Origin of the sequence: Cryobacterium sp. Sr8, assembly GCF_004403225.1 — a bacterium.
In the GTDB taxonomy this organism is placed as follows: domain Bacteria; phylum Actinomycetota; class Actinomycetes; order Actinomycetales; family Microbacteriaceae; genus Cryobacterium; species Cryobacterium psychrotolerans.
The window spans coordinates 1-56,985 of record NZ_SOHO01000035.1; the positions used below are offsets into that span (position 1 = coordinate 1).

Here is a 56,985-nt window from a genome sequence, read left to right on the forward strand (position 1 = left end):
CTCATGAACGAACTCGCGGATCTCCGCCGTGGTGAATCCTGGGCTTATCGACATTCCCCTGCCTCCTTCTGATCGTGAACTGACTCACAATCAGCCTGACGCAGAGGGTTCGCGGGGAATGTAGGGCGGGGCAGGGCGGGGGTCAGAGGGCGGCGGCGACCGCGCGGCCGGCGGTGCGTGCGGAGAACAGGCAGCCGCCGAGGAACGTTCCCTCGAGCGACCGGTAACCGTGCATCCCGCCGCCGCCGAAGCCGCTGGCCTCGCCCGCGGCATAGAGGCCTGGAACCGGGCGCCCGTTCCAGCCGAGCGCGCGCGCGGACAGGTCGGTCTCAATACCGCCCAGGCTCTTGCGGGTGAGGATGTGCAGCTTGACCGCGATCAGCGGCCCGTTCTGCGGGTCGAGCAGCTTGTGCGGCGTCGCCACTCGGATGAGCTTGTCGCCGCGATAGTGGCGGGCCTGCCGGATCGCGTTGATCTGGGCATCCTTGGCGAAGTCGTTGTCGAGTTGTCGGTCCCGGGCGACGATCTCCTGTTCGATCCGGGCGAAGTCCAGCGGGATGTCGGGGGAGAGCTTCTGCATTCCGGCCATGAGCTCGAAGAGCGTGTCGGCGACGACGAAGTCGACGCCCTTCTGCTTGAACGCCTCGACCGGCCCGGGCGCACCCGGGCTCACCCTCTGCGCGAGCAGCCTGAGGTCTTTGCCGGTCAGGTCGGGATTCTGCTCGCTGCCCGAGAGGGCGAATTCCTTCTCGATGATCTTCTGGGTGAGCACGAACCAGCTGTGCTCGTAGCCGGTCTTCAGGATGTGCTCCAGGGTGCCCAGCGTGTCGAACCCGGGAAACAGCGGCGCCGGCAGCCGGGCGCCGGTCGCGTCGAGCCAGAGCGACGACGGCCCCGGCAGAATACGGATGCCGTGGGCGGCCCACACGGGATCCCAATTGGTGATCCCCTCCGGATAGTGCCACATCCGGTCGCCGTTGATCAGCCGGGCCCCGCCCTGTTCGGCGATGCCGAGCATCCGCCCGTCGACATGCGCAGGGACGCCGGACAACAGGTGCTCGGGTGGTTCGCCCAGGCGCTCCGGCCACTGCGCGCGCACGAGGTCGTGGTTGCCGCCGATGCCTCCGCTGGTGACGATCACGGCCGAGGCGCGCAGGTCGAAGTCGCCGACGGCATCCCGTGAGCTGGCCACCCCGCGTGCCGCGGAGCTGGCCGCCAGGCGGGTGCCCCGCACGCCGACCACCGAGCCGGCCAGGACGATCAGCGCGTCGACGCGGTGGCGGTGCAGGGCGCTCACGAGCCCGGCCTGGACCCCGGCGCGCACGGCCCGGATGAAGGGTTCGAGGATGCCGGGACCGGTACCCCAGACGATGTGGAACCGGGGCACCGAGTTGCCGTGTTCGAGCGCCGTGTAACCGCCCCGTTCGGCCCAGCCGACCACCGGAAAGAACCCGACGCCCTTCTCGCGGAGCCAGGCCCGCTTCTCGCCGGCGGCGAAGTTCAGATACGCCTCGCCCAACGCCTCGGCCAGTGGTCTTCCTCCCGGTCGAACCCGGCGCTGCCGAACCAGTCCTGCCGGGCGAGCTCGAGGGAGTCCTTCACGCCCATGCGGCGCTGTTCGGGCGTGTCGACCAGGAACAGCCCGCCGAATGACCACCAGGCCTGGCCGCCGAGGGAGGCGGCCGGTTCCTGCTCCACGAGGAGGACCTTCTTGCCGGCCTGGGCCAGTTCGGCCGTCGCGACGAGGCCGGCGATCCCGGCTCCCACGACGATGACATCGGCTTCGGTCGCGGGTGCGCTCATCGTGACTCCCCTGTCAGGGTGCGGCGGATCCGCGCGCCCGGGTTAGTCCTCGAAGGTGTTGACCATGGCGTGCGCCGCACGATCCAAATAGTCCCACAGTGTTTCGCGCTGCAGGGGCGGCAGGCCGACGGAGTCGACGGCTTCGCGCATGTGCAGCAGCCAGCGGTCGCGGGCATCCGGATTGACTTTGAACGGCTGGTGCCGCTGGCGAAGGCGCGGGTGCCCGCGCTGTTCGCTGTAGGTGCCGGGGCCGCCCCAGTACTGCTCGAGGAACATGGTGAGGCGTTCGATTGCGCCGCTGAGGTCTTCCTCGGGGTACATCGGCTTCAGCACGGGGTCACCGGCCACCCCTCGGTAGAACTCGGTGACGAGTTTTTCGAAGAACGGGCGTCCGCCGACCTGTTCGTAGAACGACGGGCCAATCGCGGCGCCGTTCTCACCGTCGCGAAGGTGGACTGCGGCCGGGGTTACCGGGGTGGGGTCAAGCGTCATCGCGAATCTCCGGATCTGGGGTTGTCTGCACCTGGGGCACGGCCTGGGGCACGGTCGGCGGCACGGGCTCTGACGCGGGCTGTGACCCGGCCTTGGGCTTGCGGGGGGCCCTGGGCGCCCGGGACTTCCTGGCCGGGGCGGGCGGCTCGCCGCCATCCGTGAGCACGTCGGGGACCTGAGCCGCGGCTTCTTCCGCGGCGTCGAGCGAGGGAGTGATGCCGGAGCCGTCGGCCGCGCCATCCGCCCCGGTCATCACGACGCTGTTCAGCGGGGTGAGCGAGACGCCCATCCCATCGAGCGCCTTCTTCATGTGCAGGCGGAGGTCGCGGGCGAAGTCCCACTTGGCGGATACGCGTGTCTTGACGGCCAGGCGGGTCACAAGGGCCTCCGCGGTGATCGACTCGAGGCCCCAGATTTCGGGCTTCTCCAGGATGATGCCGCGCCACTTGCGGCTGGAGGCGAGCGCGGTGGCGACGCGGAGCAGTTCGGCCTGCACGGCCTCGACGTTGGAGCTGTAGGGGATGGCGAGGTCGATGATGACCCGGGCCCAGCCCTGCGACATGTTGCCGACCCGCAGGATCTCGCCGTTGCGCACGAACCAGAGGGTGCCGTCGACGTCGCGCACCTGGGTGATGCGGATGCCGACGTTCTCGACGACGCCGGAGGCGAAGCCCACGTCGACGATGTCGCCGACGCCGATCTGGTCCTCCACAACCATGAACAGGCCGTTCAGGATGTCCTTGACGATGTTCTGCGCGCCGAAACCGAGGCCGGCGCCGAGGGCCGCCGTCAGCAGGGCGAATGAGCCGAGGATGTCCGTGTTGACGACGTTGACAATGAGCAGCACCGTCACGATCAGCAGGGTCACGTTGAGGATGTTCGTGAGCACCGAACCGAGGGTGCGGGTGCGTTGCACCACGCGCACGGCGGCCAGCGGCGACACGTTCAGGGCCTGCGTGTCGTCGACCTTCTGCGTCCTCTTCACGCCGGAGACGATCTGCTGGACGACGCGCTGGATGACGAAGTGAAGCACCCAGCGAAGGAGCAGCGCGATGATGATGATCGCGGTGATGTGGAAGATCTTCAGCCACAGGTAGACGGTGAAGAAGTCGGTCAATTCGGCCCAGATGGAGTCCCAGTTCATATTCGACCCAGTCTACCGAGCGCACGACTGAGCCCGGGCATGTCGCCCGGGCTCAGGGTGAAACGGTTACTCGGCGTCGCGGGCCTGAGCGGCGAGGGCGCGCTCCACGCCGGCCATGTTCTCGATGACGAGCCTGCGCAGTGCCACCGGCTCCGGGTTGGCGTCGAGCCAGGCGCGCGTCGCATCGACCAGCGCCTTGTTGGCCAGGAGCGCCGGGTACAGGCCGACGACGATCTTCTCGGCGATCGCGAAGCTGCGTGATGCCCAGACCGTCTGCAGCATGGAGAAGTACTTGTCGACGAACGGTTCGAGCAGGGTGGTGTCGTTCGCCCGGAGGAACCCGGCGCCCGTCACCCGCACGATGGTGTTCGGCGCGGTGTCGACGTCGATCAGAGACGACCAGGCGGCCTGCTTGCCTTCGAGAGTCGGAATGGCGGCCCGGGCCTGGGCGGCCGACTGGGCGCCCGTCGCGGTGTTGTCCCCGGCGAGGGCCGCGTCGATCTCCGCGGTGCCGGCCTGGCCGCCGGCGACCAGGGCGATGAGGAGCTCCCAGGCCAGGTCGGTGTCGATGACGAGACCGTCGAGCGGCGAGGTGCCGTCCAGCAGGGCGGAGATGGACTCGAGCTGGGCCTCGGTGGTCGCGATCGACGCGAAGAACTTCACGAACTGGAACTGCGCGTCGGTGCCGGCCTCGGCGTGGCGAGAGAGGGACCAGAGCGAGTCCCCGACCTCCTTGACCGTGCCCGCGCGGTGTTCCTCGGCAACGTAGAACGTTGCCGCGAGCACGACCTGGCCGAGGACCGTGCGGAGCGTGGTCGACTCGGTTTCGGTGGCGACGTTGCCGAGCACGAGGGTGATGAAGTCGCGCGGCGCGGTCTCGGCGTCGCGGGTCGAGTCCCAGACGGAACCCCAGACGATCGCCCGGGCCAGAGGGCTCTCGATCGCCGACAAGTACTCGAGGGCGACGTCCTGCGACGCGGCGTCGAGGCGGATCTTCGCGTAGGCAAGGTCGTCGTCGTTGAGCAGGACCAGGTCGGGGCGGGCGCGGCCGACGAGCTCGACGACATCCGTACGCTCGCCGTCGACGTCGAGTTCGACCCGGTGCGTGCGCACGAGCCGGCCGTCCTGCGGGGAATTCTCGGTGTCGAAGCTGTACAGCCCGATCGCGAGGCGGTGAGGGCGGATGGTGGGGTAGTCGGCGGTGGCGGACTGCAGCACGGCGAACCCGGTGATGTTTCCGGCGTCGTCGACCGTGATCTCGGGGCGGAGCGTGTTCACGCCGGCCGTCTCGAGCCAGAGCTTGGTCCACTCGGTGAGGTCGCGGCCGCTGGAGGCCTCGAGTTCGACCATCAGGTCGTTCAGCTCGGTGTTGCCCCACTCGTGCTTGGCGAAGTACGAGGCGACGCCGGCGAAGAACTCGTCGCGGCCCACCCAGGCCACGAGCTGCTTGAGCACCGATCCGCCCTTGGCGTAGGTGATGCCGTCGAAGTTCACCTGCACGTCTTCGAGGTCGTTGATCGTTGCGACCACCGGGTGGGTCGAGGGAAGCTGGTCCTGCTTGTACGCCCAGCTCTTCTCCATTACCGCGAAGGTGGTCCAGGCTTCGTGCCATTCGGTGGCCTCGGCCGTGGCGATCGTCGACGCCCACTCGGCGAACGACTCGTTCAACCACAGGTCGTTCCACCACTTCATGGTGACGAGGTCGCCGAACCACATGTGCGCGAGCTCGTGCAGCACGGTGACCACGCGACGCTCCTTGATGGCGTCGGTGACCTTGGAACGGAAGACGTAGGACTCGGTGAAGGTGACCGCGCCGGCATTCTCCATCGCGCCCGCGTTGAACTCCGGCACGAACATCTGGTCGTACTTGTCGAACGGGTACGGGTAGTTGAACTTCTCCTCGAAGTACGTGAAGCCCTGGCGGGTCTTCTCGAAGAGGTAGTCGGCGTCGAGGTACTGGAAGAGGCTCTTGCGGCTGAACAGGCCGAGGGGGATGACGCGTCCGTCGGTCGAGGTCAGCTCGCTGCGCACGACGGCGTACGGGCCGGCCACGAGGGCCGTGATGTAGCTGGACATGGTGTGGGTGGGCTCGAACGCCCAGGTCTTCGCTCCGCCCGCGGCATCCGTGGGTTCGGGCGTGATGGAATTGGAGATGACCTCCCAGGCGCCCGGCGCGGTCACCGTGAAGCGGAACGTAGCCTTGAGGTCGGGCTGCTCGAACACCGCGAAGACGCGGCGGGAGTCCGGAACCTCGAACTGGCTGTAGAGGTAGACCTCGTTGTCGACCGGGTCGACGAAGCGGTGCAGGCCCTCGCCGGTGTTCGTGTACATGCCGTCGGCGACAACGGTCAGCTCGTTCTCGGCGGCGAGATCGTCGAGCTGGATGCGCACGTTGTCGCTGACGGATGCCGGGTCGAGCGTCACGCCGTTGAGGGTGACGGAGTGCACCGTGCGGGTGATCGCGTCGATGAAGGTGGAGGCGCCGGGCGTTGCCGTGAACCTGACCGTTGTCGTGCTGCCGAATGTTTCGGGCCCGGTCGTCAGGTCGAGAGTGACGTCGTAGCTCTGCACGCTGAGGAGCGCTTTACGCTCCTGGGCTTCGATGCGGGTGAGGTTTACTCCAGGCAACGGTTTCTCCATCTGGGGTCGCGGTGTTCGAAAAATGCGCGCGACGCTCGTGGCGCCATCGCACGATCCTCAAGCCTAGCCATGATTAGAGTGTCTGCATGAGAGCCAGCACCGATCCTCACGCAGCAACCTCCGACCGCTATCGCCAGTTCGCCGAGGTCGAGGCGCGCGGCATGAGCGCCTGCTACGAAGAGTGGGCGCGCGGGGTGTCGGATGACCCGGCGACGGTGGCCCTGATCGACCGGCTGCCCGGGCCGAAACGCCAGCCCAACCTGGTCTTCAGCGCCTCCCGGTTCCACGGCGCTCCGGTCTCGGACTACGCCGCCTTCTCCGTCTGGCTGGCCGCGCACTGGGCCGACGTCGAAGACACCTGCCTCCCCCATGCCACGCAGACGAACGAACCCGGCCGGTGCGGCGTGCTGCTCCCGGCGCTCGCCGCGATTCCCGGTCCGCTGGCCCTGATCGAGGTGGGGGCATCCGCCGGGCTCTGCCTGCACCCCGACCGGTACACCGCCGCCGACGGCACGGTGCGGATGCTCCATCCCGCCGCTGGGCCGAGCCCCGTGGTGCTCGACTGCGCCGCGACCGGCCCGGTGCCGATCCCCGACCGGCTCCCGGATGTCGTTTGGCGGGCCGGGATCGACCTCAATCCGCTCGACGTGAACGACGAGGCCGACGTGGCCTGGCTGGACGCGCTGATCTGGCCGGAGCACGCCGACCGCCGGGAGAGGCTGCGGGCCGCCGTGGAGGTCGCCCGGGCGGAGCCGGTGGAGATCGTGAGTGGTGACCTCAACGAGCAGGTCGAGGCCCTGGTCGCGCGCGCGCCGGCGGGGGCGACCGTCGTCGTGTTCCACACGGCCGTGCTGGCCTATCTCGACGAGGAGGCCACGCGGCGGTTCGCCGCCACGATGGCCAGGCTCCCCGTGCGCTGGCTGTCGAACGAGGGCCAGAGTGTTGTGCCCGCGGTCGCGGAGAACCTGCGAGCGGTCCCCACGGCATCCACCGACTTCGTGCTGGCGCGGGGCACAGAACCGATCGCGTTCACCCAGCCCCACGGCCGCGCCCTGCACTGGCTCGCCTGAGTGACCCACTCTCCGCCGAACTGTGAGTTCGGACCCTTCCCGCGCCCCGCGAAGGGTCCGAACTCACAGTTCGGCGAGTGGTCGAGGGGAGGGTTGCGGGCCAGGTACTCGGGCGGACGGCGAGCTACAGGGTGAGCTTGAAGCCCACGTGCGAGGACTCGAAGCCCAGGCCTTCGTAGAAGCGATGTGCCGACTGCCTGGTCTGGTCCGACGTGAGCTGAACCAGCCGTGCTCCGCGTCGACGGCCCTCCGCGATCGCCCAGGCGATCATGGCGCCGCCCAGGCCGTTGCCGCGCAGGCTCGAGTGCACGCGCACCGCTTCAATCTGCATTCTCAGCGCACCCGCGCGGGCCAGACCGGGGATGGATGTCAGCTGCATCGTCGCGACGACTTCTCCCGCGGGCGAGACGGCAACGACCAGGAGCTGTGCCGGGTCTGCGTCGATTGCCTCGAAGGCCCGATCGTATGGAGCGCGCGCCTCTCGGACGGTCGATTCGACGGATGCCCGGAGCTCGTCGTCGGCGAGCAGCGAGACGATCGCGCCGACGTCGGCGGCCGTGGCTCTGCGCAGCGTGAAGGCGCCGGCTGGGAGGTCGAACTCGGCAAGGGTCATTCGTGTTCGAGCACCTTGACCATCTCCAGTTCGTTCCTGCCCGGGTCGAGGTTGTAGGGGACGGCCTCGCCCGTGGCGGTGAAGCCCCGGCGCTCGTAGGGTTCGGACACGAATCCGGCCATCGCGCCCACCAAGCGCCCCGCGCTGTCGATCGCGGCAACCGCGATGCCGTGGTCGGCCGTGCCGCGCTCGCCGCGCATCCGCCACTCGGCTTCATCGTTACCCAACGCGCCGTCCAGCGTCTCGTTGTACGCGGACGGGGAGTCGCGGATCATCTCGAGGCGCAGGTCACGGATTTCGCGCCAGTCGGCAGCGACCGTGCGTCGGATGGAAACTGCCAGGTTATTCACCGTCGTGAGCCTATCGGGCCGCCCAGGGGCGAAGCAGCCGGCGGAGGCGCAGGATCTCGGCTTCGGCACTGCGCGGCTGGTACTGCGACTACGACTCGGCGATCGCCTTGAGCCTGGCCAGGGCCAATGGCCACATTTCCCGGAACATCGCCGAGAAGTCCTCCTCGGAATCGAGGTCCACCCGCACGGTGGTGACGCCGCCGGACTCGCTGAAGGAGTAAGTCTCCCTCCCGCCGAAGAACTTCGACCGCTCATCCCGGTACTCGACGCCCCGGAGGATCTCGCCGAGGTATTCCAGGGTGACGCGTTCGTCCGGCTTGTTCTCGATGACCGTGGCGATCATCCCGCCGAGGGTACCGTCTTTGTCGGGCCCGACGAAGCGGATCTCGCTGCCGAGGACCCAGCTCCCTTCGTACCAGGAACCCGCTTCGTTGAACGGGCTCGTCCACTGTCGGTACGTGGCGTCGTCGAGCATCGTGGTCCAGACGGTGTGCACGGGAGCGTTCACCTCAACCGTGAAGTTCAGCTTTTCCATGCCGGGGAGTGTACCCCCGCAATCGTGGGTGCGGACCCGGGGTCGTGACTTCACGGACGCCGGCCCGCTTCGGTGTTAGCGTCGCGTGGTGACTGAACCCGGACCGCCCGTCGAACTGACCGACCGTGCGCGCGAATTCGTTGCGGACGTTGACGCGCTGATCCCGGGGCTGCTGGACGCCGTGCACCTCACCGGCTCCGGGGCATCCGGCGACTGGCAGCACGACAGCGACATCGACCTCGTGTTCGAAACGAGCCGCTTCGTCACAGTCGTCGACGCAAAGGTGCTGGTGGGACTGCACGCAGCGACGGCGGCTGCGGGCCATTGCGTCGACGGCATCTATCTCACCGCCGGGCAGATCGCCTCGGGCCCGGATGGCATCCGGTCGGCTCCGCAGGTTGTGTCGGGCGATTTTGGGATGGCCCGGCCTGACGGGCAACTGACCTGGGTGACCTGGCTGGAGATGCTGCACGGGTCCGCGGCGCGAGTGAACGCTGGTCGTCTGGGCTCGTGGTCGAAGGAGGAGCGGGACGTCGACACGGCTTCAGCCGTCTCTGAACGGGCCAGTGCGGCCAGCCGAGACAACCTGCGCTCGTACTGGATGCCGTATGCGTCCGACACGGCGGCGAGGCTGGCCGCCCGGTCGGATGACGACACTGTGCCCGCGGAGGCCATCGAATGGCTCGCGCTCGGCGCCCAACGGTTGGTCGTCACCATCGAAACCGGCCGGGTTGTCTCGAAATCGGCGGCAGCGGAGTTCGCGGCTCAGAGGTGGCCGGAGTACGCGGAGCTTCTGACACGGGTGCTGGCATCCCGTCGCGGAGAGGCGCAGCCATGTGCCGCGCAGCCCTTCACCGTCCGCGATGCGCGCCGTGCGGCAGCTCTCGTTCTCGACTGCGCGGCGCTAGCCGACTGCTGACCGGGTCCTGGCCGATCACGGCGCCGTCCGGGGTGGGCGGGGTGTCAGGCGCCGGTGCCGATGACGACGGTGCCATCGAGGCCGTCGGAATGCGCCACCCTCGGCGCCAGGCCGTTGTGGGCGAAGACGGCCATGGTGTGCCCTGCCTGCGCCCGGCTTGTCTCCACCAGCAGGTGCCCGCCCGGCGCCAGCCAGGCCGCCGCCGCCGCGGCCACACGCCGCTGCACGTCGAGGCCGTCGGCCCCGCCGTCGAGGGCCACCCGGGCCTCGTGCAGGCGGGCCTCCGGCGGCATCCGCTCGATGGCTCCGGTGGGGACGTAGGGGGCGTTGGCGACCAGCACGTCGATCCGGCCGCGCAGGGTCGCGGGAAGGGCGTCGAGGAGGTCGCCCTCGAACACTCGGCCGGGAGGAGCGGAGAGGTTGCGCCGGGCGCACGCCACCGCGGCGGGGTCGATGTCGGTGGCGTACAGCTCAACCTGGGGCGCCGCCGAGACGAGCGCCGCGCCCACGGCGCCGGAACCGCAGCACAGGTCGACGACGACGGCCCCGGGACGGAACACCGCGAGGGCCTGGCGCACGAGGAACTCGGTGCGCCGTCGCGGGACGAAGACGCCGGGATCGACCTGCACCCGCAGCCCGCAGAACTCCGCCCAGCCCAGGATGTGCTCCAGCGGCAGCCCCCGGACGCGTCGGTCCACCATCGCGGCGAGTTCGTCCGGTGTGTGGGCCGCGGAGCTGAGCAGGCGGGCCTCGTCTTCGGCGAAAACGCAGCCCGCCGCGCGGAGCCGGGCGGCGATGGCGGAGGGGGGTGTCATTGCAGGGGACTGTACTCCACAGGGGGTCGAGGTCCTTGCTCCTTGTCGCGCGGATGCCGCCGTCCCTAGACTGAACGCAAAATGGGGGGTCATTCATGTCGAACGGCGGCGAATACACGGGCTCCGCGACGCGGCTTCCGGCCGGGCAGACGCATCCCGGCGGGATTGTGCCCGACCATCGGGATGCCGCGGGTGTGCCGACCGTCGCGGCCAACACCCGGGTGGCGGCCATCACCGGGATCGTCCTGGGCGTGATCCCGGCGCTGTCGCTGATCGGGCTGATCGTGAGCATCGTGGCGCTCGCCGGGTACCGCAAGGCGGGCGCGAGGCCGACGCTCGCCGTGATCGGAGTCGTCGTCAGCGCGGTGGTGCTCATCGGATTCAGCCTGTATCTGCTCATGCCCGGTGGCCTGCTCGCCGCGAGCCAGGGCTCCTAGGCGCGCGCACGCTCGCTCCCCGGGGCGATCGAGAGTTGAGTTGCGGAGAAAGTACCTTTGCGCGCGAAATGAAGGTACTTTTTCCGCAACTGAGCGCGCGCGGGCGGGCGAAGTGCGCGGCAGGCGGGTGAGGGAGCCAGGGAGCCAAGGGGACGCGGGGCTACCAGGTGCCGGGCTTGTAGTCCTTAAGGAACACCCCGCAGAGGTCCTCGCCGGCCTCGCCGCGAACGATCGGGTCGTAGACCCGGGCCGCGCCGTCGACGAGGTCGAGGGGGGCGTGGAAGCCCTCCTCGGCGAGGCGGATCTTGGTCGGGTGCGGGCGCTCGTCGGTGATCCAGCCGGTGTCGACGCTGGTCATCAGGATGCCGTCGGAGAGCATCTCCTTGGCGCTCGTGCGGGTGAGCATGTTCAGCGCGGCCTTGGCCATGTTCGTGTGCGGGTGTCCCGGCCCCTTGTAGCCGCGGCCGAAGACGCCCTCCATCGCCGAGACGTTCACGATGTAGGTGCGCCGGGCGGGGGATGCCGCCATCGAGGCGCGCAGGCGGCTGACCAGCAGGAACGGCGCGGTGGTGTTGCACAGCTGCACCTCCAGCATCTCGAGCGGGTCGACATCCTCAATGTTGGCGGTCCAGCTGTTCACGTCGTGCAGGTCGGGCACCAGGCCGCCGGCGTCGATCGCCGTGCCGGCCGCGAGGCGCTCGAGAGACGAGGAGCCCGGGGCGAGGGCGAGGGCGGTGAGGTCATCCGCGGTGAGCGCGCCGGCCCCGGCGGCGGCCGCGGCGAGGATGGGGTGGCTGCTGACCGAGGCGGCCAGGGCAGACGGATGCGCGTCGTTGGTGTGCCCGAAGCTCACGATCTCGGGGATGGTCCCCTCCGGCAGCGGCGACGACTCAGCCTCGACCAGCGGCGAGTAGGACCCGGGGGAGCGGCGCACGGTCTGCGCCGCATTGTTGATCAGGATGTCGAGCGGCCCCTGTGCCGCGACGGAATCGGCCAGGCCGATCACCTGGGCCGGGTCGCGCAGGTCGATCCCGACGATGCGCAGGCGGTGCAGCCAGTCGGACGCGTCGGGCATGGCGCTGAAGCGGCGCACGGCGTCGCGCGGGAACCGCGTGGTGATCGTTGTGTGCGCGCCGTCCCGGAGCAGGCGCAGGGCGATGTACATGCCGATCTTCGCGCGGCCGCCGGTGAGCAGCGCGCGCTTGCCGGTGAGGTCGGTTCGGGCGTCGCGCTTGTCGTGGCTCATCGCCGCGCAGCTTGGGCAGAGCTGGTGATAGAAGGCATCGACGAGGGTGTACCGCTGCTTGCAGATGTAGCAGGGGCGGGCGACGAGCAGCTCGCCGGCCGACGGCTTGCTGGTGCCGAGGCGCAGCTGGGCGCCGACGGTCTCGTCGTCGATGCGGGTGGGGGCGCCGGTCGCCGTGGCCGCGATCACGTCACGGTCGGCATCCGCGATGGCCTGGCGTTTCTCGGAGCGGCGCGCGACCTTGACGGACTTGAACATCTTCGCGGTGGCCTGGCGCACGGTGACGAAGTCCGGGTCTTCCGGGTCGATCGTGGTGAGCTGCGCGAGCACCCGCAGGGCGACCTCGAGGTCGGCCGGGTCGATGCCGGGCGTAGTGCCGGGGGCGTCGGGAGTGCTGGGGGTGCCGGGGGTCGGCGCCGTCGACTGAACGGGCCCGGCCGAAGGCACGGTGTCGGTGGCAGGCACAGTGGTCATCCGTCAATTCTACGGCGGCAGCCTGTGAGGCCCCGCCGGGCTGTACCTCCGGCCGCGCACGGGCCCCGGCATGCCGAAACGGACATGTGTCGCCGGCGTACCGGCGACACATGTCCGTTCGAGCGCCACTCAGTGAGCAGACCCGGTCGTTAGACCTTCGCGGGCTCGGCATCCTGCACGTCGACCACGTCAACGGCGCTGGTGGCCGCTTCGTAGGTGTGGTCGAACGGCATGTCGTCCATGTCGAGCATCGGGTTCTCGTCCTGGCCTGCGACGAGTTCGCGGGCCTCGGCGTCAGACGTCACGCTGGGCATGGAGCCGAGCAGGGGGCGCTGGGCCGTTTCCTTCATGAAGTAGATGGTGATTGCTCCGATGACGGATGTCCCCATCAGGTAGTACGCCGGCGCCATGTCGTCGCCGGAGGCCGCAATGAGGGCCGCGATGATGAACGGGGTCGTTCCTCCGAAGATGGCGACGGAGAAGTTGTAGGCGATGCCCATTGCTCCGTAGCGGCTCTCGGTGGGGAACAGTGCCGGCAGCGCCGACGCCAGGTTGGCCACGTAGAACGTGACCGGGAAGGCGATCAGGGCGAGGCCGAGCAGCGTGGTCCAGATTCCGCCGATGTCAATCAGCAGGAACGCCGGGATGGAGAGGAAGACCGCGCTGATGGCGCCGATCCAGAGCACCGGGCGGCGTCCGATCTTGTCGGACAGGCGACCGGCCAGCGGGATGCAGAGCGACATGATGACCAGGATCGGGATCGTCAGAAGCGTTCCGTGGAACTCGTCGTATCCCTTGTTCGCCGTCAGGTAGGTCGGCATGTAGGAGGTGAGCGCGTAGCCGAGCGTGTTGGCGGAGGCCACGAGGACCATGGCCAGTACGATTCCGCGCCAGTAGGCCTTGAAGATCGCGAGCGGGCCCTTGGCGGCGGGGGCATCGTCGACCTGCGGGTCGTTCGCCGCGATCTCCTTGGCGTCCAGGGTCGCCTGGAAGGTCGGCGATTCCTCGATCTTCATCCGGAAGTAGATGGCGATGAGGCCGAGAGGTCCGGCGATCAGGAACGGGATGCGCCAGCCCCAGTCCTCCATGACGTCCTGTCCCAGGGTGACCTGCAACACGGAGACGAGGGCCGCACCGATAGCGAAGCCGAGGTAGCTGCCCATGTCGAGCAGGCTGGCGAAGAAGCCCCTGTGCTTGTCAGGAGCGTGCTCGCTGACGAAGGTGGTGGCACCGGCGTACTCTCCGCCGGTGGAGAATCCCTGGATGACCTTGGTGAACACCAGCAGGGCGGCGGCCAACATGCCGACCTGGGCGTACCCGGGCAGCAGGCCGACGGCGAAGGTGGAGACGGCCATGAGCATGAGCGTCATGGACAGCACCTTCTGGCGGCCGATTCTGTCGCCGAGCCAGCCGAAGAAGACGCCACCGAGGGGGCGGGCGATGAACGTGGCCGCGAAAGTTCCGAGCAGGAAGAGCGTCTGCACGGTCTTGTCGGCCTCGGGCAGGAAGACCGGGCCCATCGTGGTGATCAGGTAGCCGAAGACACCGACGTCGTACCACTCCATGGTGTTTCCGACGATCGTTCCGCCGAGGGCCTTCTTCAGCTTGGGGTGGTCAACGACGTTGACGTCGGACACCTTGAGCCGGCGCCGCAGGAGCGGCTTTCTGGTTTTTGCGGCGGCGCTTGTGGCACCGCTCAGAGACGTGTTTGTACTTCGGTCAATAGGCAATATGTTCTTCTCTCGTGGAGGCCATTTGCGTGAGACCTGTAGCGACCCGTGGTCGGGAATATTTCGACTCATTTTCGGGCAAGCTTTTAATTTTAGCCGATGATCGGCCAAAACGATATTCCGGATACGGATTTGACGGGGTTCGGGCACCCATAAGCGCCGCCTAGTCTGGACATATGGCTGATTCGATAGAGTTCTGGTTCGACCCTTCCTGCCCCTGGGCATGGGTGACTTCACGGTGGATGGACGAGGTTGCCGAGGCGCGACAACTCGACGTCACCTGGAGCGTCATGAGCCTCGCGGTGCTCAACGAAGACAAGGACGTCAGCGACGAATACCAGGCGTTCTTCCCGCGGGCGCTGAAATACACCCGGCTGGTCCAGGCCGCCCAGGAACTGCACGGACAGGAGAGCGTCAGGGCGCTCTACGCCGCCCTCGGTGCCCTGATTCATCCGGGTGGCCAGACCGACCCCGACGAGGTCATCCCGGCGGCGCTCGCCGAGGTGGGGCTGCCGGCCGCCTTCGCGGCCTACGCCGACAGCGACGAATTCGATGTGGCCATGCGCCTCAGCCACTTTGAGGGCATCAGGCGGGTGGGCCACGAGGTCGGGACGCCCATCATCGCCGTGGGTGACGTGGCCTTCTTCGGGCCCGTGATGTCGCCGGCGCCGACCGGCGCGCAGGCGCTCGCGCTCTGGGACGCGGTGGTGGTGGCCGCCGCCTTCGACGGGTTCTTCGAACTCAAACGGAGTCGGACCCATGAGCCGATCTTCGCCCCGCTGCCACCCCGCCCCGCCGTCCAGCCCGCTGCCTACCAACCCGCTGCCAACCAACCCGCTTCCAACTAAATAGAATTCCCCTATGCGCATCCACATCGCCACCGACCACGCGGGCCTGGACTTCAGCCGGCACCTCATGAAGCACCTCACCGCCGCCGGCCACGAGGTCATCGACCACGGGCCGCAGAGCTACAACGCACTCGACGACTACCCGGCGTTCTGCATCAATGCCGCGCAGGCCGTGGTGAACGACCGGGCCGCCGGGGTTGCCGCCCTGGGCGTCGTGTTCGGTGGATCGGGCAACGGCGAGCAGATGGCCGCCAACAAGGTCAGGGGCGCTCGCGCGGCCCTCGCCTGGAATCTCAGCACCGCCCGGCTCGCACGGGAGCACAACGACGCCAACGTCATCTCCATCGGGGCCAGGCAGCACACCGTCGAAGACGCAACGGATTTCATCGACGCGTTCATCGCCGAGCCGTTCTCCGGGGACGAGCGGCACGCGCGCCGGATCGCCCAGCTCGGGGAGTACGAAACGACCGGGCGGATCGCCGGCAAAGACATCGTGGCCTGACCATGCCCGAGGGTCATTCCGTCCACCGGATTACGCGCCAGTTCGCGCGTAACTTCGTCGGCAAGCCCGTGCGCCTGTCTTCACCGCAGGGCAGGTTCGTGGCGGGGGCGGAGCGGCTCGACGGGCATGTCATGACGGATGCCAAAGCCGTCGGCAAGCAGATGTTCCTCGAGTTCGACAACGGGCTCTGGCTGCGCATCCACCTGGGCATGTACGGCGCGTGGGACTTCGCCGGGGACATCCTGATGGATGCGACCATCGCGTCGGCCAACGGCCGGATGGGACAGACCAACCAGCGCGGCACCGAGCTGGATGCAGGCCACGGCGCCGTGCTCGATTCGGCCGGCGAGAACTCCATGCACAGCATCGGTGCTCCCCGCCGCACCCGGGTGCGGATGGCGGAACAGGAGAAGGAACTCGGCGCCGTCGACACCTTCCCGCCGGAGCCCGTCGGCCAGGTGCGCGTTCGCCTGCTCACCGACACCGTGTCGGCCGACCTCCGCGGGCCGACCGCGTGCGAGGTGCTCGACCCCGGCCAGGTGGACGCCGTGATCGCGAAGCTCGGGCCCGATCCGCAGCTCGACGACGGCCAGGCCGCGGAAGACCGGTTCACGAGCGCCGTTCGCCGCAAGCCCACCCCGATCGGCCAGCTCCTGATGGACCAGAGCGTCGTGGCCGGCATCGGCAACGTCTACCGGGCCGAGCTGTTGTTCCGCGCCCGGATCGACCCGCACGCGCCCGGGAAAACCCTCAGCGACGACACGGTCCGCGCCCTCTGGCGGGACTGGGCGCACCTGCTCGCCATCGGCGTGAAGACCGGCCAGATGATGACGATGGACGACCTCGGCGGCGGCGAGTACGTTCTGGCCATGAGGAACCGGGCGGACCGGCACTGGGTCTACAAGCGCGAAGGGCTGCCCTGCCGCGTGTGCGGCACGCACATCGCCCTCGAAGAGATGGGGGCCCGAAAACTGTACTGGTGCCCGTCCTGCCAGCGGCCCTCGGCCGCAGCGATCGACCTGGAAAGCGGAATGCGATGAGACAGAACCCCAGCTTCGTGCTCGGCGAAACCGCCGAGATCAAGCGATTGATCAGGGATAACCCGTGGGCCACGATCATTAGCCATACCTCGGCCGGCGAACTCGTGGCCTCGCACTACCCGGTCATCCTCGAGGAGTCGTCGGAGGACATCGTGTTGCTCGGGCATGTGGGCCGCCCGGACGAGCAGCTGCACGAGCTCGGTTCTCATGAGCTGCTCGTGGTCATCCAGGGCCCGCACGGTTACATCTCGCCCGGCTGGTACGACGCGTCCGGGGCCGTCCCCACCTGGAACTTCATCACGGCGCACCTGTACGGCACGCCTGAGCTGCTCGGCGCCGAGGAGAACCTGCGTGTGCTCGAGGACCTGGTCGACCACTTCGAGGAGCGGATGCCTGAGCCGCGCCGGATGAACGGCACGCCGGTCGACGCCGCGTATGCGGCGCGCATCTCGGCGGGAACGATGGGTTTCCGCCTGAGGGTCACCCGACTGGTGGCCAAGAACAAGATGAGCCAGAACAAACCGGCCGAGACCGTTGAACGCGTGATCGCGGAGCTCGAGGGTGATGGGCCGTACGCGAGCGCGGCCCTGGCCGCCGAAATGCGGCGCGTGCACGATCGGCTCGGCAGGTGACGGCGGCGACTCCGTCGGCGACCTCGGCCACGACTCCGGCCCCGGCCACGCTCCTGCTGAGGAACGGCCGACTCCCGGGCAGCGACGTCGTCGTCGACATCGAAATCGTCGACGGCGTGATCCGGCGGATCGGCTACACCGACCCGGGCCACGCGTCGACGCACACGGTCGACCTGGGCGAGCGGTGGGTCATCCCGGGCCTGTGGGACAACCACGTGCACTTCAGCCAGTGGGCGCAGACGGCGCGGCGCCTCGATGTCTCGGCCGCGGCATCCGCGGCCGAGGCGGCCGTCTCGGTCGCCGGGCGCATTCCCAGGGTGCCGGCCGGGGACACCCTCGTCGGGTTCGGATTCCGCGACGGGCTGTGGCCGGCCGCGCCCGGGCTCGCGGTGCTCGACGCCGTATCCGGGGCCGTCCCGGTCGTGCTGGTGAGCGGCGACCTGCACAGCTGCTGGCTGAACTCTGCGGCGCTCGCGCTGCACGGATTCGCCGGCCACCCCACGGGGCTGCTCCGGGAAGAGGACTGCTTCGCCGTCGTCAACGCGCTCGGCGCGGTCGCGGACGAGGTGATGGACGGCTGGGCCGATGAGGCGGCCCGGGTCGCGGCATCCCGCGGCGTCGTCGGCATCGTCGACCTCGAGATGACCTGGAACCTCGACACCTGGCGGCGCCGGATCGCCGCGGGCACGGATTCGCTTCGGGTCGAGTTCGGCATCTACAGCCAGGACCTGCCGCGGGCGGTGGAACTCGGCCTGCGTTCCGGCGCTCCGATCGACGGAACCGGGGGACTGCTCACCGTGGGCCCGTACAAGGTGATCACCGACGGGTCGCTCAACACCCGCACGGCGTACTGCCTCGACGAGTATCCCGGCCTCGAAGGCACCCCGGATGCGCACGGGCTGCTCACGGTGCCGCCCGAGGAGCTCGTCCGGTTCATGCGGACCGCGACGGAGGCAGGCATCCGCCCGGCCGTGCATGCCATCGGCGACCACGCCAACAGCATGGCCCTGGACGCGTTCGAGCAACTCGGCTGCGCGGGCAGCATCGAACACGCGCAGCTGCTGGCTACCGCCGACATCGAGCGCTTCGCCCGGTTGGGCGTGGTCGCCAGCGTGCAACCGGAGCATGCCCTGGACGACCGCGATGTTGCGGACCGCTACTGGGCCGGCCGCACCGGCCGGGCCTTCGTGCTGGCGAGCCTGCTGGAGGCCGGCGTCGAGCTGGCGCTCGGCTCCGACGCCCCGGTGGCGCCCCTCGACCCCTGGGTGAGCATGGCGGCCGCCGTTGGGCGCGCCACGGAGGGTCGCGAGCCGTGGCACCCCGAGCAGGCGATCTCCCGGCAGGCGGCGCTGGCAGCGTCCGCGCGCGGGCGGCACCAGGTCGCGGTGGGGGACGTCGCCGACCTGGCGGTCTGCGAGGTCGACCCGTTCACGGCATCCGTCGCCGATCTGCGGCGGATGCCCGTCGCCGCCACGCTGCTCGCCGGCCGCGTCACCCACACCACCCTCTAAATCCCCCCACACACACTCCCCGCGAAACCGCAGTTGTGCGCGTTACCCGGGTGTTTTAGCGCGCACAACTGCGGTTTCGCGGGGAGGTGGGTGGGTGAACGGAAGCGCCCCGACCTCGAAATCGAGGCCGGGGCGGGGCGGGGCGGGGCGGGAGTCAGGCGTGCAAGTGCCTAATGGCGATGCCCTGTGCCGGTCCGGGCGCCGAGATGGCGTCGGTGTGCCCAGACCTCACCCGGGGTCAGGCGCCGGTCCTCCGCGTGACGGTGTGACGGCCGAGTCGCGCTCATCGGGGCCGGTTTCGCCCCTCGCCTCCTGACCGCGACCAGGACGGCAGCGCCCGCGAGGAAGAGCAGCAGGGCGAAGAGTCCCATATTCTCTGCCTCGACACCCGCCGAGGCGAGCACGAGCGTTGGCGTGACGGCCGGTTTCGCTGCGGGCGCGGCCGGGGGAGCGAGCGCCGGGGGAGTGACCACGGGCGGCGTGGCTTCCGGCAGCACGCCCGTGGGTGGGTCGGTCACCGGGATGTCCACGACCGTCGGCGGGTCGGTGGCGGGATCAGGGTCGGTGACGGGATCCGGGTCGGTACCGGGACCAGGGTCGGTGACGGGATCTGGGTCGATCACCGGATCAGGGTCGGTGACGGGATCAGGGTCGATCACCGGATCCGGATCGGTGAGGGGGCAGGGCTCGTTGTTCACCGGGAAGTCCCAGTTCACCGTGGCCCATTCCTCGCCCTCGTAGCCCAGTGTGAAGCCGGGCAGGGCCGTTGCCGTGACGACGACCACTGTTGTGCCCGTACCGTCCCCGAAGCGCTCCTGGCTGTAGATGACGCCGTCCTGGGGCTCGGGAAGGTCCACGGTGTCGTTGTCGGGACCGCAGGCATCCGTTGCCGTCGGCGGAAGCGGCACAACCATGACCGGGTTCGGTTCTTCGCCGCCGCCTGGTCCGTCCCCGCCACAGTCGGCGGGCTCCACCGGGGTGAAGGACCAGGCCGAGGTGCGCGGGATGACCCATCCCTGATCTGCCACGGCAGTCACGGCGTAGGGAACGCCGAACTCCAGGCCCGCGGGCTCGCCGGAGAAGGACTCTCCGGATTGGTCTCCCCAGGCCCAGGAACCGAGGTCGAAGCCGGTCAGGGTCAGAACGGCCGGCGCATCGCACACCGCGTCGGTGAAGTGCGGCGGCGGCGGCGTGAGCACACCCGGGGAGACCACGCACGGAACGTCGGTGAGGCCGAAGTGCCACTCCGTTTCCGTGCCGGCCGGGAAGGCATAGTTCGCGGCCGCCGTCAGGTAGACATCCCCGCCGCTCCCGGAAAAGCTGTATCCGGTGCCGTCGGCGGGAATGACGATCAGGTCGTTCTCGGTTCCGCATTCGTCGACCATGGAGGCGCCGGGCGGCGTGACGACGATCGGGGCGGGCGGGGGTTGCACGGGGAGCACGCATCCGTTGGCCAGGACTTGGGCTCCGGTGGCTCCCCAGCCGAACAGTGCGGTGAGATTCTTGCCGGGGTAGGAGCCGAACGCCGGAATGATGTCGGCTTCGTGCAGATCGTGGCCCTGCGTGATGATCGCGTGCATGTCCAGCGGCGGCATTGCCTGCCAGCCGTTGGCGGCCGTGCTGGGAGGGGTGGCGTGGCACAGGACGGCCTGGAGGCCCACCGCGCTCGCCGGGGCCGCTGCCCCGGCTATTGCCAGGCCCACGGCCATCAGTGCGGCCGTACAGGCCGCGAATAGTCTCTTCATTGGATTCTGACCTCGCAAGGAACTCGGGTGTGGCGTGATGCAGCGGCAGAGCGAGCGACAGGGTGGGGTCAGGGCGCGACAAACCGGCCCGGCCACCGGATCGTGCTTCCGGCGGACTGGTCCGACCCGCGCCGAGATAACCCCGGCAGGCTCCCGATTGGGTGGGGACTGCGGAGCTGTCGATTGCGTGGATTACTGTCCGCGAAGGGCGGAGCGCTCTGGCTCGCGCCTGGCGGACCGCGCAGATCCCGCGCAACGGCGATCGTGTTCGTGGTGGGCACCACGAACGGAACTGTCTTACCGGGCGCCGCCGGTCAGGGCGCGGCCCTGTGGTCGCAGAGCGGAGTCCGCGTTTGGATGTGCCGGCGCAGGGGGCACGGGCCGATGCCGGCCGACCTTGGAGGATTGGATCATGGCGTGACTCTCCTTTCGGGTAAGAGTTAGGTCACGCGCATAGCAAAGCAGTCCGCGTCACCGGCCGACAAGGCATCAAGGCCCCCCAAAGTGAGGGACACTCACGTTCGGGAACGACCCGTGACCGGGCGCACGAGCGAGCGGGACGCGCTGACCCCTCGAACTGGGGGTGGGAATCACTCAGGTCACCCCTTGTTGGGGGGTGGTACGCCGTGCTGTGATGTGGCGCACAAGCACTCCTACCGAAGGGAGCAACACAGATGATCCTGTCCACAGAGGTTGGGCGAAAGCGCGCCCGCGTCGTCGCCGTATTCGCGGCCGTGCCGTTCGCGGCCCTGAGCGCACTCGGTGTCGCGACATCAGCCACGGCCTCGCAGCCGTCTGACGACCACAAGGTCACCTACTGTCACGCGACCCACAGCGCGACGAACCCGTTCGTGATCGTTACCTCCGACAAGGTCGGGGTCGTCAGGGCGCACCAGAACCACCAGGACCTCGAGGACGTCATCCCCGAGTTCGACTGGTGGCTCGCCGGGCAGTCCGGACACTTCGCCGGACAGGGCGACGACCCGGAGGCCTTCATCGCAAACGGCTGTGTGGCGGAGGAATACCCCAGCTAGGTCGGTCCGAGCGGATGCCGGGGACCCGACCCACGGCATCCGCTTGGCCCCTGAAGTGAAGATCAAACCTGCGCCGAGTTGCGGGGAAAGTACCTTCCCGCGGCCGATGAAGGCACTTTGTCCGCAAGCGAACGTCAGCGGCCAGCTGGGGCAGCGGCGTCAGCTGGCGTCTGGCGGGGACAAGTTCAGAGGCTCTCAGGTGCGCCAGAATCCGAAGTAGGATCGCGCTGCCCGCCACATCGACCCCGCCAGGTAGGCGACCCCGCACAGCGCCCCGGGACGGAGACTCGGAGGATCCAGCCATGCCCCCACATTGCGACTCACTGGACGGACCCGTCGTCACCGCAGCCAGGCAGGCGCTGGATGCCGTCGACGTCGCGCGCGTGCTGCCCTACGTGCCCGCGGCCGGGGAGGCCGAAGTCCGGGCACTCTTCGACCGGGTTGTGCCGGTACGGAATCTCGGGCGGGAAGCGGCGGATGTTGCGGACCGGCTTTTCTTCGAGACCGTGGTGCGCATTCACCGGGCCGGGGAAGGCGCGGCCTACACAGGGCTGAAGCCGGCAGGATTGGACGTGGGCCCCGCGATTCCGCTCGCCGAGCGTGTCTTGGCCGAGGGCTCTGCGGGACCGCTGGTCGACTTCCTGTCGGAGATGATCCGCACAGAAGCAGCACGACGGCTCGAGCGCCTGCGAAGTCTCGACCTCGCCAGGGACGGCGGGGTCGCCGGTGACCGGTCCTGGGTGGAGGCCATGCTGGGTTTCAAGGTCTACGCCCACCACGTGTACAAGGCCATCACGGCGGCCGGGGATGCGCACCACGGACGCGGCGGCGGATCGCATGCGGATCCTGAAGGCGAGTGACCGAAAGGGAGGGGATGACGGGAATCGAACCCGCGCCATCAGTTTGGAAAACTGAGGCTCTACCATTGAGCTACATCCCCAGGGCCCGTCGCCGGGCACTCAAATAGCGTAGTACACGTTGACGGGCGCTCGCTGCACGCCCCGCGCCGGGACGTGCGGAGCTGTGCACTAGACTTACCGAGGTCAATCGGCGTGCCGTGAGGATGTTCCTTGCGTCAAACCGGAGGGCCCCAACGGGTTGAGATGGCGATCCGGGGCGTAGCTCAGCTTGGTAGAGCGCTCGGTTTGGGACCGAGAGGTCGCAGGTTCGAATCCTGTCGCCCCGACCATCACCCCCCCACACACGCAATCGTTCAAAACACAGGAGAGTCCCCACGTGAAGTCAACGGTCGAAAAGCTGAGCCCCACGCGCGCCAAGCTCACCATCACGGTGACGCCGGAGGAGCTCAAGCCCAGCATCACCCACGCCTACGGTCACATTGCCGAGGGCATCAACATCCCCGGATTCCGCAAGGGCAAGGTTCCGCCGGCAATCATTGACCAGCGCGTCGGCAAGTCCGGCGTCCTGGAGCACGCGGTCAACGAAAGCCTCGACGGCTTCTACCGCAAGGTTGTCGAAGAGCACAAGCTGCGCCCCCTGGGCCGCCCGGAGGCCGACATCGTTGAATGGCCGAGCGACAAGGACTTCTCCGGAGACCTGCTGCTGGCCATCGAGGTTGACGTCCGCCCCGAGATCGAGCTTCCCGACTATAAGGGGCTCACGCTCACCGTCGACGCCGTCGAGGTGTCCGACGACGAGGTCACCGAGGAGCTCGACAAGCTGCGCAGCCGCTTCGGCACGCTCGTCACCGTCGAGCGTCCGGCCAAGACCGGCGACTTCGCCCAGATCGACCTGGTCGCAACCATCAACGGCGTCGAGGTCGACACCGCCAGCGGCATCTCCTATGAGGTCGGCTCCGGCGACCTGATCGAGGGCATCGACGAGGCGCTCGACTCGCTCAGCGCCGGTGAGACCACCACGTTCAACTCGAAGCTCATGGGCGGCGACCACGAGGGCGAAACCGCCGAGATCGTCGTCACCGTCTCGGCCGTCAAGGAGCGCGAGCTTCCGCCCGTCGACGACGACTTCGCTCAGATCTCCAGCGAGTTCGACACCGTGGCCGAGCTGACCGAGAGCCTCAAGGTGCAGGTCGAGCGCTCGAAGGCCTTCGGCCAGGGCAACCAGGCCCGGGAGCAGCTCATCGAGCAGCTCCTCGAATCCGTCGAGGTCCCGATCCCCGCCGCGATCATCGAAGACGAGGTGAACCGTCACCTCGAGGGCGAAAGCCGCCTCGAGGACGACGAGCACCGCGCCGAGGTCACCGCGTCGAGCGAGAAGACCTTCCGCCAGCAGATCCTGCTCGACACGATCGCCGAGGCCGAGAAGGTTCAGGTCAGCCAGGACGAGCTGACCCAGTACCTGATCCAGGGCGCGAGCCAGTACGGCATGGACCCGAGCGAGTTCGTGCAGGCCCTGAGCAGCAACGGCCAGATCCCGTCGATGGTGGCCGAAGTCGCCCGCAACAAGGCGCTGGCCATCGCGCTGGGCAAGGCGACGGTTGTCGACTCGAACGGAAAGGCCGTCGACCTGTCCGAATTCAGCGCGGTCGAAGACGACGACACGGCAGAGGATGCCGCGGCGGACGAGAACACCGAGGACGAGAACGCCGAGGACGAGAACACCGAGGAGCCGGTCGAAGCCAAGGCCAAGCCGAAGAAGAAGGCCGCTGCCAAGAAGTAGCACGCCACGCACGCACGCGCGCTAGCGAGCGAGCGCCTACGGGCCGGATGTCACACGACATCCGGCCCGTTCTGCGTCTGAAGCACCGTCGGAGTCGCATGGGCGGGCGGGTCGGTGGGCGCGCGTAATCTGCCGAGGGCGAACAGAGCCGTTCTTCGGGCCGGGCTCCTATAGATTCATTCTGAAGCGACAAGCGACAAGCGAAACGGAGCGCGACATGGCCGATATGACACCGACACCCGGCGTATTTGACCGACTGCTGAAAGATCGAATCATCTGGCTCGGCTCAGAGGTCCGTGACGACAGCGCCAACGAGATCTGTGCCAAGATCCTGCTGCTGGCCGCCGAGGACCCCAAGCTCGACATCTACCTGTACATCAACTCCCCGGGCGGATCGATCACCGCCGGCATGGCGATCTACGACACGATGCAGTTCGTGCCGAACGACATCGTCACGGTGGGCATCGGCATGGCCGCCTCGATGGGCCAGCTGCTCCTCACCTCGGGCACCAAGGGCAAGCGCTACATCACCCCGAACACCCGTGTGCTGCTGCACCAGCCGCACGGCGGCTTCGGCGGAACGGCCAGCGACATCCAGACCCAGGCCCAGCTCATCCTCGACATGAAGAAGCGCCTCGCCGAGATCACCGCGGCCCAGACCGGCAAGACGGTCGAGCAGATCAACGCCGACGGCGACCGCGACCGCTGGTTCAGCGCCCAGGAAGCCCTCGAATACGGTTTCGTCGACCACGTCCGCGAATCCGCCACCGACGTCGCCGGCGGCGGCGGCACCGTGGCCGCGGACACCACCAAGTAGCCCACCGAACCGAAGAGGAAGAAAACCATGACCATCCCCACATTCGGTGGAACCGCATCCAGCTCGCAGGGCGGCCCCGCCGCCTCGATGCCGGATTCCCGGTACATCCTGCCCACGTTCGAGGAGCGCACGGCCTACGGCTACAAGCGCCAGGACCCCTACGCCAAGCTCTTCGAGGACCGCATCATCTTCCTCGGTGTGCAGGTGGATGACGCTTCCGCCGACGACGTCATGGCCCAGCTTCTCGTGCTCGAGAGCCAGGACCCCGACCGCGACATCGTCATGTACATCAACTCGCCCGGTGGCTCGTTCACGGCCATGACGGCGATTTACGACACGATGCAGTACATCCGCCCGCACATCCAGACGGTCTGCCTCGGCCAGGCGGCGTCCGCGGCCGCGGTGCTGCTTGCCGGCGGAACGGCAGGCAAGCGCCTCGCCCTCCCGAACGCGCGGATCCTCATCCACCAGCCGTCGGTCGGCGGCTCCGGAAGCGGCCAGGCCTCGGACATCGAAATCCAGGCCGCCGAGATCATGCGCATGCGCGTGTGGCTCGAGGAGACCCTCTCGCACCACTCCAACAAGTCGGTGGAACAGGTCAACAAGGACATCGACCGCGACAAGATCTTGGGCGCGGCCGAGGCCCTCGAGTACGGCCTGATCGACCAGGTCCTGACCAGCCGCAAAAACCTGCCGACACTGGTCAAGTAGACGCGCCACGCTGTGCCGAAACGGCGCGCCCGCCTTCAGGGGGGCGCGCCGTTTCGCTTTGGGCACGGCGTGCACGCGGTGTCACAGGCACAGGCTAGGCTCATTGCTAGCGACACCGATGGAGGAGGCTACAGATGGCCCGAATAGGCGAAAGCGCCGACCTGCTGAAGTGCTCCTTCTGCGGAAAGAGCCAGAAGCAGGTCCAGCAGCTCATTGCGGGTCCGGGCGTCTACATCTGCGACGAGTGCGTCGAGTTGTGCAACGAAATCATCGAAGAACGACTGGCCGAGGCCGGCTCCGAAGAGGGCAGCGGCGACTTCGACCTCCCCAAGCCCAAGGAGATCTTCGGCTTCCTCGAGGAATACGTCATCGGCCAGGAGGCAGCCAAGCGCGCCCTCGCCGTTGCGGTCTACAACCACTACAAGCGGGTGCGCTCACGGGCGACGCTCACGGCGGCCGACGCCATCCGTGACGACGTCGAGATCGCCAAGTCCAACATTCTTCTCATCGGTCCCACGGGCTGCGGCAAGACGTACCTGGCCCAGACGCTCGCCAAACGCCTCAACGTGCCCTTCGCCGTGGCGGATGCGACGGCCCTGACCGAGGCCGGCTACGTCGGCGAAGACGTCGAGAACATCCTGCTCAAGCTGATCCAGGCGGCAGACTACGACGTCAAGCGCGCAGAGACCGGCATCATCTACATCGACGAGATCGACAAGATCGCCCGCAAGGCCGAGAACCCCTCGATCACCCGCGACGTGTCCGGCGAGGGCGTGCAGCAGGCCCTGCTGAAGATCCTCGAGGGCACCATCGCGTCGGTTCCGCCGCAGGGCGGCCGCAAGCATCCGCACCAGGAGTTCATCCAGATCGACACCACGAATGTGCTGTTCATCGTGGCCGGCGCGTTTGCCGGGCTCGAAGACATCATCTCCTCGCGGGCCGGCAAGAAGGGCATCGGCTTCGGCGCCCCGCTGCACAGCAAGGGTGACGACGTCAACCTCTTCGGCGAGGTGCTCCCGGAAGACCTGCACAAGTTCGGCCTGATCCCCGAGTTCATCGGGCGTCTTCCCGTCGTCGCCACGGTCACGCAGCTCGACCAGGTCGCTCTCATGCAGATCCTGACCGTGCCGAAGAACGCGCTCGTGCGCCAGTACCAGCGCATGTTCGAACTCGACGGCGTCGAGCTCGAATTCGAGCAGCCCGCCCTCGAAGCGATCGCCGACCTGGCCGTGCTCCGTAAAACGGGTGCCCGCGGCCTGCGCGCGATCATGGAAGAGGTCCTCGGGCCGATCATGTTCGAGGTGCCGTCCAGCACCGAGGTGGCCCGCGTCATCGTCACCCGCGAGGCGGTGCTCGACAATGCGGAGCCCACGATCATTCACCACAAGGCCCGGCGCGAAGAGAAGTCCGCCTAACCCGCGACCCGAGGGCTCAACCGCCCGCCCGGCCTGACGGCACCCCGTCCCGGGACCGCACGCCGTGGAACATCGCCGAGCGCAACGCGGATGACCGGGTGATCCCGGTGTTCAAGCGCCTGATCGAGGTGCGCGAGCGACTCGTGCCGTACCTCGCCGAGCAGGCTCGCCGCACGATCGCGACCAGCGCGCCGCTGATGCGGGCCCTCTACTTCGACCACCCGCACGACGAGAACGTGTGGGCGCATCCGCTGCAGTGGATGCTCGGCGACGACCTGCTCGTCGCGCCCGTGCTCGAGGCCGGCGCCACCGACTGGCTGGTGTACCTGCCGGCCGGCGACTGGGTGGATGCCTGGACCGGGGAGACCCTGGCCGGCGGGCGCACGGTCAGTCGGCCGGTGCCGCTGGACGAGATCCCGGTGTACTGCCGCGCCGCGTCGTGGGCGTCGCTGCGCGCCGTCTTCACCTCCCGCGAAACCGCAGTTGTGCGCGCTAAAACGCCCGAATAAGGCGCACAACTGCGGTTTCGCGGTTAGTTGAGGCCGCGGCGGTCGAGCAGGGGCTGGATGATCGCGTCGCGGCCGCGGAAGTCGCGGTAGGCCTCCAGGGGGTCCATCCGGCCGCCCACGCCGAGCAGGCGGTCGCGGAAGCGGTCGCCGTTCTCCCGGGTGAGGCCGCCGTTCTCGGTGAACCAGTCGACCGTGTCCGCGTCGAGCACCTCGCTCCAGATGTACGAGTAGTAGCCGGCGTCGTAGCCGCCGGAGAAGGTGTGCGCGAAGTACGTGCTGGCGTACCGGGTGGGCACGAGCGGGTTGTCGAGGCCGACGGCGGCGAGGGCGGATGCCTCGAACTCGGCAACATCCGTCACCACCGCGTCCGCGTCGATCCGGTGCCACGCCTGGTCGAGCAGGGCCGCGGCGAGGTACTCGCTGGTGGAGAAACCCTCGTTGAACGTGGACGAGGCGTGGATCCGGTCGACCAGGTCCTGCGGCATCGGCTCACCGGTTTCGTGGTGGCGGGCGTAGTTCGCCAGCACCTCCGGCTGGAGCATCCACATCTCGTTGACCTGGCTCGGGAACTCGACGAAGTCGCGGTACACATTCGTGCCGGAGAATTTCGGGTAGGTCACCTGGGCGAACAACCCGTGCAGCGCGTGCCCGAATTCGTGGAAGAGGGTGTTCACCTCGTCGAAGCTGAGCAGCGTGGGCTCGCCGGCGGCGGGCTTGGAGATGTTCATGTTGTTGCAGACGACGGTGGGCGTTTCGAGCAGCGCCGACTGGGAGATGAGCGGGTTCATCCAGGCCCCGCCGCGCTTCGAATCGCGGGTGTAGAAGTCGCCGATGTACAGGCCGACGGGGGAGCCGTCCTCGTCGGAGACCTCGAAGACCCGGGCGTCCGGGTGCCAGACGACGAGGTCGGGGCGCGGAGTGAAGGTCACGCCGTAGAGCCGGGTGGCCGCGTGGAAGACGCCGTCCTGCAGCACCCGCTCGAGCTCGAAGTAGGGGCGCATGGCGGCGGTGTCCACGTCGAACGTGGCCTGGCGCACCTTCTCGGTGTAGAACGCCCAGTCCCAGGCGGCGAGCTCGAACCCCTCGCCGGAGCCGTCGATGATCTGCTGCAGCTCGGCCTGTTCGGCCCGCGCGTTCCGCGCCGCGGCCGGGGCGAGGCGTCCGAGCATCTCGGCCACGGCATCCGGAGTCTTCGCCGTCTCGTCGGCTGTGACGAAGGCCGCGTGGCTGTCGAAGCCGAGCAACCTCGCCCGCTCGGCGCGCAGGCGCGAGATCTCCAGGACAAGTTCGCGGTTGTCGTGCGCGCCGCCACGGATGCCGCGGGCCGCGGAGGCCGACAGCAGCCGCTCCCGAACCTCCCGGTTGGTCAGGCTCGCCAGGTACGGGTGGGAGGTGGGGAGCACGAGGCTGATCAGGTAGCCGTTCAGCCCCCGCTCCTTCGCGGCCTCGGCGGCGGCCGAGATCTCCCCGGCCGCGAGGCCGTCCAGCTGGGCGACATCGTCGATCAGCACGGCGAGTTCGTTGGTGTCGGCCAGGAGGTTCTTCTCGAAGCGCGTCGTCAGCGTCGAGAGGCGCTTGTTGAAGTCGCGCAGCGCGGCCTTGTCCTCGTCGGACAGGCCGGCCCCGGAGAGGGTGAACTCGGTGTGGTACCGCTCGACCAGGTACAGCGATTCGGCGTCCCGGCCCAGCTCTTCGCGCTGCGCGTGCACGGACGCGATCCGGGCATAGAGCCCGGGGTCGAGCCGGATGGCGTCCTCGTGCGCCGCGAGAAGGGGCGCGAGTTCCTCCTCGAGCGCGTTGGTGAAGTCGTTGGAGTCGGAGGAACTCTTGTTGAAGAACACCGCGGCGACACGCTGGAGCGTCTGCCCGCTGCGCTCGAGCGGCAGCAGCGTGTTCTCAAAGGTCGGCTCGTCGGGGTTGGACACGATCAGCGCGATCTCGGCGAGCTGCTCCGCGATGCCGTGGTCGAACGCCTCGCGGTAATGCTCGTCGCGGATGTCGGCAAAGGGCGGCAGCTGGTAGGGGAGCGTGCTCGGAGCAAGAAAGGGGTTCACGGAGGAGTTCACGGAGGAGTTCACGGAGTCAGCCATGCGACCACCCTAGTTGGGCCGCCAGTTGAGTAGGCTCGGGTCATGACCGACTCGCCCGAACGCCCGGAAACGGCGCCGCGAGACCAGTACACTCATGGCCACCACGAGAGCGTGCTGCGCTCGCACACCTGGCGCACGGTGGCGAACTCCGCTGCGTACCTCATCCCGCACCTGGAATCCGGCCTGACCCTGCTCGATGTGGGCTGCGGCCCCGGCACGATCACGGTCGACCTGGCCCGCAGGCTGGCCCCCGGCCGGGTCATCGGCGTCGACGCGTCGGCGGAGATCATCGAGCATGCCGCCGGCCTCGCCTTCGACAAGGGCGTGCGCAACGCGGGTTTCCAGGTCGGCGACGTCTACTCGCTCGACTTCCCCGATGAATCCTTCGACATCGTGCACGCTCACCAGGTGATCCAGCACGTCGCGAACCCGGTCGCCGCCATGCGCGAGATACGCCGGGTGCTGAGGCCCGGCGGAGTCTTCGCTGCCCGGGACGTCGACTACGGGGGAGTGATGTACTACCCCAAACTGCAGGGGCTGTCGGAGTGGATGACGGTCTACCGCGACGTGCACTACTGGAACGGCGGCGACCCGGACGCCGGGCGCGCGCTGAAGGCATGGGCCCGCCTGGCCGGATTCTCCGCCGTGGAGAGCAGCGCCTCGATCTGGTGTTTCGCCAACGCGATCGAACGCGAGTGGTGGGGCGAATCCTGGGCGGTGCGGGCGACCGAATCGAGCTTCGCGACCCACGCGATCGAGGCCGGCGTGGCCGACCTCACCGAATTGCGGGCGATGGCGGCCGCCTGGCGCCAGTGGGCGGCGGACCCGGACGGCTGGTTCGGCATGCCGCACGGCGAGATCATCGCGCGCAAGTAACGGACACCATGCCCTTTGTCGATCGGCTCGAATACTGGGCGCGGGTGCAGCCCGACGCCACCGCCGTAGAGGTGGCCGGTGTCCGCCTCAGCTTCGCCGAGCTGCGCGACCGGGCGGCATCCCTCGTCGCTGCCGCCGGTGAGAACCCGGCGCTCACCGCACTCTGCCTGCCCAACGGGACCGAGTTCGTCGTGCGCTTCGCGGCCGCCGTGGCCGGCAGCGGAGTCTGCGCCGTGCTGGATCCCGGGTGGCCGGATGCCCAGCGCGCGGCCGTCGAGGAGCGCCTGCGTGAGTTCCGCCCGGGGCCGCCGCCCGCCGACACCGGTACCGCCGACGCCGGTACTTCCACCACCGAGCTCGCGGACGGCCCCGCCGACTCCGTCTTCCTGCTCGGCTTCACCTCCGGCACGACCTCCCTGCCCAAGGCCTTCACCCGCTCCCGCCGGTCCTGGCAGGGCTCCTTCGACCACGGCACAGCGTTCTTCGGCCTCACCCGTGCCGACCGCACGCTGGCCCCCGGGCCGCTCTCGTCCAGCCTCACCCTCTTCGCCCTGGCCGAATCCCTGCACACCGGGGCCGCGTTCTTCGCCCTGCCGAGCTTTGACGTCGGAGCCGCCATCGCCTGCGTCACCGCCCGAAGGATCACCCGGATCGTGTCGGCGCCGGCCGCCCTGCGCCTGATCAGCGAGCGTGCCGTCGCCGCCGGCGCAGACGGAACAACACTCACCGGTATCGTCAGCGCTGGCGCGAAACTGGACGCCGCCACCCTGGCCCTGGTGCGACGCTGGGCCCCGAACGCGACCGTCTTCGAGTACTACGGCGCCGCCGAGCTCAGCTTCGTCAGCGCCTCGGCGCTCCTCCCCGGCGACGAGCCCGATCCGTCGGCCACCGCCGTCGGCCGCGCCCTCCCCGGCGTCGGCATCCGCATTCGCGATGACGAGGGCCGCGAGCTGCCCGAGGGGGAATCGGGCACGATCTCCGTGCGCAGCCCGCTGGTCAGCGACGGTTACGCCTGGGGAGACGACGGGGAGGCCTTCCAGCGGGACGGCGACTGGTGCACCGTCGGCGACCAGGGGTTCCTGGACGCGGATGCCGTGCTGCACCACCTGGGCCGCCGCGCCGACATGGTCGTCACCTCCGGCCACAACGTGTACCCGCACGAGGTGGAAGCGGCCCTGCGGGGTGTCCCCGGCGTGCGCACGATCATCGTGACGGGCATCCCGGACCCACAGCGGGGAGCCCGGCTGGTGGGCGCCGTGATCGGCGGCGACGAGGCGGATGCTGCCGCCCTCCGAACGGCCGCCGCGTCCCTGCTCGCCGCGCCCAAGCGCCCCCGCGCCTGGTTCTCCCTCGCCGAAGCGCCGGTCACGGCCGCCGGCAAGATCAGCCGCCGCATGCTCGGCGACTGGATCGCGGAAGGGGACGACCGTGTCCGGCCTCTCCGGTAGCGGCGGCGACGGCGCGCCCGCCGGCGTGCACGACACCGACGCGCGGGCAGTACGCCGCAACGCGGGTGATGCGCCGCCCGCGCAACGGCGCGCCGCCCGCGCAGCTGGAAACCTCACCGGCGCGGCCCTCACGGGCGCGGCCCTCACGGGCGCGGCCCTCACGGGCGCGGCCGCGAGCGGCGCGGACCGGGAGCCGGTGGTCGTGCTCGGCCGACGCACCGCTTTCGCACGCCGGAACGGCGCCTTCGGGAGCGTCCTCGCCGACGAACTGCTCGCCCCCGTGCTCTCGGCCGTGGTCGCCGCCGGCGGCATCCCGGCGGCCGACATCGACGACGTCATCATCGGCAACGCGGTGGGCGGGGGCGGCAACGTGGCCCGGCTGGCCGCCCTCGCGGCCGGGCTGCCGTCCCGCGTGCCCGGCATGACCATCGACCGGCAGTGCGGCTCGGGGCTGGAGGCCATCGTGCTGGCCTGCCGGCTCGTGGCGTCCGGCGCGGGCAGTGCCTATCTGGCCGGCGGCGTGGAGAGCTGCAGCACGGCGCCGCTGCGTGCGCACCGGCTGACCTCGACGCCGGGGCATCCGGATTTCTTCGATCGGGTGCGCTTTTCTCCCGACGAGGTGGGCGACCCCGACATGGGCGCCGCCGCCGAGAACGTCGCCGACCGGTTCGGCATCACCCGGGAGCGCCAGGACGCGTTCGCGCTGCGCAGCCACCGGCTGGCCGTCGTCGCCCAGGACAGCGGCGCCCTGGCCGGTGAGATCGTTCCGGTGCGCGGGGAAGCCGGCCTGGTCCGGGCCGACGAGGGTCCCCGGCGCTCGCTCACGGCGGAGCTGCTGCGCCGATTCCCGCCCGTATTCCGGCCGGGCGGCACCGTGACCGCCGGCAACTCCTGCGCCGATGCCGACGGCGCCGTCGTGGTGCTGGTCACCAGCCGGAGGGTCGCCGACAGCCTCGGGCTGACCGGCTACCTTCGCTTCGTCGACTCGGCGGTGACCGGCACGGACCCGAACCACCTCGGCATCGCCGGCGCCGAAGCCGCCCGGCTCGTCCTGGACCGGCAGAATGTCGCGAGTGCGGACCTGGCCCGGATCGAATTCAACGAGGCATTCGCGGCCCAGGTGCTCGCCTCGATGGACATCCTCGGCATCCCGGAGGAGCGCGCCAATTTCCAGGGCGGCGCGCTGGCCGTGGGGCACCCCTTCGGCGCGAGCGGCGCCCTGCTCGTGCTCAGGCTCCTCACGCAGGGCCGGGCATCCGGCCGGGCAGGCGAGCTGTCGCTGTCGGCCGTGAGCATTGCCGGCGGACTCGGTGTCGCGGCGCTCTGGCGGTGGGACGGCACCGTGCGATAACGTGCGGGCAGGGACGTCGCCGGGGAAAGGGCACACTCATGGACAGCATGGTCATGCTGATCGGCCTCATGGGCGCCCTGGGTGCCACGGCTGCGTCCCGGTATTCGAAAGTGCTAGATCCAGTCCTCGTCGTCTTCGACGGGGCCGACGGGCTGGGTGATGGTGGCGCTGTCTTCCCCCGGGTTGTACCGGATGACCGTGCCGTCGTCGAGCTCGATCACGGGCTTGCTCTCCAGCCAGGTCAGCGTCCAGCGCCAGGTCCCGGTGTCCTCGCCGACCGCGACGAGTTCATCCTCGACCGCCTTGACGGCGATTTCCACGACGTGGGGGAGGCCGGAGGGCACAGGGGCGCCGACGGACCAGCGTGTTCCAAGTTGCATGAGCCGGCCTAGAGCTCGATCTCGTAGGTGACCCAGCTTGTGCGGGTGGCGACCTCGTCGTAGAGCTTCTGCGCGGACTTGTTGTCCGCTGCGGTGAGCCACTGCAGTTGCTTGAGGTGGTGCTCGCCGGCGTAGGTCTTCGAGAATTCGATCAGGGCCTTACCCACGCCGGCTCCGCGCTTGCCGGAGACCACGAAGAGATCGTCGAGGAACAGGCCCCGGTCTGCGGTCAGCGTGCGAGGGTAGGCGCGGTAGTGGGCGAAACCGATGAACTCGCCCTCGTCGTTGAGGGCGACGGCGCCCGTCAGGTCGTGGCCCTTGTCGATGATCCAGCTCCACACGCGCAGGGCCTTTTCGTCAGTCAGCTCGCTCTTGTAGAACTCGCTGTACCCCTCGAAGAGTCCCAGCCAGGAAAAGAAATCCTTGTCGCCAAGCGGTCGTACCTGAACAGACATCCGGTTCTCCTTAACTTTCTGACACCGTGGCAAGCACGATACTAGTGACAGCCAATTCGCTGCCTTCCACAAACGTCAACTCCGCAATGCGCCCCACCGCTTGAAGATCAGCGGCGGCCTGCGTGAGCAGCCCGACGTGCGAGGCGATTCCACTAATTACAGCAGATGAAACGGCAGTTTTCTGCGAAGCCTTCGCATCGGTCTTCGCGCGCCGGATTCCGGTGAGGGCTCGGCTGGCCAGATCGAGCAGGGCGGGATCGCCCGCCTCGGGCGTGGCGAGCTCGCCGGCGGTCGGCCAGGATGCCCGGTGAACCGAGCCGTCGTTGGACCAGGACCAGGCCTCCTCGGTGGCGAAGGGCACAAACGGGGCGAACAGTCGCAGCAGCGTCGACAGGGCCGTGCGGAGGGCGGCGACGGCCGAGGCCTGGGCCGGGCCCGTCTCGCCGTAGGCGCGTTCCTTGACCAGCTCGAGGTAGTCGTCGCAGAAGGTCCAGAAGAAGCTCTCGCTGGTCTCCAGCGCTCTCGCGTGGTCGTAGTTGTCGAACGCGGTGCTCGACTGGGTGACGACGGCGGCCAGGCCGGCGAGCATGCTCCGGTCGATCGGTTCGGTCACCGGTGCGTCGGCCGCGCCCTCGAAGCTGAGAATGAACTTGGACGCGTTCAGGATCTTGATCGCCAGGCGGCGGCCGATCTTGATCTGGGTCGGGTTCATCGGGTCGAACGCGGCATCGGTGCCGAGCCTTGAGGATGCCGCCCAGTAGCGCACCGCGTCCGAGCCGTGCTGCTCGAGCATCCCGGCCGGGGTGACCACGTTGCCCTTGGACTTGGACATCTTCTTGCGGTCGGGGTCGACGATGAAGCCGGACAGCGCGGCGTGCTTCCACGGCGACATCCCGTGCTCGAGCTCGGAGCGCAGCAGGGTGGAGAAGAGCCAGGTGCGGATGATGTCCTGGCCCTGCGGGCGCAGTGAGAACGGGTAGACCAGGTCGAACAGCTCGGGGTCGCGCTCCCAGCCGCCGGCCAGTTGCGGCGTGAGCGACGAGGTGGCCCAGGTGTCCATCACGTCGACCTCGCCGACGAAACCGCCGGCCTGGCCGCGCTGGTCGGCCGCGTAGCCGGGGGCGGTCTCGGAGGATGGGTCGACCGGGAGCATCTCGCGGGTGGCGAGGATCGGGGCGTCGAAGACCGGGTTCGCTTCGGCATCCAGCGGGTACCAGACCGGGAGGGGGACGCCGAAGAAGCGCTGCCGGGAGATGAGCCAGTCGCCGGTGAGGCCGTTGACCCAGTTTTCGTAGCGCACCCGCATGAATTCGGGGTGCCATTCGAGGTCGTTGCCGTGGGAGAGCAGGCGTGCCCGGAGCTTCTCGTCGCGGGCGCCGTTGCGGATGTACCACTGGCGGGTTGAGACGATCTCGAGGGGCTTGTCGCCCTTCTCGAAGAACTTGACCGCGTGCACGATCGGCTTGGGTTCGCCGATGAGGTCGCCGCTCGCGCGGAGCAGCTCGACGACGGCCTGCTTGGCCGAGAACACGGTCTTGCCGGCGAGCTGCGCGTACGCGGCCTGGCCCGCTTCGGAGACGATGGCCTCGGGAACCTCGGCGATGATCCGGCCGTCGAAGCCCATGATGGCCCGGTTGGGCAGGTCGAGTTCGCGCCACCAGACGACGTCGGTGACGTCGCCGAAGGTGCAGATCATCGCGATTCCGCTGCCCTTGTCCTTCTGCGCGAGGTGGTGCGCGAGAACGGGCACCTCGACGTCGAAGAGCGGGGTGCGCACGCTCGTGCCGAACAAGTGCTTGTAGCGCTCGTCATCCGGATGCGCCACCAGGGCGACGCAGGCCGGGAGGAGCTCGGGGCGCGTGGTCTCGATCTCGATGGTGGAGCCATCCGGCTTCAGGAAGGAGACCCGGTGGTACGCGGCCGGCACCTCCTTGTCCTCGAGCTCGGCCTGGGCGACGGCCGTGCGGAAGGTGACATCCCAGAGCGTGGGCGCCATAGCCTGGTAGGCCTCGCCGCGCTCGACGTTGCCGAGGAACGCCGACTGCGAGGTGACCAGCGAGTCCGGGCCGATCGTTCGGTAGGTCTGGGTCCAGTCAACGCTCAGGCCGAGGGTGCGCCAGAGCGCCTCGAACTGCTTCTCGTCTTCGATCGTGAGTCGCTCGCACAGCTCGATGAAGTTGCGGCGACTGATCGGCAGTTGGTCGGCGGCCTTGGTGCTCTTGCCGTCGCCGCCCTCGAAGGGGGCGACGAAGTCGGGGCTGTAGTGCAGCGAGGGGTCGCAGCGCACGCCGTAGTAGTTCTGCACGCGCCGTTCGGTGGGCAGGCCGTTGTCGTCCCAGCCCATCGGGTAGAAGACGCTCTTGCCCCGCATGCGCTGGAACCGGGCGATGACATCCGTGTGTGTGTACGAGAAGACGTGGCCGATGTGCAGCGACCCGGAGGCGGTCGGCGGCGGGGTGTCGATCGAGTAGATGTTCTCGCGGGTCGAAGACGACCGGTCGAAGCGGTAGGTGCCGGCCTCTTCCCAGCTGCCGCCCCATTTTGCTTCGAGCCCTTCGAGGGCAGGCTTGTCCGGAACGCTGGCGGCGGTCATGGTTCTCCGATTCGATCTGTGCGGCACCGTGTCGATGGTGAAGTGCCTCAAAAGCTGGGACGTTCCCAGTCCTCCAATCTAAGCCCATCCCACCCCCGCGAAACCGCAGTTGTGCGCGCTAAACGGCACGAATAACGCGCACGACTGCGGTTTCGCGGGAAGAAAGTCAGGGGAGGCGGGGGACGGCGGCGAGGAGGCGGCGGGTGTACGGATGCGTGGGGGAGGCGAAGACGCTCGGCGCGTCCGCCTGCTCCACGATCCGGCCCTCGTTCATCACCGCGACCCGGTCGCTGACGTGCTGCACCACCCCGAGGTCGTGCGAGATGAACAGCAGGCTGAGCGCCAGCTCGCGCTGGAGCTCGTCGAGCAGGTCGAGGACCTGCGCCTGCACGCCCACATCGAGGGCGGAGACCGGCTCGTCGCAGACCAGGATCTGCGGCCGGGAGGCGAGGGCGCGCGCGATTCCCACCCGCTGACGCTGGCCGCCGGAGAGCTCCAGTGGTCTGCGGTCGAGCAGTGCGGGGGACAGCCGCACCCGGTCGAGCAACTCGGCCACCCGTGCCTGGGCTTCCCCATTGTGGGCGCCGAACAGGGCGGGCCGGCCGGTGCCGGGCCGGCGCGGACCGTCGAGGGCGACGGCGTGGCGCAGGATGTCGCGGACGCTCAGCCGTGGGTCGAAGGAGCCGAGGGCATCCTGGTAGATGGCGCCGACCGAGGTGCGGAGCGGTCGCCTGTCCTGCTCTGACACCGAGCTCCAGGGCCGGCCGAGCACCCGCACCTCGCCGTGGTCCGGGGCGCTGAGCGCCAGCACGAGGCGCGCGGTCGTGGTCTTGCCGGAGCCGGATTCTCCGACGATGCCGAGCGTCGTGCCGCGCTCGAGCCGGAACGAGACGTCGTCGACGGCGAGCAACCGCGTGCCGCCCGGCATGCGGAACCCCTTCGTCAGGCCGGTCGCCTCGAGCACGATGGCCGGGCCGATGTCGGGAGCCGCGGCACGTGCCGGTCGCGGCGTCGCCGTCGCCGCACTCGTCGCCGCACTCGCAGCCGCTGCCGCTGCCGCAGCCGTCGCAGGCGCCGCGGGCCCGGCCGCCCTCGGCGCCGCGAGCAGCGTGCCGCGGGGCTTGCCGGCCGGAACAGCGGCGACCATCGCCCGGGTCTCGGCGTGGCGGGGGCGGCCGAGAACCTCGTGGGTCGGCCCGGTCTCGACGATGCGCCCGTTGCTCATCACCGCCACCCGATCGGCGATCCGGCTGACGACGGCGAGGTCGTGGCTGATCAGGATGAGCGCGGTGCCGCTGCGTTTGATCCGCTCGAGCAGTTCGAGGATCTGCGCCTGCACCGTGACGTCGAGCGCGGTCGTGGGCTCGTCGGCAATGAGCAGGGGTGGGTCGAGCGCGATGGCCGAGGCGATCAGCGCCCGCTGCCGCTGGCCGCCGGAGAGCTCGCCGGACCGCTGCCGGCTTCGCAGCTCACCGTCCGGCAGGCCGACGGAGTCCAGCAGTTCGAGCACGCGGCGGGATCGCTCGGCCGGCGCGAGGGTCGTGTGCAGGCGGAGCGAGTCGGCGATTTCCCGGCCGACCGGCCGCAGCGGGTCGAGCGAGGAGAGGGCATCCTGCAGCACCAGCCCGACGTCTTGTCCGCGCCGGCGGCGCCAGGCCGCCTCCGACAACGCCAGCACCGACGCTCCGGCAATCGACATTTCGTCGGCCTGCACCCGCGCGTCGGCGCCGGCGAGGCCCAGCAGGGTGCGTGCCGTGACGGACTTGCCCGACCCCGATTCGCCGACGATGGCCAGGCATTCGCCGGCCGCGACCTCGAAAGAGATGCCGGACACGACGGGTTCCGCCCCGGAACGGCCGAAGCCGACGCTGAGGTTCCGCACGCGCAGGGCGGGCGAGCGGGCCGGGCCGGCCGCGGGAATCATCGGCTGCGGGCTCATGCGTGCCGCATCCGTCGTTCGATGGCCCGGCCGAGCGAGGTCGCGGTCACGGCGGTCAGCACGATGAACAGGCCCGGGAAGAAGCTCATCCACCAGGCCGAGGTGATGTAGGTGCGACCCGCGGAGAGCATCGCGCCCCATTCCGCGGCCGGCGGCTGCGCGCCGAGGCCCAGGTAGCTGAGCGCGGTCGCCCAGACGATCGCCTGGCCGACGCCGAGGGTGGCGAGCACGAGCAGGGGGGCGAGGGTGTTGGGCAGGATGTGCCGGGCCAGGATGCGCCACGGCGTGAGCCCCTGCACGGTGGCGGCCTCGACGAAGGCGGAGGAGCGCACCTGAACGAGCTGGGCGCGGATGATGCGGGCATAGCCCGGCGCGGTGGAGAGGCCGACGGCGATGGTGGCCGTGGCCACCCCCGGGCCGTAGATCAGGATGACCAGGAGCGCCAGCAGCAGCCCGGGAAAGGCGAACAAGACCTCGAGCACACGGTTCACCGTGAAGTCGACGAAGCCGCCGAGCATGCCGGCGAGGGTGCCGAGCAGCACGCCGAGCCCGAGGCCGATCGTCGTGGCCAGCACGCCGATCAGCAGGGAGTTGCCGGTGCCGTGCACGACCCGGGTGTACAGGTCGCGCCCGGACTCGTCGGTGCCGAACCAGTGCGGCAGGGACGGCGGCTGGAACGCCTGGAGCGGGTCGATGGCGAGCGGATTGCCGGGGGCGAGGAACTGGGGCACCACGGCGGAGAGCACGAGGAACAGGGCCACCGCGCCGGCCAGGCCCTCCGCCACGCCGATCCGGCGCGGGCGACGGGCCGCGCCCTGCCGCCGGGCGCCGAGGCCGAGCTCCGCCTGGAGCTCGAGGTCGCTCACCGTGCCCTCACCCGCGGGTCGGCGATGCGCGTGGCCACATCGGTCAGGAGTGTCATCAGGATGTAGGCGACCGCGACGACCATGACCACGCCGATGACCACCGGCACGTCGCGAACGGTCACCGCGTTCAGCAGGGTGCGGCCGAGGCCGGGCCGGGCGAAGACGGTCTCCACCACCACGGCGCCGCTGATCAGAGAGCCGAACGCCCAGCCGGACAGGCTGATCGCGGGAATCGCGGCGTGCCGGATGGCGTGGTTCCAGCGCACACCCCGGGCGCTTTCGCCCCGGGCGAGGGCGGAGAGCACGAAAGGCGACTCGAGGGCGGTGAGCAGGGGCTCGCGGATGATCTGGCCGAGGAACCCGGCCAGCGGCAGCGCGAGGGTGAGCACGGGCAGCACGAGCCCGGCGGGGCCGGGGGTGCTGATCGGCGGCAGCACGCCGAGCCAGATGCTGAACAGCACGATCAGGGCGGTGGCGAGCCAGAAATGGGGCAGGGACGCCGCGACGATTTCGAGGCCGGAGCCCACCCGTGCGGCGATCCGGCCGCCCCGGGTCGACCAGGTGGCCAGGCCGAGGGCGATGATCCAGGCCAGCGCCAGGGCGAGCCCGGCCAGCACGAGCGTGCCACCGAGCTGGCTGAGCACGAGCGGTCCGACATCGAGCTTGAGGGCATAGGAACGGCCGAGGTCGCCGCCGGCCAGCCGCCCGAGTTGCGCCAGGTACTGCATGAGGATCGGCTGGTCGAGACCGTATTCGGCGCGCACACTCGCCAGCGCCTCCGCCGACGCCTGCGACCCCGGGCCGCCGAGGATGGCCTCCGCGGGGTCGCCGGGGATCAGCCGGACGGCGAAGAAGGTGAGCGTCGCCACGGCCCAGAGCACGAACACGGCGCCGGCCAACCGCGCGGCCAGGCGCCGGAGGGCGGGAGTGCGCCTTACCGGCTCAGCCACGCGTCGTAGAACGTGGGAGTGGAGACGGTCGGCAGCGCGCGGGCGCCCTCGACGTCGGCTCCCAGCAGGTAGTGGTTCTGCTGGTCGTAGAGCGGCAGCACGTAGAACCCCTCGAGGATGCGGTCCTGCGCCTCGGTGTAGAGCGCCTTGCGCTTGTCGGCGTCCGACTCGCGGCCGGCCTCGGTGAGCAGCTCGTCCAGTTTGGGGTCGTTGACCTGTGCGTGGTTGGCGAAGTAGCCGCTGGGCGCCGGGGTGATGCCGTCCGAGTGGTAGAGGATGCGCAGCACGTCGGGTCCCACCTTGGTGTAGGGCGCGCTCACGGCGTCATAGTCGCCGCTGCCCAGGGCGCCGTACCAGCTGGACAGGTCCATCGGGGTGAGCTTGACCTCGAAGCCGGTCTCCTTCGCGGTCGCCTGGATCTGCTCGAAGAGCGACTGTTCGGCCGGGATGGACTGGTTCGTGCTGACCGGGAAGAACACGGTCAGGCGCTTGCCGTCCCTGGTGCGGTAGCCGTCGGCATCCGTCTCGCTCCAGCCGGCCGAGTCGAGCAGCTTGCCCGCGGCCTTCGGGTCGTACTCGAAGAGCTCCGGCCGCGACACGGCGAGGGCCTCGGCGCTGGAGAGTGCCGAGGAGGAGCGCTTCGCGGTGCCCTGGAAGAGACTCGCGACGCCGTCGCCGATGTTGGCCGAACGGATGAACGCCTCCCGAACCTTCGGGTCGGTGAACGGTCCAGTGCCGGAGTTGAGTTCGATCCGGTTGGCTGCCCCGGGCCGGGGTGCGTCGAGGTGCTGGATCGAGTCGCCCTTGTCGGCCTGCACGATCGTGTCCGGCTGGGCGTTGTCGATCACGTCGACCTCGCCGGCCTGGAGCGCCGCGTAGCGGGACGCCGACTCGGGGATGAACCGCCAGACGATCTTCTCGAGGTAGGCGGGACCCTCGTGCTCGGCGTCGGCGGGCGGGGAGTTATAGGTGTCATTGCGCACGAGGGTGATCGAGTCCTGCTTCACCCAGTCCTTGATCACGAACGGGCCGGTACCGACCGGTGCGGCGCAGTTCTCTTCCATGCCGCGCGCGAGGCCTTCGGCGGATTCCATCGCCAGCCACGGCTGGGAGAGGGATTCCAGCAGGGCGCTGTCGGGTTCGGCCAGGGTGAGGCGGATGACGGTGGGCGAGACCGCCTCGGTGCCGGTGACCTTCTGCAGCGCGAGGTACCCGGTGGAGGAGCCGGTTGCCGGGTCCTGGAGGTGGGCGATGTTCGCCTGCACGGCGGCCGCGTCGAAGGGGGATCCGTCGCTGAAATAGACGTCGTCCCTGAGCGTGAACTCCCAGGCCAGGCCGTCGTCGCTTTCCGACCATTCGCTGGCCAGCCACGGGATGATGGCGCCGCTCTTGTCGCGGGAGACCAGCGACTCGAGGAACTGGGTGCCGGTGAGCGCCTGCGGGTAGTTGCCGCCGACGTGCGGGTCGAGGCAGTCGGGTTCCGCGTCACCGGAGGCGTAGGTGAGGGTGCCGCCGACAACGGGCTTGCCGCTCGCGGGGGCGTCGGGTTCGGCGGTGCAGCCGGTCAGCACGAGCCCGGCGACGGCCAGGGCGGCAACGGCGACCAGTGCGCGGCGGGTGGGCGCGGGGGTGTTCATGTGCGTTGTTCTCTTTTCCCGGCCGGCTGGCGGCGGAGTGTGCAATTGTTGGACGCGGTACACAAATGAATTGGACCGAGTCCAATCGTAGAGCACGGGAGCAGCATGCCGGATCGAACGCGCACCGAGAGCACGCGCACCGAGGGGGCACGCACCGAGAGCACGCGCACCGAGGGGGCACGCACCGAGAGGACACCGGCCAGGGCGGGGCGCCCCCGCGGGTCGTCCCGGGCCATGCTCGAAGAGGCCGCAGCCGAGCTGTTCCTCGAGCAGGGGTACGCAGGAACCACTGTCGAAGACATCACCCGGCGCGCCGGCGTGAGCCGCAACACCTTCTTCAACTACTTCCCGGCCAAGAGCGACCTGCTCTGGGCCGACGTCGACGCCGGCCTCGCCGAGCTGCCGCGGGCGCTGGCCGACTGCCCGTACGGGCTCGGCGTAACGGATGCCGTGCGACACGCCCTGCACCAGGTGGCGGCCGGGTTCGGGCCGGGCCGGGTGCCGTGGGCGCTCACCCAGGCGGACCTGATGGGAACCCGCGGCGTGCTGGAGGCATCCGGTCTCTCCCGGATGATGAAGCAGGCCGACCTCGTCTCGCGCTTCGTCGCCGAGCGCGCCGGTTCAGACGCCGAGGCAGGCCGCGACCTCGCCGGCCGGTGCTTCGCGATGGCGGTGCTGGCGGCCGCGGTCGCCGCCGCGGGCGTGTGGGCGGCCGCCGGGGTGTCCCGGGGAAACCTGGCCCCGTACGTGGACGCGGGCATCGCGCCCGCCTGCGCCGGATACCGTGACGCGCTGGGCGCAGGGTAGAATTGTCCCAACGACTGTGATCCGGCCATCACCGGTGAGTCTTCGGAAGAGCGGCGGCCACCCTCGGGTGCGCGGCCGGGTAGAACCGAACGGGTCGGGCCCGTCACAGCCTCTGAACAAGCGGTCGCCCAGGTGAAACCCGGGGCGGCAAGCGAGGTGGTACCGCGGTGGACCTGTCCAGGGTCCGGCGTCCTCGTGGAACAGGCAATATTTTCCGTAACCTCGCCTCGTCCAGGAGAAGCATGACGTACCCCAAGGGTCAGAACACCAGCGGCCGGAACGCACCCGGAAGCGAACCGAGCGGCCACCGCCGCGAGCAGGCGGCCGGCGTCGTCCCGTCGCCGAGCTTCCCGCAGATCGAGACCGAGGTGCTCGCGTTCTGGGAGGCCGACGGCACCTTCCAGGCGTCGATCGACAACCGAGCGGATGCCCCCGAGTGGGTCTTCTACGACGGCCCGCCCTTCGCGAACGGCCTGCCCCACTACGGCCACCTGCTGACCGGGTACGCGAAGGACCTCTTCCCGCGCTTCCAGACCATGCGCGGCAAGCAGGTGCACCGCCGTTTCGGCTGGGACACGCACGGCCTGCCCGCCGAGCTCGAGGCCGAGCGGAAGCTCGGCATCACCGACAAGAGCGAAATTGACAAGATGGGCATCGCGGCCTTCAACAAGGTCGCCCGCGACTCCGTGCTCGAGTACACCGGCGACTGGCAGAAGTACGTCACCCGCCAGGCCCGCTGGGTCGACTTCGAGAACGACTACAAGACCCTCGACATCACCTTCATGGAGTCGGTCATCTGGGCCTTCAAGCGCCTGCACGACAAGGGCCTGGCCTATGAGGGCTACCGCGTGCTGCCCTACTGCTGGCGCGACCAGACGCCGCTGTCGAACCACGAGCTGCGTATGGACGACGACGTCTACAAGATGCGCCAGGACCAGACCGTCACGGTGACCTTCCCGCTCGTCGGCGCGAAGGCGGAGAGCCTCGGCCTCACGGCCGTGCGCGCCCTGGCCTGGACGACGACCCCGTGGACCCTGCCCACCAACCTCGCCCTCGCCGTGGGCCCGACGATCACCTACGCCGTGGTGCCGGCCGGCCCGAACGGAACCCCGGATGCCACCGTCGTGCGCGAGGACGCCTCCGTGCCGCACGCCGCCACGCCCACCGAGGTGCTCGGCGGCGAATACCTGCTGGCGATCGACCTCGTCGGTAGCTACGCGAAGGACCTCGGCTACGACACCGCGGAGGAGGCATCCGCCGCGATCTCCCGCACCGTTCTCGGCCGCGACCTCGAGGGCGTCAGCTACGACCGCCTCTTCGACCACTATGCGGATGCCGAGACCTGGGGCACCCGGAACGCCTGGCGCATCCTCGTCGCCGACTACGTCACCACCTCCGACGGCACCGGCATCGTGCACCAGGCGCCCGCCTACGGCGAGGAGGACCAGAAGATCTGCGAGGCCGCCGGCATCCCGGTGATCATCTCCCTCGACGACGGCGGAAAGTTCCTGCCGGCCGTCACCGAGGTGGCTGGGTTGCTCTGGTCCGACGCCAACAAGCCGCTGACCCAGATGCTCAAGGCCGAGGGGCGACTGATCCGCCAGGCCAGCTACGAGCACTCGTACCCGCACTGCTGGCGCTGCCGCAACCCGCTGATCTACAAGGCGGTGTCGAGCTGGTTCGTGCGCGTCACCGAGTTCCGTGACCGGATGGAAACGCTCAACCAGGACATCAACTGGGTGCCCGAGAACGTCAAGGACGGCCAGTTCGGCAAGTGGATCGGCAACGCCCGTGACTGGTCGATCAGCCGCAACCGGTACTGGGGTTCGCCCATCCCGGTCTGGAAGAGCGACAACCCCGACTACCCGCGGATCGACGTCTACGGCTCGCTCGACGAGCTCGAGGCCGACTTCGGCGTGCGCCCGACCGACCTGCACCGTCCGTACATCGACGCGCTGACCCGGCCGAACCCGGACGACCCGACCGGGCAGTCGACCATGCGCCGCATCTCCGACGTGCTCGATGTCTGGTTCGACTCCGGTTCGATGCCGTTCGCCCAGGTGCACTATCCGTTCGAAAACGCGGACTGGTTCGACAGCCACAACCCGGCCGACTTCATCGTCGAGTACATCGGGCAGACCCGCGGCTGGTTCTACACCCTGCACGTGCTCTCGACCGCGCTGTTCGACCGCCCGGCCTTCAAGAACGTCGTCAGTCACGGCATCGTGCTCGGCAATGACGGCCAGAAAATGTCCAAGTCGCTGCGCAACTATCCCGACGTGAACGAGGTGTTCGACCGGGACGGCTCGGATGCCATGCGCTGGTTCCTGATGAGCTCGTCGGTTCTGCGCGGCGGCAACCTCGTCGTCACGGAAGAGGGCATCCGCGAGGGCGTGCGCCAGGTGATGCTGCCGCTGTGGAACACCTGGTACTTCTTCTCCCTCTACGCCAATGCGTCCGGGCCGGACGGCTACGAGGCGACCTGGCGCACGGATTCCACCGATGTGCTCGACCGGTACCTGCTGGCGAAGACCCGCGACCTGGTCGAGCAGGTCACGGCCGACCTCGAGGCGCTGGACAGCACGCAGGCCGCGGCCACGCTGCGCGACTTCACCGACGTGCTGACGAACTGGTACGTGCGGCGCTCGCGCGACCGGTTCTGGGCGGGCGCGTCGGTTCCGGGCGGGGCGGTCTCGACAGGCACGACCACCACGACCAGCGCGAACGACGCGTTCGACACGCTCTTCACCGTGCTCGAGACGGTCACCCGCGTCGCCGCACCCCTGCTGCCGCTCGTGTCCGAGCGCGTCTGGCAGGGGCTCACCGGGGGGCGCAGCGTCCACCTCGAAGACTGGCCGGATGCCGCATCCTTCCCGGCCGACCACGAACTGGTCGCCGTGATGGACCAGGTGCGGGCGATCAGCTCCACGGTGCTCTCCCTGCGCAAGCAGGCGGGGCTGCGCGTGCGCTTGCCGCTGGCGAACCTGACCGTGGTCACCTCGAACACGGCCGCACTGGCCGCCTACGAGGGAATCCTGCGCGACGAACTGAACGTGAAGTCGATCAGCCTGGTCGAACTCGCCGACGACAGCGCCGGCGCCTACGGGATCACCTCGAAGCTCACCGTCAACTCCCGGGCGGCCGGACCGCGCCTCGGCAAGCGCGTGCAGCAGGTCATCCAAGCCGCCCGCGCGGGCGACTGGAGTGAGACCGACGGCACCGTCACGGCCGGCGGAATCGAACTGGTGGCCGGGGAATACGAGCTGGCACTGGCGGCCGGCGCGTCGGGCGAAGGCTCCGGCGACACCGCCCTCGCCCTGCTCGCGGGCGGCGGCTTCGCGCTGCTCGACACGGCGACGACCCCCGAACTCGACGCGGAAGGATTCGCGCGCGACATCATCCGGGCCGTTCAGGACACCCGGAAGTCCGCCGGGTTCCAGGTGAGCGACCGCATCCGCCTCGACCTCGTGTTCTCCGACGAGCACGACGCCGCATCCTTCGGGCTGGCTTCGGGAGTCGACGTGGCGGGGGAGACCCTGGCCACCCGGCTTGCGACGCACCGGGCAACATCCGCCGACGCCGGCACCCTTCCCTCCGAGTGGCTCGAAGGCCTCACGGGGGCGCCGGTCGAACACTATGCGCGCTTCGACGCAGGGCGCTACGCCAATCGTGGCCTCGTGCTCGTGGCCGTCGCCCGGGAGAAGGGACTCACCCATGCCTGACCGCAACTCTGACCGAAACGACGACGCCGACGGCGCCTGGCGCGAAGCCGGGGATGCCGTGCTCACGGCGCTGCTCGGACGCGTCGGTGAAGCCGCCCCGCAGCCGCGACTGGCGCCCACCAGGCGCGCGGTCGAGTTGCTGGGCGACCCGCAGAACGCGTATCCGATCATCCACGTCACCGGCACGAACGGGAAGACGAGCACGAGCCGGATCGCGGAGAGCATCCTGCGTGCCTACGGACTCCGCACCGGCCTGCTCACCAGCCCGCACCTGGTGCGGCTCAACGAGCGCATCATGATCGACGGCGAGCCGATCAGCGACGAGGACCTGGCCGCCAACTGGGCCGACATCCAGCCGTACCTGCAGATGGTCGACGCAGAACTGGTCACCGACGGCGACGAGCCGCTGACGTTCTTCGAGGCGCTCACAGTGCTGGCCTTCGCCTGCTTCGCCGATGCGCCCGTGGATGTCGCGGTGATCGAGGTCGGAATGGGCGGCGAGTGGGATTCCACCAACGTCGCCTTCGGCCAGGTGGCCGTGTTCACGCCGATTGCGCTCGACCACACCGCGCGCCTCGGCGGCACCGTCGCCGAGATCGCCCGCACGAAGTCCGGGATCATCAAGCCGGCTGCCAACGTCGTCACGGCGAAGCAGGGCGACGAGGCGCAGGCCGAGCTCGAGCGGGCCGTCGAACTCACCGAATCGACGCTGGCCGGCGAGGGCGCGGAGTTCGCGCTGCTCAGCAGCCAGGTGGCCGTCGGCGGGCAGCTCATCTCGGTGCGCGGCCTGGCCGACACCTACACGGACCTCTTCCTGCCGATGTACGGCACCCACCAGGCCCAGAACGCCGCCGTCGCCATCGCCGCCGTCGAATCGTTCCTCGGGGCGGGCACGCGGCCGCTCGTGAACGACCTCGTGGCCGAGGGGCTGGCCACGGCCACGTCGCCCGGCCGGCTGCAGCTGGCGGGCGTCGAGCCCACCGTCCTGGTCGACGCGGCGCACAACCCGCACGGCGCGACGGCGCTCGCCGCTGCGCTCGAGGCCTACTTCGACTTCGACGAGATCGTTGCCGTGGTCGGCATCCTGGCCGACAAGGACGCGCACGGCATCATCGAAGCCCTGCGCCCCCAGGTGGCCCGCTTCCACGTGACCCGCTCGCATTCGGAGCGCGCCGTGGGCGTGGACGACCTCGCCGACAAGGTCGCCGACTGGGCGGGCGACGACGTCACCTTCCGGTTCGACGACCTCACCTCGGCGCTCGACGGCGCCCGGGAGTGGGCCGGGGAGGCGCCGCGCCGCGCCGTCATCGTGACCGGTTCGATCACCCTCGTCGGCGAGGCCCTCGCCCTCGCGGACGCCCGGGAATGGATGAAACAGTGAGCGCGGCCCGCGCCGCCCGCTCGGCCCGAGAGGCCGGGCCCCGGTCGGTCAGGCGCACCCTGGCCTCGATCGTGCTGGGTTTCGAAGTCTTCGTCGTCGGACTCGCCGCGCTCGTCATGTTCGGCCTGGGGCAACTGCCGCCGGCCGTCGCGCTGGGCGGGGGAGCGGCACTCTGCCTCGCGATGGTCGCCCTGATCGCCCTGTTGCGCCACAACTGGGCCTACCCGCTCGGCTGGGTCCTCCAGGCGGGCCTCGTCGCCACCGGATTCCTCAACCCGGCAATGTTTTTTGTCGGAGCAATGTTCGCCGCCATGTGGGCATACTGCATGATCATCGGCACCAAACTAGATCACCAGAAGGAGATCGCATGAGCACCCAGGTCGAAGAAACCCTCGTATTGATCAAGCCGGACGGCGTTGCCCGCAACCTCACCGGCGAGATCCTGCGCCGGATCGAGGCGAAGGGCTACTCGCTCGTCGACATGAAGCTGGTGCAGGCCGAGCGCAGCCTGCTCGCCGAGCACTACGCCGAGCACGAGGGCAAGCCGTTCTACGAGCCGCTGATCGAGTTCATGGAGAGCGGCCCCATCGTCGCCTTCCGCATCGCCGGCAACCGGGTGATCGAGGGCTTCCGCGCCCTGGCCGGCACGACGGATCCCACCACCGCCGCGCCCGGCACCATCCGCGGCGACCTCGGCCGGGACTGGGGCGTCAAGGTGCAGCAGAACCTCGTGCACGGTTCCGACTCGCCCGAGTCCGCCACCGCCGAACTGGCCCTCTGGTTCGACTAGCTAATTTTCGCCTCACCCCCCTCGCCGAACTGTGAGTTTGGCACCTTCCCGGGGCCCAGGAAGGTGCCAAACTCACAGTTCGGCGGAGTTTGTGGGCGAGTTTGTGGGCGAGTTTGTGGGCGTGTGTGAGGGCGGGGTTAGAGGCGGTTGAGGACGTCCATCTGGAGCTGGGCGATGATGGCGACCGCGATGAAGCTGCCGAGGGTGATCAGGGGGACCCAGGCGTAGGCGACGGATGCGACCCGGCGCACGGATTCCGGGGCCGGGATGCTCCCCGTCTTCAGGTTGTAGAACGTCACCGCGAGGAACGCCGGGATGGTGACGGCCCAGGTGACCATGCACCACGGGCACAGGATGTCGAGCACGAAGATGCTCTGCTCGATCAGCCAGATCACCAGGGCGATCGCGCCGGTCATCCCCACGTTCAGCCCGATCCGGAACCACCGGGCCAGGCGGGCGCCGGCGAGGATGGCTGCGCCGATCGTGATCACGACGCTCCAGCCCATGACCCCGATGAGCGAGTTCGGGAAGCCGAAGATGTTGCCTTGCGGCGAGGAGAGGTTTGTGGCGCAGCCGATCAGCACGCTGAAGCTGCAGCTCAGCTGCGCGTTCGGGTCGGCCAGGAGATGGAGCTTGTCCAGGGTCAGAGTGAAGGCTGCTGCGAGGCCGATCACACCGGCAAGAATAAGGAAGACGGCGAGCCCCGTGGGGCGGGCGGGAGACTCGAGGCGGGGCATCCTCGGATTATGTCACGTGGCTCTGCACGCGATCTGAAGAATGCATGCGATAATCGAACGAGTCGCTCGAGCCGCGCTCGGACAGACGCACAGAAGCTTAATGGGCGGTAAACGCCCAGATTCATTGGTCCCACGACCAAAGGTATTAGCAGCCAGAGCCACGGGCCGGCTGCGGAACAACAAGGATTCGCGGGGGTTTCGCGCAGGCGCAGCCCTCGCCGAGAGAGCAAACCGGATGGGTGGCGCGGTCGCCCGGATCGGTCAAGGAGCGCACCAGTAATGGTGGAAGACAAAGAAATCAAGAAGCGCAAGGGCATCTTCGGCACTCGCAAAACGTCCCGCAGGGCCTCGTCGGCTGTGACTCCCGCCGCCCAGCCGGATGGTCCGAGCACCCCCACGGACGCACCGGTGGCAACGCCTACCGACGCCCCGATCGACGAAGCGCGCACCGACGCGACGCAGAAGCCTGTGACGGAGCGAAAGCCAGTGACGAAGACATCGACCTCCGCCGAAGACGGCCAGGCCCCGGTAACAGCAACGGAAGCGCCCACGGCCGAGGAAACGTCCGGGGCCGCCCCGGCCGAGAAGGCCATGCTCGCAGTGGAGCCGGCCGTCCGTCGGCCGTCGCTCTCGCTCCTGTTCCAGGCGCCGGAGATCGTGCCGCTGCCGGCCCGCACGCCGTCCCGCCAGGACACCCGCCAGGACGACCGCACCGGTACGCGCCAGGATGAGGACGAAGACGAAGAGACCTCGACGGTTCGCCGACGCGCCCGCCGTCGTTCGGGCGACGAAGGTCGCTCCGGTTCCAATGACCCCGCGAACACCGTCGTCAAAGTTCGCGTCCCGCGTGAGCCGGAGCTGATCACCGAGCCGCAGCGCATCAAGGGCTCGACCCGGCTGGAAGCGAAGAAGCAGCGCCGCCGTGACGGCCGGGATGCCGGTCGCCGCCGTCCCGTGATCACCGAGGCCGAGTTCCTCGCGCGCCGCGAATCCGTCGACCGTGCCATGGTCGTGCGCGCCAAGCACAACAAGATCCAGATCGGCGTGCTCGAAGACGGCGTGCTCGTGGAGCACTACGTCGCCAAGAACCAGGACGCCTCGCTGATCGGCAACGTGTACCTCGGCAAGGTGCAGAACGTGCTTCCGAGCATGGAGGCCGCCTTCGTCGACATCGGACGCGGCCGGAACGCCGTGCTCTACTCCGGTGAGGTCGACTGGGAAGCCGCCGCAGAGAACTCCGGAAACAGCGGCCAGGCGCGGCGGATCGAGCTCGCGCTCAAGCCCGGCGACAAGGTGCTCGTGCAGGTGACCAAGGACCCGATCGGCCACAAGGGCGCACGCCTGACCAGCCAGGTTTCGCTGCCGGGCCGTTACCTCGTCTACGTGCCCAACGGCTCGATGAACGGGATCAGCCGCAAGCTGCCGGACACCGAGCGCGCCCGGCTGAAGAAGATCCTCAAGGAAGTTCTCCCCGACAACGTGGGTGTCATCGTGCGCACCGCGGCCGAGGGCGCCACCGACGAACAGCTCACGCTCGACGTCAACCGGCTCACCTCGCAGTGGGCATCCATCGCCAAGCAGGTCGACTCGGTCCAGGCCCCGGCCTTGCTGCACAGCGAGCCGGACCTGCTGATCAAGATCGTCCGGGATGTCTTCAACGAGGACTTCCACAAGATGGTCATCGCCGGCGAGGACTCCCGCGAGACCATCGAGGCCTACCTCCGCCAGGTTGCTCCCGACCTGGTCGAGCGCGTGCAGAAGTACGAGGGTGACGTCGATGTGTTCGACGAATACCGCATCTCGGAGCAGATCGAGAAGGCGCTCGACCGCAAGGTCTGGCTGCCGTCCGGCGGTTCGCTCGTGATCGACCGCACCGAGGCCATGACCGTCGTCGACGTCAACACCGGCAAGTTCGTCGGCTCGGGCGGAAACCTCGAAGAGACCGTCACCAAGAACAACCTCGAAGCGGCCGAAGAAATCGTTCGCCAGCTCCGGCTGCGCGACATCGGCGGCATCATCGTCGTCGACTTCATCGACATGGTGCTCGAGACCAACCGCGACCTCGTGCTGCGTCGCATGGTCGAATGCCTCAGCCGCGACCGCACCAAGCACCAGGTCGCCGAGGTCACCTCGCTCGGCCTGGTGCAGATGACGCGCAAGAAGCTCGGCCTCGGCCTCCTGGAATCGTTCAGCGAGAACTGTGAAGCCTGCGCCGGACGCGGGATCATCGTGCACCACGATCCCGTCGTGAAGCACCGCCAGACCGCGCAGCCCGCCCAGGAGCGCCGCCCGCGCAGCAAGTCCGGCGGCAATGGCGACGGGGGCGGCCGCGACAATGGCGGCCGGGACAACGGCGGCCGCGACAGCCACCGCGACAACCGTGGCGGCAACGGCGGAGGTTCACAGCAGTCCGACACGGCCAAGGCCGGCAACGGCACCCACGGAATCACCGAGGACGCCAAGCACGCCCTCGCCCTGATCGCCGCGCGCACCATCGCCCGCCCGGTCACGGAGTCCATCCCGGTCATCACTGAGACGCCCGCGCCCGAGGCTGCGGCGTCGACGGATGCTGCTGTGACGACTGCTGCCGTGACGGATGCTGCTCCGAAGGGCGCCGCTCTGCCCGAGGCCCAGGCGCCCGAGGCTGTTCCGGCGGCCGAGTCGGCGCCGCGCCGGTCGCGTCGCTCCTCGTCACGAGGAACGTCCGCCCCGACAGCGGCCCCGACCACGGCCCCGCCCGCGGCAGCGGCCGAGGCGGAGCCACAGGCCAGCGAAGCGGTCGCCATTCTCGACATCCCGGTCAAGAAGACGACGCGCACCCGGCGCACGGTGAGCAAGCAGGTCACCGACCAGATGCTGGACTCCGTGCTCGAATCCCTTCCCGAGCCCAAGCAGCCCGGCCAGGGGCGTTCGCGCAGCCGCCGGGTGACGACCGCCGGGGGATCAACGTCGGCCGCGCAGCCGATAGTCGTTCCCGACTCCGGCAAGTAACACAGGCAACACCCAAGCGAATAGGCAGCGCGCCCCGGCCGGGCACGCTGCCTATTCGTCTGCCCGCTTCTGCCGCGCCTTCTTCGCCGCCCGGTCGCGGCCGCTCACCCGAAGTCCGCTCGCGTGGAGCCGGGTGACGAGCTCACGATTGCCCACCGGGAGGGCGCCGGCGGCCACCAGGGCGTCGTAGCGCGCGGCCGGGACGTCGTAGTGGTCCAGGTCGAATCCGCGGCGGGGGATGGCATTGGCGGCCGCGAACGCATGCAGTTCCGCCAGCGAGCTGTCGCTCACCAGGTGGGACCAGAGCATGCCGTGTGCCGGCCACGCCGGCTGGTCGATCAACACGGTCATTCCCAAAGTGTACGGACCCGAGTGAACAGGCCCCATCCCGGTTTGACCGGGGGTGGAGGATCAGCTAAAGTTGACCGTTGGTGTGCGATGGGCCTGAGCCCGCGCGATTGCCAAGGTTTTCTGGTGGTGAGCGGCCGATTTGGCCGGTTCGCCCCCAGTAACTTTCCATCATAGGAAATTGGGCCTCACGGCTCCCCAGAGATAGGTACGTAAAGTGGTTTACGCAGTTGTGCGCGCCGGAGGGCGGCAGGAGAAGGTAGAGGTCGGGACCATCGTCACGATGGACCGAATCAAGGCTGACAAGGACGGCAACGTCGAGCTGGCCGCCGTGCTTCTCGTCGACGGCGACAAGATCACCTCTGACTCGACGTCGCTGGCCAAGGTCAAGGTCACTGCCGAGGTCCTCAACGACCTCCGCGGCCCGAAGATCGTCATCCAGAAGTTCAAGAACAAGACCGGGTACAAGAAGCGTCAGGGGCACCGTCAGGAGCTCACGCGCGTCCAGGTCACCGGCATCGCCTAAGGCCTGAGGAGAAGAACAGATGGCACATAAAAAGGGTGCGAGTTCCACTCGCAACGGTCGCGATTCCAACGCTCAGCGCCTCGGTGTGAAGCGCTTCGGAGGTCAGGTTGTCAGCGCGGGCGAGATCATCGTTCGCCAGCGCGGCACGCACTTCCACCCCGGCGTCAACGTCGGCCGCGGCGGAGACGACACTCTCTTCGCCCTCGAAGCCGGCTCCGTCCAGTTCGGGGCAAAGGGTGGCCGCAAGGTCGTCAACATCGTGGTGGCTGCCGAGTAGGCATCCACAATTTTTGAACGTGAGGGCGGGCTTCGGCTCGCCCTTACGTGTTTCAGCCCCACTTGAAAGGTTTTCCATGGCTACATTCGTCGACCACGTCACGCTGCATTTGCGAGCTGGCCACGGAGGACACGGCTGTGTTTCCGTCAAGCGGGAGAAGTTCAAGCCCCTCGCCGGGCCCGACGGCGGCAACGGCGGCAGCGGCGGCGACCTCGTGCTCGTCGCCGACCCGAACGTGACGACCCTGCTCGGCTACCACCGCTCGCCCCACCGCTCGTCCGACAACGGCGGCCCCGGCATGGGCGACCACCGCAACGGCCACGCCGGTGAGCTGCGCGAGCTCGCCGTGCCGCTCGGCACCGTGGTCAAGGACATGGAGGGCAACGAACTCGCCGACATGACCGAACCCGGGATGCGTCTCGTCGTGGCCCCTGGCGGCCAGGGCGGGCTGGGCAACGCTGCCCTCGCCTCCACCAAGCGCAAGGCCCCCGGCTTCGCGCTCCTCGGCACACTCGGCTGGGAGGGCGACGTCCAGCTTGTGCTCAAGACCGTGGCGGATGTCGCGCTCGTCGGCTACCCGTCGGCCGGCAAGTCGAGCCTGATCGCGGCGATCTCGGCCGCGCGACCCAAGATCGCCGACTACCCGTTCACAACGCTGCACCCGAACCTCGGTGTCGTGGATGCCGGGGAGGTGCGCTACACCGTCGCCGACGTCCCCGGCCTGATCGAAGGCGCCAGCGAGGGAAAGGGCCTCGGCCTCGAGTTCCTGCGCCACGTTGAGCGTTGCACCGCGCTGCTGCACGTGCTCGACTGCGCCACGCTCGACCCGGGCCGCGACCCGCTGAGCGACCTCGACATCATTCTCGGCGAACTCGCGGCCTACCCAGTTCCCGACGGCCAGCTGCCCCTGCTCGACCGTCCCCAGCTGGTGGCCCTCAACAAGATCGACGTGCCGGAGGCCCGCGAGCTGGCCGAGTTCGTGCGCGCCGACCTGGAAGCCCGCGGCTACCGCGTCTTCGAGATCTCCACGGTCACCCACGAGGGCCTCCGTCAGCTCAACTACGCCCTGGCCGAAACGGTCGAAGCCGGCCGTGTTGCACGCGCCGCAATCGAGGCGAAAAAGCCGCGCATCGTCATCCGTCCGAAGACCGTGGACGACAGCGGCTTCGTCGTGCGCGTCGAGGGTGGATCCTTCGGCAATATCTACCGCATCCTGGGCACCAAGCCAGAGCGTTGGGTGCAGCAGACGGACTTCAAGAACGACGAGGCCATCGGCTTCCTCGCCGACCGGCTGGCCAAGCTGGGCATCGAGAACGAACTGTTTAAGGCCGGCGCCGTCGCCGGGTCGACCGTCATCATCGGCCCCGGTAACGGTGTCGTCTTCGACTGGGAGCCCACGCTCACCTCGACCGCCGAGCTCATCACCGCCCCGCGTGGCACGGACACGCGCCTCGACGACAGCAAGCGACGCACAAGCAACGAGCGCCGTGAAGAGTACTTCGGGCGCATGGACGCCAAGGCCGCGGCCAGGGCCGAGCTCATCCGCGAACGCGAAGCCGGCATGTGGTCCACCGGCGAGGAGGAATTCAACGGTCCCTCGGATTCCGCTTCCGCCGAACAGAAGACGGAAACTGAATGACCGTCTTATCGCGCGACCAGGCCGCTGTCGCCAAGCGCATCGTCTTGAAGGTCGGCTCCTCGTCCATCACCGGCGACAACGCCGACCAGATCAACCGGCTCGTGGACGCCCTGGCGGAGGCGCACGGGCGCGGCACCGAGGTCGTGCTCATCTCCTCCGGCGCGGTCGCCGCGGGGATGCCGTTCCTGGAGCTCGAGGAGCGGCCCGCGGATGTGGCCACCCAGCAGGCCGCGGCATCCGTGGGCCAGAATGTGCTCATCTACCGCTTCCAGGAAAGCCTGGACCGGTACGGGATCGCGGCCGGGACGGTGCTGCTGACGGAGGGCGATGTGCTCACCGAGCCGCACAAAAGCAACACCCGTCGCGCCCTGGACCGCCTGCTCGACCTGCGCATCCTGCCCATCGTCAACGAAAACGACACGGTGGCCGTCTACGGCCTGCGCTTCGGGAGCAACGATCGCCTCGCGGCCCTCGTCGCGACGCTGATCCATGCCGATCTGCTGATCATGCTGAGCGACGTCGACGCGCTCTACACGAAGCCGCCGCACCTTCCGGGTGCGGAGAAGCTCGTCTTCATCTCGGCGGATGACCCGCTCGACGGCTTCGAATTCGGAGCCGGCGGCCCCAGCGGGGTCGGCACGGGAGGCGCGAGCACCAAGGTGGTGGCGGCGCGGATCGCGACGAAGGCCGGAACAGCCGTCCTGGTGACCTCCACCGAACTGGCCGCGGAGGCACTTCGCGGCGAGCCCGTGGGAACCTGGTTCGAAGCTGCCGTGAGGCCGCACGGCTACTCGCTCCTATAGGCTCGTTTTGGCGACGCGGACCGCACCCGGTGGGCCCGCAGGGAAGGCTCGGTCACGTGAACAGGCTTGCGCGCGGCGACATCTCATCCGCGGCACGGATCGTGGTGAAGGTCGGCTCGTCGTCGATCAGTGGCGCAAACGCCGGGCAGATCGCACCGCTCGTGGACGCCATCGCGGAAGCGCACGGCCGCGGCACCGAGGTCGTGCTCGTGTCCTCCGGCGCCATCGCAATCGGGATGCCCTACCTGCACCTCGATGAGCGGCCCACTGACCTCGCCACCCAGCAGGCGGCGGCATCCGTCGGCCAGAACCTGCTCATCTTCCGCTACCAGGACAGCCTCGACCGGTACGACATCGTCGCCGGCCAGGTACTCCTGACGGCGGGCGACCTCGAAAACCCCGCTCACCGCAGCAACGCGCGGCGTGCCATGGACCGCCTGCTCGCCCTGCGCATCCTGCCGATCGTGAACGAGAACGACACGGTCGCCACCCACGAGATCCGGTTCGGCGACAACGACCGTCTTGCGGCGATGGTGGCGACGCTGATCCAGGCGGACCTGCTCGTGCTGCTCAGCGATGTCGACGCGCTGTACACGAAACCGCCGCACCTGCCCGGAGCCGAGCGGATCGACCACATCGCCGCCGGCGAGGCGCTGGCGGGAATGGAATTCGGAACGGCCACGGGTTCGGGGGTCGGAACCGGGGGA

The 56,985-nt window shown here is 69.0% G+C and carries 49 protein-coding genes, 2 tRNA genes and 1 pseudogene (1 of these 52 only partly in view); 30 read left to right on the forward strand and 22 right to left on the reverse strand.

Features of this window, described 5'->3' with window-relative positions:
* Window positions 1-142 precede the first annotated feature (142 nt).
* From E3T54_RS05515 to pepN, 4 genes and pseudogenes are all read right to left on the reverse strand, one after another.
* Window positions 143-1,803 (reverse strand): annotated as a pseudogene (locus E3T54_RS05515) (FAD-binding dehydrogenase).
* Window positions 1,804-1,845: 42 nt separating this feature from the next.
* Entirely contained in the window at window positions 1,846-2,295 is a 450-nt protein-coding gene (locus tag E3T54_RS05520; protein WP_092323750.1) for a globin, read from the reverse strand.
* Window positions 2,285-3,439 (reverse strand): mechanosensitive ion channel family protein, encoded by a 1,155-nt coding sequence (locus tag E3T54_RS05525; protein WP_092323751.1) that lies wholly within the window; start codon window positions 3,437-3,439, stop codon window positions 2,285-2,287. The genes E3T54_RS05520 and E3T54_RS05525 overlap by 11 nt, the downstream gene beginning before the upstream one ends.
* 66 nt (window positions 3,440-3,505) lie before the next feature.
* Window positions 3,506-6,067 (reverse strand): aminopeptidase N, encoded by a 2,562-nt coding sequence (gene pepN / locus E3T54_RS05530; RefSeq protein WP_134474906.1) that lies wholly within the window; start codon window positions 6,065-6,067, stop codon window positions 3,506-3,508.
* Window positions 6,068-6,165: 98 nt separating this feature from the next.
* Here pepN and E3T54_RS05535 point away from each other — a divergent pair, with 98 nt between their 5' ends.
* Window positions 6,166-7,149 (forward strand): DUF2332 domain-containing protein, encoded by a 984-nt coding sequence (locus tag E3T54_RS05535; RefSeq protein ID WP_134474907.1) that lies wholly within the window; start codon window positions 6,166-6,168, stop codon window positions 7,147-7,149.
* A 124-nt stretch (window positions 7,150-7,273) separates the two neighbouring features.
* Here E3T54_RS05535 and E3T54_RS05540 read toward each other — a convergent pair whose 3' ends face one another.
* The 3 genes from E3T54_RS05540 to E3T54_RS05550 form a co-directional block, all read right to left on the reverse strand.
* Complete coding sequence (locus tag E3T54_RS05540) at window positions 7,274-7,762, reverse strand: GNAT family N-acetyltransferase (RefSeq protein ID WP_134474908.1); 489 nt, start codon at window positions 7,760-7,762, stop codon at window positions 7,274-7,276.
* Window positions 7,759-8,112 (reverse strand): hypothetical protein, encoded by a 354-nt coding sequence (locus tag E3T54_RS05545; protein ID WP_241977074.1) that lies wholly within the window; start codon window positions 8,110-8,112, stop codon window positions 7,759-7,761. The genes E3T54_RS05540 and E3T54_RS05545 overlap by 4 nt, the downstream gene beginning before the upstream one ends.
* Window positions 8,113-8,200: 88 nt before the next feature.
* A complete protein-coding gene (locus E3T54_RS05550) occupies window positions 8,201-8,647 on the reverse strand; it encodes an SRPBCC domain-containing protein (protein WP_134474909.1) in 447 nt (148 codons plus the stop codon).
* 88 nt (window positions 8,648-8,735) lie between these two features.
* Between E3T54_RS05550 and E3T54_RS05555 the strand changes: the two genes are divergently transcribed.
* Window positions 8,736-9,566 (forward strand): hypothetical protein, encoded by an 831-nt coding sequence (locus E3T54_RS05555; protein ID WP_134474910.1) that lies wholly within the window; start codon window positions 8,736-8,738, stop codon window positions 9,564-9,566.
* Between the two features lie 44 nt (window positions 9,567-9,610).
* Here E3T54_RS05555 and E3T54_RS05560 read toward each other — a convergent pair whose 3' ends face one another.
* Window positions 9,611-10,381: a putative protein N(5)-glutamine methyltransferase gene (locus E3T54_RS05560; protein ID WP_134474911.1), complete on the reverse strand. Its 771-nt coding sequence runs from the start codon at window positions 10,379-10,381 to the stop codon at window positions 9,611-9,613.
* A gap of 95 nt (window positions 10,382-10,476) precedes the next feature.
* Here E3T54_RS05560 and E3T54_RS05565 point away from each other — a divergent pair, with 95 nt between their 5' ends.
* The gene (locus E3T54_RS05565) at window positions 10,477-10,818 is read left to right on the forward strand and encodes a hypothetical protein (protein WP_134474912.1); all 342 of its coding nucleotides are present in this window, start codon (window positions 10,477-10,479) and stop codon (window positions 10,816-10,818) included.
* 160 nt (window positions 10,819-10,978) lie between these two features.
* Here the strand turns inward: E3T54_RS05565 and E3T54_RS05570 are convergent, their stop codons facing one another.
* Window positions 10,979-12,538, reverse strand: a complete 1,560-nt coding sequence (locus E3T54_RS05570) for an SDR family NAD(P)-dependent oxidoreductase (RefSeq protein ID WP_134474913.1) — start codon at window positions 12,536-12,538, stop codon at window positions 10,979-10,981.
* A gap of 149 nt (window positions 12,539-12,687) precedes the next feature.
* A complete protein-coding gene (locus E3T54_RS05575; protein ID WP_241977075.1) occupies window positions 12,688-14,268 on the reverse strand; it encodes an MFS transporter in 1,581 nt (526 codons plus the stop codon).
* A gap of 176 nt (window positions 14,269-14,444) precedes the next feature.
* Here E3T54_RS05575 and E3T54_RS05580 point away from each other — a divergent pair, with 176 nt between their 5' ends.
* Genes E3T54_RS05580 through E3T54_RS05600 form a run of 5 tightly spaced genes read left to right on the forward strand, consistent with a single transcriptional unit; the run spans window position 14,445 to window position 18,801 of the window.
* The gene (locus tag E3T54_RS05580) at window positions 14,445-15,116 is read left to right on the forward strand and encodes a DsbA family protein (RefSeq protein WP_134474915.1); all 672 of its coding nucleotides are present in this window, start codon (window positions 14,445-14,447) and stop codon (window positions 15,114-15,116) included.
* A 13-nt stretch (window positions 15,117-15,129) separates the two neighbouring features.
* Window positions 15,130-15,618, forward strand: a complete 489-nt coding sequence (locus E3T54_RS05585) for a ribose-5-phosphate isomerase (RefSeq protein ID WP_134474916.1) — start codon at window positions 15,130-15,132, stop codon at window positions 15,616-15,618.
* A 2-nt stretch (window positions 15,619-15,620) separates the two neighbouring features.
* Window positions 15,621-16,658 (forward strand): Fpg/Nei family DNA glycosylase, encoded by a 1,038-nt coding sequence (locus E3T54_RS05590; protein WP_134474917.1) that lies wholly within the window; start codon window positions 15,621-15,623, stop codon window positions 16,656-16,658.
* Window positions 16,655-17,290 (forward strand): FMN-binding negative transcriptional regulator, encoded by a 636-nt coding sequence (locus tag E3T54_RS05595; RefSeq protein WP_134474918.1) that lies wholly within the window; start codon window positions 16,655-16,657, stop codon window positions 17,288-17,290. The genes E3T54_RS05590 and E3T54_RS05595 overlap by 4 nt, the downstream gene beginning before the upstream one ends.
* The gene (locus tag E3T54_RS05600; protein ID WP_134474919.1) at window positions 17,287-18,801 is read left to right on the forward strand and encodes an amidohydrolase; all 1,515 of its coding nucleotides are present in this window, start codon (window positions 17,287-17,289) and stop codon (window positions 18,799-18,801) included. Before E3T54_RS05595 ends, E3T54_RS05600 begins: the two co-directional genes overlap by 4 nt.
* A 170-nt stretch (window positions 18,802-18,971) precedes the next feature.
* Here E3T54_RS05600 and E3T54_RS05605 read toward each other — a convergent pair whose 3' ends face one another.
* Complete coding sequence (locus E3T54_RS05605) at window positions 18,972-20,546, reverse strand: hypothetical protein (RefSeq protein ID WP_134474920.1); 1,575 nt, start codon at window positions 20,544-20,546, stop codon at window positions 18,972-18,974.
* A gap of 674 nt (window positions 20,547-21,220) precedes the next feature.
* On the opposite strand from E3T54_RS05605, the gene E3T54_RS05610 reads away from it, so the two are divergent.
* A complete protein-coding gene (locus E3T54_RS05610) occupies window positions 21,221-21,580 on the forward strand; it encodes a hypothetical protein (RefSeq protein ID WP_134474921.1) in 360 nt (119 codons plus the stop codon).
* A gap of 302 nt (window positions 21,581-21,882) precedes the next feature.
* Complete coding sequence (locus E3T54_RS05615) at window positions 21,883-22,440, forward strand: DUF6448 family protein (protein WP_174844395.1); 558 nt, start codon at window positions 21,883-21,885, stop codon at window positions 22,438-22,440.
* Window positions 22,441-22,449: 9 nt separating this feature from the next.
* Here the strand turns inward: E3T54_RS05615 and E3T54_RS05620 are convergent.
* Window positions 22,450-22,520, reverse strand: a tRNA-Gly gene (locus E3T54_RS05620).
* Window positions 22,521-22,692: 172 nt separating this feature from the next.
* Between E3T54_RS05620 and E3T54_RS05625 the strand changes: the two genes are divergently transcribed.
* The 6 genes from E3T54_RS05625 (at window position 22,693) to E3T54_RS05650 (ending at window position 27,672) form a co-directional block, all read left to right on the forward strand.
* Window positions 22,693-22,769 (forward strand) — tRNA-Pro (locus E3T54_RS05625).
* A gap of 47 nt (window positions 22,770-22,816) precedes the next feature.
* A complete protein-coding gene (tig, locus tag E3T54_RS05630) occupies window positions 22,817-24,220 on the forward strand; it encodes a trigger factor (RefSeq protein ID WP_166804844.1) in 1,404 nt (467 codons plus the stop codon).
* Window positions 24,221-24,437: 217 nt separating this feature from the next.
* The gene (locus E3T54_RS05635) at window positions 24,438-25,037 is read left to right on the forward strand and encodes an ATP-dependent Clp protease proteolytic subunit (protein ID WP_092323798.1); all 600 of its coding nucleotides are present in this window, start codon (window positions 24,438-24,440) and stop codon (window positions 25,035-25,037) included.
* 27 nt (window positions 25,038-25,064) lie between these two features.
* On the forward strand, window positions 25,065-25,748 hold the full coding sequence (locus E3T54_RS05640) for an ATP-dependent Clp protease proteolytic subunit (protein ID WP_277870630.1): 684 nt from the start codon (window positions 25,065-25,067) through the stop codon (window positions 25,746-25,748).
* 134 nt (window positions 25,749-25,882) lie between these two features.
* Entirely contained in the window at window positions 25,883-27,163 is a 1,281-nt protein-coding gene (gene clpX, locus E3T54_RS05645) for an ATP-dependent Clp protease ATP-binding subunit ClpX (RefSeq protein WP_092323799.1), read from the forward strand.
* Window positions 27,164-27,261: 98 nt separating this feature from the next.
* On the forward strand, window positions 27,262-27,672 hold the full coding sequence (locus E3T54_RS05650) for a hypothetical protein (RefSeq protein WP_370254962.1): 411 nt from the start codon (window positions 27,262-27,264) through the stop codon (window positions 27,670-27,672).
* Between the two features lie 23 nt (window positions 27,673-27,695).
* Here the strand turns inward: E3T54_RS05650 and E3T54_RS05655 are convergent, their stop codons facing one another.
* Entirely contained in the window at window positions 27,696-29,762 is a 2,067-nt protein-coding gene (locus E3T54_RS05655; protein WP_134474924.1) for a M3 family metallopeptidase, read from the reverse strand.
* A gap of 42 nt (window positions 29,763-29,804) precedes the next feature.
* On the opposite strand from E3T54_RS05655, the gene E3T54_RS05660 reads away from it, so the two are divergent.
* Genes E3T54_RS05660 through E3T54_RS05670 form a run of 3 tightly spaced genes read left to right on the forward strand, consistent with a single transcriptional unit; the run spans window position 29,805 to window position 33,437 of the window.
* A complete protein-coding gene (locus tag E3T54_RS05660; protein ID WP_134474925.1) occupies window positions 29,805-30,638 on the forward strand; it encodes a class I SAM-dependent methyltransferase in 834 nt (277 codons plus the stop codon).
* A gap of 8 nt (window positions 30,639-30,646) precedes the next feature.
* Window positions 30,647-32,086: a class I adenylate-forming enzyme family protein gene (locus E3T54_RS05665; protein WP_134474926.1), complete on the forward strand. Its 1,440-nt coding sequence runs from the start codon at window positions 30,647-30,649 to the stop codon at window positions 32,084-32,086.
* Window positions 32,067-33,437 carry a thiolase family protein gene (locus tag E3T54_RS05670; RefSeq protein ID WP_241977076.1) on the forward strand — a complete coding sequence of 457 codons (1,371 nt, stop codon included), beginning with the start codon at window positions 32,067-32,069 and terminating at the stop codon, window positions 33,435-33,437. Before E3T54_RS05665 ends, E3T54_RS05670 begins: the two co-directional genes overlap by 20 nt.
* Window positions 33,438-33,550: 113 nt before the next feature.
* On the opposite strand, the gene E3T54_RS05675 is transcribed toward E3T54_RS05670, so the two are convergent.
* From E3T54_RS05675 to E3T54_RS05705, 7 genes are all read right to left on the reverse strand, one after another.
* A complete protein-coding gene (locus E3T54_RS05675) occupies window positions 33,551-33,817 on the reverse strand; it encodes a hypothetical protein (RefSeq protein ID WP_134474927.1) in 267 nt (88 codons plus the stop codon).
* 8 nt (window positions 33,818-33,825) lie between these two features.
* Window positions 33,826-34,272: a GNAT family N-acetyltransferase gene (locus E3T54_RS05680; protein WP_134474928.1), complete on the reverse strand. Its 447-nt coding sequence runs from the start codon at window positions 34,270-34,272 to the stop codon at window positions 33,826-33,828.
* Between the two features lie 10 nt (window positions 34,273-34,282).
* Window positions 34,283-36,865, reverse strand: coding sequence for a valine--tRNA ligase (valS, locus tag E3T54_RS05685; protein ID WP_134474929.1), 2,583 nt, complete (start codon window positions 36,863-36,865; stop codon window positions 34,283-34,285).
* A gap of 166 nt (window positions 36,866-37,031) precedes the next feature.
* The gene (locus E3T54_RS05690; RefSeq protein WP_241977077.1) at window positions 37,032-38,804 is read right to left on the reverse strand and encodes an ABC transporter ATP-binding protein; all 1,773 of its coding nucleotides are present in this window, start codon (window positions 38,802-38,804) and stop codon (window positions 37,032-37,034) included.
* Window positions 38,801-39,670 (reverse strand): ABC transporter permease, encoded by an 870-nt coding sequence (locus E3T54_RS05695; protein WP_134474930.1) that lies wholly within the window; start codon window positions 39,668-39,670, stop codon window positions 38,801-38,803. Before E3T54_RS05695 ends, E3T54_RS05690 begins: the two co-directional genes overlap by 4 nt.
* Complete coding sequence (locus tag E3T54_RS05700) at window positions 39,667-40,620, reverse strand: ABC transporter permease (RefSeq protein ID WP_134474931.1); 954 nt, start codon at window positions 40,618-40,620, stop codon at window positions 39,667-39,669. Before E3T54_RS05700 ends, E3T54_RS05695 begins: the two co-directional genes overlap by 4 nt.
* Window positions 40,605-42,257: an ABC transporter substrate-binding protein gene (locus E3T54_RS05705; RefSeq protein WP_134474932.1), complete on the reverse strand. Its 1,653-nt coding sequence runs from the start codon at window positions 42,255-42,257 to the stop codon at window positions 40,605-40,607. Before E3T54_RS05705 ends, E3T54_RS05700 begins: the two co-directional genes overlap by 16 nt.
* 105 nt (window positions 42,258-42,362) lie before the next feature.
* Between E3T54_RS05705 and E3T54_RS05710 the strand changes: the two genes are divergently transcribed.
* The 5 genes from E3T54_RS05710 to ndk all read left to right on the forward strand — a co-directional run bounded on the left by E3T54_RS05710 (window position 42,363) and on the right by ndk (window position 48,957).
* A complete protein-coding gene (locus E3T54_RS05710; RefSeq protein ID WP_134474933.1) occupies window positions 42,363-43,064 on the forward strand; it encodes a TetR family transcriptional regulator in 702 nt (233 codons plus the stop codon).
* Between the two features lie 242 nt (window positions 43,065-43,306).
* Window positions 43,307-46,786 (forward strand): isoleucine--tRNA ligase, encoded by a 3,480-nt coding sequence (gene ileS, locus E3T54_RS05715; protein ID WP_134474934.1) that lies wholly within the window; start codon window positions 43,307-43,309, stop codon window positions 46,784-46,786.
* Complete coding sequence (locus tag E3T54_RS05720; protein ID WP_134474935.1) at window positions 46,779-48,167, forward strand: folylpolyglutamate synthase/dihydrofolate synthase family protein; 1,389 nt, start codon at window positions 46,779-46,781, stop codon at window positions 48,165-48,167. Before ileS ends, E3T54_RS05720 begins: the two co-directional genes overlap by 8 nt.
* Entirely contained in the window at window positions 48,164-48,538 is a 375-nt protein-coding gene (locus E3T54_RS05725) for a DUF4233 domain-containing protein (protein WP_241977078.1), read from the forward strand. Before E3T54_RS05720 ends, E3T54_RS05725 begins: the two co-directional genes overlap by 4 nt.
* Window positions 48,535-48,957, forward strand: a complete 423-nt coding sequence (gene ndk / locus E3T54_RS05730; RefSeq protein ID WP_092323823.1) for a nucleoside-diphosphate kinase — start codon at window positions 48,535-48,537, stop codon at window positions 48,955-48,957. Before E3T54_RS05725 ends, ndk begins: the two co-directional genes overlap by 4 nt.
* A 137-nt stretch (window positions 48,958-49,094) precedes the next feature.
* Here the strand turns inward: ndk and E3T54_RS05735 are convergent, their stop codons facing one another.
* Window positions 49,095-49,694, reverse strand: a complete 600-nt coding sequence (locus E3T54_RS05735) for a vitamin K epoxide reductase family protein (protein WP_134474937.1) — start codon at window positions 49,692-49,694, stop codon at window positions 49,095-49,097.
* Window positions 49,695-49,973: 279 nt separating this feature from the next.
* Between E3T54_RS05735 and E3T54_RS05740 the strand changes: the two genes are divergently transcribed.
* Window positions 49,974-52,685, forward strand: a complete 2,712-nt coding sequence (locus E3T54_RS05740; RefSeq protein WP_134474938.1) for an Rne/Rng family ribonuclease — start codon at window positions 49,974-49,976, stop codon at window positions 52,683-52,685.
* Window positions 52,686-52,736: 51 nt separating this feature from the next.
* Here E3T54_RS05740 and E3T54_RS05745 read toward each other — a convergent pair whose 3' ends face one another.
* Window positions 52,737-53,036 (reverse strand): DUF4031 domain-containing protein, encoded by a 300-nt coding sequence (locus E3T54_RS05745; RefSeq protein ID WP_134474939.1) that lies wholly within the window; start codon window positions 53,034-53,036, stop codon window positions 52,737-52,739.
* 214 nt (window positions 53,037-53,250) lie between these two features.
* Here E3T54_RS05745 and rplU point away from each other — a divergent pair, with 214 nt between their 5' ends.
* The 5 genes from rplU to proB (E3T54_RS05770) form a co-directional block, all read left to right on the forward strand.
* Complete coding sequence (rplU, locus tag E3T54_RS05750) at window positions 53,251-53,559, forward strand: 50S ribosomal protein L21 (RefSeq protein ID WP_092323829.1); 309 nt, start codon at window positions 53,251-53,253, stop codon at window positions 53,557-53,559.
* Between the two features lie 19 nt (window positions 53,560-53,578).
* A complete protein-coding gene (gene rpmA / locus E3T54_RS05755; RefSeq protein ID WP_092323831.1) occupies window positions 53,579-53,836 on the forward strand; it encodes a 50S ribosomal protein L27 in 258 nt (85 codons plus the stop codon).
* A gap of 76 nt (window positions 53,837-53,912) precedes the next feature.
* Window positions 53,913-55,475, forward strand: coding sequence for a GTPase ObgE (obgE, locus tag E3T54_RS05760; RefSeq protein WP_092323832.1), 1,563 nt, complete (start codon window positions 53,913-53,915; stop codon window positions 55,473-55,475).
* Window positions 55,472-56,278: a glutamate 5-kinase gene (gene proB / locus E3T54_RS05765; protein WP_092323834.1), complete on the forward strand. Its 807-nt coding sequence runs from the start codon at window positions 55,472-55,474 to the stop codon at window positions 56,276-56,278. Before obgE ends, proB (E3T54_RS05765) begins: the two co-directional genes overlap by 4 nt.
* A gap of 56 nt (window positions 56,279-56,334) precedes the next feature.
* Window positions 56,335-56,985 carry the 5' portion of a glutamate 5-kinase gene (proB, locus tag E3T54_RS05770; protein ID WP_134474940.1) on the forward strand. Its footprint extends 156 nt past the window's final position, so 651 of the gene's 807 nt are visible here — the first part of the coding sequence; its start codon is at window positions 56,335-56,337; the stop codon falls past the right edge of the window.

What these genes read in the sequence shown, in the direction of transcription:
- E3T54_RS05675 (WP_134474927.1), bottom strand. Translation starts at nt 33,817, where the DNA reads ATGCAACTTGGAACACGCTGGTCCGTCGGCGCCCCTGTGCCCTCCGGC.
- E3T54_RS05525 (WP_092323751.1), bottom strand. Translation starts at nt 3,439, where the DNA reads ATGAACTGGGACTCCATCTGGGCCGAATTGACCGACTTCTTCACCGTC.
- E3T54_RS05705 (WP_134474932.1), bottom strand. Translation starts at nt 42,257, where the DNA reads ATGAACACCCCCGCGCCCACCCGCCGCGCACTGGTCGCCGTTGCCGCC.
- E3T54_RS05560 (WP_134474911.1), bottom strand. Translation starts at nt 10,381, where the DNA reads ATGACACCCCCCTCCGCCATCGCCGCCCGGCTCCGCGCGGCGGGCTGC.
- E3T54_RS05565 (WP_134474912.1), top strand. Translation starts at nt 10,477, where the DNA reads ATGTCGAACGGCGGCGAATACACGGGCTCCGCGACGCGGCTTCCGGCC.
- rpmA (WP_092323831.1), top strand. Translation starts at nt 53,579, where the DNA reads ATGGCACATAAAAAGGGTGCGAGTTCCACTCGCAACGGTCGCGATTCC.
- E3T54_RS05710 (WP_134474933.1), top strand. Translation starts at nt 42,363, where the DNA reads ATGCCGGATCGAACGCGCACCGAGAGCACGCGCACCGAGGGGGCACGC.
- E3T54_RS05660 (WP_134474925.1), top strand. Translation starts at nt 29,805, where the DNA reads ATGACCGACTCGCCCGAACGCCCGGAAACGGCGCCGCGAGACCAGTAC.
- E3T54_RS05605 (WP_134474920.1), bottom strand. Translation starts at nt 20,546, where the DNA reads ATGAAGAGACTATTCGCGGCCTGTACGGCCGCACTGATGGCCGTGGGC.
- clpX (WP_092323799.1), top strand. Translation starts at nt 25,883, where the DNA reads ATGGCCCGAATAGGCGAAAGCGCCGACCTGCTGAAGTGCTCCTTCTGC.
- E3T54_RS05540 (WP_134474908.1), bottom strand. Translation starts at nt 7,762, where the DNA reads ATGACCCTTGCCGAGTTCGACCTCCCAGCCGGCGCCTTCACGCTGCGC.
- ileS (WP_134474934.1), top strand. Translation starts at nt 43,307, where the DNA reads ATGACGTACCCCAAGGGTCAGAACACCAGCGGCCGGAACGCACCCGGA.
- proB (WP_092323834.1), top strand. Translation starts at nt 55,472, where the DNA reads ATGACCGTCTTATCGCGCGACCAGGCCGCTGTCGCCAAGCGCATCGTC.
- E3T54_RS05550 (WP_134474909.1), bottom strand. Translation starts at nt 8,647, where the DNA reads ATGGAAAAGCTGAACTTCACGGTTGAGGTGAACGCTCCCGTGCACACC.
- E3T54_RS05665 (WP_134474926.1), top strand. Translation starts at nt 30,647, where the DNA reads ATGCCCTTTGTCGATCGGCTCGAATACTGGGCGCGGGTGCAGCCCGAC.
- E3T54_RS05615 (WP_174844395.1), top strand. Translation starts at nt 21,883, where the DNA reads ATGCCCCCACATTGCGACTCACTGGACGGACCCGTCGTCACCGCAGCC.
- E3T54_RS05640 (WP_277870630.1), top strand. Translation starts at nt 25,065, where the DNA reads ATGACCATCCCCACATTCGGTGGAACCGCATCCAGCTCGCAGGGCGGC.
- E3T54_RS05610 (WP_134474921.1), top strand. Translation starts at nt 21,221, where the DNA reads ATGATCCTGTCCACAGAGGTTGGGCGAAAGCGCGCCCGCGTCGTCGCC.
- E3T54_RS05690 (WP_241977077.1), bottom strand. Translation starts at nt 38,804, where the DNA reads ATGAGCCCGCAGCCGATGATTCCCGCGGCCGGCCCGGCCCGCTCGCCC.
- E3T54_RS05740 (WP_134474938.1), top strand. Translation starts at nt 49,974, where the DNA reads ATGGTGGAAGACAAAGAAATCAAGAAGCGCAAGGGCATCTTCGGCACT.
- E3T54_RS05655 (WP_134474924.1), bottom strand. Translation starts at nt 29,762, where the DNA reads ATGGCTGACTCCGTGAACTCCTCCGTGAACTCCTCCGTGAACCCCTTT.
- ndk (WP_092323823.1), top strand. Translation starts at nt 48,535, where the DNA reads ATGAGCACCCAGGTCGAAGAAACCCTCGTATTGATCAAGCCGGACGGC.
- E3T54_RS05735 (WP_134474937.1), bottom strand. Translation starts at nt 49,694, where the DNA reads ATGCCCCGCCTCGAGTCTCCCGCCCGCCCCACGGGGCTCGCCGTCTTC.
- E3T54_RS05720 (WP_134474935.1), top strand. Translation starts at nt 46,779, where the DNA reads ATGCCTGACCGCAACTCTGACCGAAACGACGACGCCGACGGCGCCTGG.
- E3T54_RS05580 (WP_134474915.1), top strand. Translation starts at nt 14,445, where the DNA reads ATGGCTGATTCGATAGAGTTCTGGTTCGACCCTTCCTGCCCCTGGGCA.
- E3T54_RS05595 (WP_134474918.1), top strand. Translation starts at nt 16,655, where the DNA reads ATGAGACAGAACCCCAGCTTCGTGCTCGGCGAAACCGCCGAGATCAAG.
- valS (WP_134474929.1), bottom strand. Translation starts at nt 36,865, where the DNA reads ATGACCGCCGCCAGCGTTCCGGACAAGCCTGCCCTCGAAGGGCTCGAA.
- E3T54_RS05570 (WP_134474913.1), bottom strand. Translation starts at nt 12,538, where the DNA reads ATGACCACTGTGCCTGCCACCGACACCGTGCCTTCGGCCGGGCCCGTT.
- E3T54_RS05635 (WP_092323798.1), top strand. Translation starts at nt 24,438, where the DNA reads ATGGCCGATATGACACCGACACCCGGCGTATTTGACCGACTGCTGAAA.
- E3T54_RS05590 (WP_134474917.1), top strand. Translation starts at nt 15,621, where the DNA reads ATGCCCGAGGGTCATTCCGTCCACCGGATTACGCGCCAGTTCGCGCGT.
- E3T54_RS05680 (WP_134474928.1), bottom strand. Translation starts at nt 34,272, where the DNA reads ATGTCTGTTCAGGTACGACCGCTTGGCGACAAGGATTTCTTTTCCTGG.
- E3T54_RS05745 (WP_134474939.1), bottom strand. Translation starts at nt 53,036, where the DNA reads ATGACCGTGTTGATCGACCAGCCGGCGTGGCCGGCACACGGCATGCTC.
- E3T54_RS05535 (WP_134474907.1), top strand. Translation starts at nt 6,166, where the DNA reads ATGAGAGCCAGCACCGATCCTCACGCAGCAACCTCCGACCGCTATCGC.
- E3T54_RS05520 (WP_092323750.1), bottom strand. Translation starts at nt 2,295, where the DNA reads ATGACGCTTGACCCCACCCCGGTAACCCCGGCCGCAGTCCACCTTCGC.
- E3T54_RS05585 (WP_134474916.1), top strand. Translation starts at nt 15,130, where the DNA reads ATGCGCATCCACATCGCCACCGACCACGCGGGCCTGGACTTCAGCCGG.
- obgE (WP_092323832.1), top strand. Translation starts at nt 53,913, where the DNA reads ATGGCTACATTCGTCGACCACGTCACGCTGCATTTGCGAGCTGGCCAC.